Source organism: Bradyrhizobium vignae, assembly GCF_900324035.1.
Lineage (GTDB): Bacteria > Pseudomonadota > Alphaproteobacteria > Rhizobiales > Xanthobacteraceae > Bradyrhizobium > Bradyrhizobium vignae.
This window is the reverse complement of sequence record NZ_LS398110.1, coordinates 7,125,031-7,182,701: the sequence shown is the minus strand read 5'-3', so window position 1 is coordinate 7,182,701 and position 57,671 is coordinate 7,125,031. Positions and strand designations below refer to the sequence as shown.

Sequence of the window (57,671 nt, the reverse complement as noted above, 5' to 3'; positions counted from 1 at the left end):
TGTGTCGGTGCGCCGGCAAACAGAAAGTGATGCCAGTAGGCCTTGCGATCGCGGTCATCACGACAGGGGGCTATGCGGGTATACTCGTCGGACCCGCCGGCGTTGGGCTCGTCGCCTACATCTTTGGCTTACCTTTGGCGTTCGGGATGTTAGGCGCGCTCATGTGCATCGTTACGCTGTCGGCGAGAATAATAATGACAGACCATCGTTAACTCGTTGGTCGGAAGGAAAATTCCGGCTAACGACATTCCACGGCCGGCGTTTAGGGGCTTAGAGTCGATGAGCTCTCAAGTTGGTGGCGGCAGGTTTCGACCATGGTCACTCTCCTTTTCCTGGAAGTGGTTGGTCGCCTCGTATCTAGGATACGGCGAGTGACTCGGGGGTCTTGTCGGACTGAGCCCGGTTGTTGACAATGAACGCTTATCAATTGCGAAGCAAAGTAGGTCGTACGTGAGCGGCAAGTTCACTAGGCTAGACATTCACTGCCGATTGGTAGCTTGGATTGGCTCGTTATGGGGGAACCGATCACTCTGGTGCCACTGCATCGCTGTCGGCGCGATACGCCCGGTATGCCAGCCGAATGCCGTCCTCAAGTGAGGTCGTGGCGCGCCAGCCGAGCCCGGACAGCCGCTGTACGTCGAGCAGCTTGCGCGGTGTGCCGTCAGGGCGGGACGTGTCGAAGCTGATCTCGCCGCCAAAACCGATCGCAGCCGCGACCATGAGTGCTAACTCGGCGATGGTGATGTCCTCGCCGGTGCCGATATTGATCAGTTCCGCTCCGGAATAGGTCTTCATCAGGTGCACGCAGGCGTCGGCCATGTCGTCGACATAGAGGAACTCGCGGCGCGGCGTGCCGGTGCCCCAGACCACCACGCTCTTCGAGCCCGCGAGCTTCGCCTCGTGGAAGCGGCGGATCAGGGCGGCGACCACGTGACTATACTCCGGGTGATAATTGTCGCCGGGACCGTAGAGATTGGTCGGCATCACGCTGATGAAGTCGCTGCCATACTGGCTGCGATAGGCCTCTGCCATCTTGATGCCGGCGATCTTGGCGATCGCATAGGGCTCGTTGGTCGGCTCCAGCGGGCCTGTCAGCACCGAGTCCTCGCGCAGGGGCTGCGGCGCGAGCTTCGGATAGATGCAGGAGGAGCCGAGTAACATCAGCTTCTCGGCGCCGCTTTGCTGCGCGGCCTGGATTACGTTCGCCGCGATCGTGATGTTGTCGTAGATGAACTCGGCGCGCAGCGTGTCGTTGGCGACGATGCCGCCGACCTTCGCGGCGGCGAGGAATACGACCTGCGGCCGCACCCGCGCGAACCACTCGAACACGGCGGCCTGGTTGCAGAGGTCGACCTCACGCCGGTCCACCGTGATGATCTTGACGTTCTCGCGCGCCAGCCGGCGCACCAGCGCGCTGCCGACCATGCCCCGATGGCCCGCGATGTAGACGCTCTTGCCAGTCAGCTCAAACGCTGCGCTTGCCATGGACCGCGTCCCGTTTCGCCTCGGCGAGATCGCTCGCCATCATCTCCTCGACAAGCTGGGCAAAGGTCCGCTTCGGCTTCCAGCCGAGCTTCTCGCGCGCCTTGCTGGCGTCGCCGACCAGGAGATCGACCTCGGTCGGCCGGAAATAGGTCGGATCGATCTTCACCACGGTCTTGCCGCTCTTGGCATCGATACCGATCTCATCGACGCCCTTGCCGCGCCATTCGATGCGGCGGCCGACCTGCGCGAAGGCAAGCTCGACCATCTCGCGCACCGATCGCGTCTCGCCGGTGGCGAGCACGAAATCGTCCGGCTTGTCGGCCTGGAGGATCATATGCATGCCCTCTACATAGTCTTTCGCGTGACCCCAGTCGCGCTTGGCCTCGAGATTGCCGAGATAGAGCGTCTGTTCGAGACCGACCTCGATGCGCGCGACGCCACGGGTGATCTTGCGGGTCACGAAGGTCTCGCCGCGAATCGGACTCTCGTGATTGAACAGGATGCCGTTGGACGCGAACATGCCATAGGCTTCGCGGTAGTTCACGGTGATCCAATAGCCGTAGAGCTTGGCGACGCCATAGGGCGAACGCGGATAAAACGGCGTCGTCTCCTTCTGCGGGATCTCCTGCACGAGGCCGTAGAGCTCGGAGGTCGAGGCCTGGTAGAACCGCGTCTCCTTCTCCATGCCGAGGATGCGGATCGCTTCCAGGAGCCGCAGCACGCCGATCGCATCCGCATTGGCGGTGTATTCGGGGCTCTCGAAGCTGACGGCGACGTGGCTTTGAGCTGCGAGATTGTAGATCTCGGTCGGCCGGATCTGCTGCACCAGGCGGATCAAATTGGTCGAATCCGTCATGTCGCCATAGTGCATCAGGAATGGAACCTCACCGACATGCGGGTCCTGGTAGAGATGGTCAACACGCGCGGTGTTGAATGAGGACGAGCGCCGTTTGATGCCGTGCACGACGTAGCCGAGCGACAGCAGATGTTCGGCGAGATAGGCGCCGTCCTGGCCGGTGACGCCTGTCATCAGCGCAACGCGCCCCTTTGACTCCTGAGCCGCCATGGTCTCCCTTAGTTGCGCCGCAAAGAGCCTCGCTCTGAAACACCATTGCGAAGCCGTTTCTCGAAAAATCTAGATGCGCACGCGCGCTCCCGCCCGCCATTAAAGGAAAGCGATCGTTAGCTCCAGTCATACATATCATGCAGGAATGCACACTATATACATTGATTTATATTTGGACTGGAGGAGCCTTGGGCTTCAAAGATGAATCTCACTAACCCCAGCGACGCGATACTTAGCAGGCGAGATGGATGGCAAAACGCCATTACGCCCTGGGCGCGCTTGCCCTCGGGCAATCTTTCCAATGAGATCAAAGTGAGGTCCGTGCTCCTTATCTATCCGCGGGCGCATGTGCGCATTCGCGTGGTCTCGTCATGGCGGGAGAGAGCGCGACGTGCTGAGGCCGCATTCGTCAATGCATTTGTTGGAATGACGGCATGCGAGCCAGCACACAGACAAGCCTGCCCATAGAGCCGCAGTCTACAAAGCGCTGTTAACTGCCGAACAGAATACGAAGTCTGCAGGTCCACTCACAAAGCGCCGTTGCCAATAACCAACTCGCGGCAGGCAGTGGACGGTCGACGCGAGACAAGTGAGAAGGAGTAGCAAACGTTGGTATAGATCGTCGAACGTTTTGATGCCGAGAGCTTACCTTCGTACAATGGAGCTTCGACGCCAATCCTTTAACCTTGACCGAGCGTAAGTTGCCTCGGTTCGAGTATGATAAGTCTCTTAAATCCGCGCCGGAAAAATGTCTCCACTAAGACAGGACAATTCAAGTTAGAGCTGCTGCGCGGTTTGAACTCGATCGGCGGCCAAAAGCGGGATGTAGCCGGGCGAAGCGATAGGGCTGAAAGAGATCTAACTCACGCTTGTGAATGCGGCGGCGATACAGGCGGCCTCGAAAGATCCCGAACTTGACACCGTTAGCATGGGACAAGCGAATTTCATGACCGAGTTCCTGTAGAGGACGTCGGAATCCTTAACTTGGGCTGCATTGATCGATATGTGTGGAATTGTTGGCATTCTGGGGCGCGGACCGGTCGTTGGGCAGTTGGTCGCGTCGCTCAAGCGATTGGAATATCGCGGGTACGACTCCGCAGGCCTCGCAACTCTCGAAGGTCTCCGTATCGAGCGCCGCCGCGCTGAAGGTAAGCTGAGAAACCTTGAGGAGCAGCTGCGCTATTGTCCTCCGTCGGGTCATACCGGCATCGGTCATACCCGCTGGGCGACACATGGAAGGCCGACTGAGAGCAATGCTCACCCGCATGCGACGGAGAACGTCGCGGTCGTTCATAATGGGATCATTGAGAATTTCCGCGAGCTGCGAGCCGAACTGGAGCGGAATGGGGCCCATTTTAACTCAGAGACAGACACGGAGGTGGTGGCGCATCTCGTCGAATCTTATCTCCAGAAGGGCTACTCGCCGCAGGATGCGGTACAAGCATCGCTGCCGCGGCTGCGCGGTGCCTTCGCACTGGCATTCCTTTTCAAGGCCCACGATGACCTTTTGATCGGTGCGCGTAAGGGGTCGCCCCTTGCGATTGGACATGGTAACGGCGAAGTGTATCTAGGATCGGACGCGATTGCGCTCGCGCCTTTGACCGACACCATCACCTATCTTGAGGACGGCGACTGGGCAGTGCTTACGCGCACGATGTGCGTGATTTATAGCTCAGACGGATCTGTCGTCCAGCGGGAAACATCAAAGTCTGGCGTATCGTCGCTGCTTGTAGACAAATCGAATTATCGCCACTTCATGGCGAAGGAAATCCACGAGCAGTCGACGGTGGCCGGCAAGACATTGGCGCATTATCTCGACATCGCGGCCAAGCGCGTCGCCCTGCCGCTTACATTGCCGTTCGATTTTAAATCCATACAGCGCATCTCAATTACCGCGTGCGGCACTGCAAGCTATGCCGGACACATCGCCAAATACTGGTTTGAGCGGCTGGCGCGCTTACCTGTTGAGATCGATGTGGCGTCCGAGTTCCGCTACAGGGAGGCGCCTTTGCGCCGGGGCGATCTCGCGATCGTCATCTCGCAGTCGGGCGAAACCGCTGACACGCTAGCTGCCCTGCGATACGCCAAGGAGCAGGGCGTGCACACGATATCTGTGGTCAACGTCCCCACGTCGACGATTGCGCGGGAGAGCGAATCCGTTCTGCCGACGCTCGCGGGGCCGGAAATCGGCGTCGCCTCGACCAAGGCGTTCGTCTGCCAGCTAATGGTATTGGCCGCGCTTGCCGTGGCAGCGGGAAGAGAGCGCGGTAAGCTGTCTGAGATCGACGAATCGAACCTTGTGCGTGAGCTGATCGAAGTGCCGCGGTTGATTGCTGCGGCGCTGTTGATCGAGCCGCAGATCGAGAAGCTCGCGCGTTATATCGCCGATACAAGAGACGTGCTCTATCTCGGTCGTGGCACATCGGCCCCCTTAGCGTTGGAGGGCGCACTCAAGCTGAAGGAAGTTGCCTATATCCACTCAGAAGGCTATGCCGCCGGCGAGCTCAAGCACGGACCGATCGCACTGATAGATGAGGCAATGCCTGTGGTGGTGATCGCGCCCTATGACGAGGTCTTCGAGAAGACCGTCTCGAATATGCAAGAAGTGGCGGCTCGGGGCGGCAAGATCATCCTGATCACCGATTCGAGGGGTGCTTTGGAAGCGGCAGTGGACACACTCATGACCATTGTTCTGCCGGAGATGGTCGCAAGCTTTACGCCGATGGTCTATGCCATTCCGGTTCAGCTCTTGGCTTACCATACCGCCCTCGTAAGGGGCGCGGACGTGGATCAGCCGCGTAATCTAGCAAAATCGGTGACTGTGGAATAAGGCGGCAGTGTTATGTCTGCACTAATGCCTTGGGCGAGCTCAAGGAGAACAATCCCAGCTAAGACAGGTCAATCATAGACCGCGATCCAGCTCGATGAGCAGAGTTAGTCCTGCTCGCGTCACCACCGGCAACCAACTAACGTCAATAGGAGGGAGCCTTACCTTCCTGTCGCTCGAGCGGAGCAGTCGAGAACAAGTGGGAATTGCGGACAATTGGGAGATCCAGGTCGGCTTTCGGTTACCCAGCCTGCTATCTGCTTTGCAGGGCCAATTAGCCTGAAGCTCGGTGCAAAACAGATACTCTTTAACTCATCCTCCCGCCTTGCTGAAGCCGACGAGCAAGTCAGTGCACACATAGACTTCGGGCCGCTTATTCGCTGGCAGCGCACACGCGCGACAACTTACCTTTCCCGATTGCCAGCATCCGCCCCATGGCGGGCAAGTTGAGCATGCACTTCGATCCCCGGGGACGATGGCTTAGGATTAGCAGTTCAGTTTGTTTAGATCGCGCGTAGCAGCGGCTTACGCAATCCGGTTGGACCATACGCGCCACCGCGGCCTTCCCAGCTGCTGTGTGTCATCAAATGGATTCTCTACGTTGGTAAAAGGATGGCAATATCCGTCGACGGACATGCTCTGCGCTTGGCCATAAGCGGCAGCTATCCCTGGAGAGACGAGGTGGAAATTACCGTCGAATCTGTGCCGCCAATCGCCCACACGCGCGCCCTGCGCCTGCCGGAGTGGTGCAGCGCGCCGGAGACGAGCAGCCTGAACGGCGAGCTTGTGAATTGCGAGCCGCGCAAGGGCTATTTACACATTCGCCGAACGTGGCGGCAGGGAGATCGCGTCAAACTATGGCTGCCAATGCAAGTGCGTCGCGCATACGGCCATCCACAAACTCGCAATTTGGCCGGCAAGGTGGCCATCCAACGTGGCTCCTTAATTTATTGTTTGGAGGAAGCCGACAACGGGACCGAGTTACACAACGTGTGGCTTCATGCAGAGAGTCGGTTTTCCGTTATCGAAGGAACTGGTCTCTTTAGGGGCAACCCATCTCTTGCCTCGCCGAGCGCTCTCGCGCCAGCTCCACTCTCCAATGGAGTATGTAGCTTCGATCCAGAGGAGTTAAGAAGTGCTCAGGGCGGTCGATTGCCTTTGGAGAGCATTACGTTTGAAGTCGACCTACAGAATGAGCCGAGCTAGCGTGCCTTGCGGCCCTCGCCCGAGTTTTAGAGCAAGTGGCGTGTTTGACTGCGAAGAGGTTGATCGGTGGCGAGATCGACGCGCGGAGCGTTTAGATCGGACATCAATTCAAGCCACAGCTTGATTGCGTCAGATGCCGCTTCGGCCGTCATACGCGTTCAGTGCGGTGTCGAGGCACTCGATTAATGCTTGTCCGGCAAAGGGTTTGGCGAGGAAGCCAATCGCTCCGGCGCCCAGCGCTGACGCGCGCACGCGGTCGTTGGGAAAAGCGGTAATGAAAATGAATGGTGCGTCGTAACCACGTGTCCGCATCTCTGCCAACAGCTCCAGGCCGCTCATAGCCGACATCTGCATATCGGTAATGACACAGGATGTCTCGTCCAATTGCGGGGACCTCAGGAGTTCCTCGGCGGACGCAAATATTTGGGCGATGTAGCCACGCGATTTCAAAAGATTCTCTGTCGCCGCACGGACTGAGGCGTCGTCGTCAACGACGGAAATCAAAGACGTGGACAAGACGAGTCCTCCTCAAGCGGGAATAGCGGCTGCAAGCATTAGCCACCTTGCGCGAAAAGTGGGCTCGACTGATGAAATTGTAAAATCATACTTGGGTTTGCTCAGGACGATTAGTGCGAATTCCCAGCGTCTCAGTCATTCTGATCAGGTCGGCCAGCGAGCGTGCACGCATCTTTTTCATTACGTGTCCCCGGTAGATCTTGACCGTAATCTCGGCGAGCCCAAGCTCGGCGGCGACCTGCTTGTTCATCAGGCCGGCAGCGACCAGTTTCATCACCGCCTGCTCGCGCGGGCTTAAGGTCTCAAATAAAGACTGCAGATTCGCGACCGTCTGCTGAGCCTCCCGTCTTTTGCGATCGCGTTCGGTCGCCGCAACCACGGCATCAAGCAGTTCCTGATCGCGAAACGGTTTGCTGAGAAAATCGACCGCTCCCTCCTTCATGGCCCTGACAGTCATTGGAATGTCGCCATGACCGGTGATGAAAATGATCGGAATATGTATGTTCAACCTCGCTAGCTCAGTCTGGAAGTCAAGACCGCTCAAGCCTGGCAGCCGGACATCAAGAACTAGACAGCTAATAACATCCGGAATTGTGCTCTGCAGCATTTCGCGAGCCGATCCGAATGCAATGACGTCTAACCCTACCGATTGAAAAAGGTTCGTAAGCGAGCGACGCATTGAGATGTCATCCTCGACGACGAAGACGGTCGCCTTCGTCGAGGCCTCGGCATTGCTGCCTTCAAGCGCGTCAAATCGTGCTGTCACGAGACGGCCTCCTTATGCTGCGGTAAGGCAAACTGGAAGGTCGCGCCCGGTCCACTTTTGTGGACCATTGACAGTCGTCCTCCATGAGCTTCCACGATCGACCGGCAGATCGAAAGACCCATTCCAAGGCCAGTCGATTTGGTGGTGAAGAAGGGATCCAAGACGCGGTCCGCGTCGTTCTCGGCGATGCCGACGCCGCAATCGGTCACGGCAAGGTGGACGTGCCCCGCATCGTCCTTCGATGATTGAATCAGCAGTTCGCGCGCCCTGTCTGTAACTGCGTCCATGGCTTCGATTCCGTTCATCACCAGATTGATGATGACCTGTTGTAGCTGAATCCGATCGCCGACGATCCTAGGCAGCCCTGCCGTCAACTCGGTTCGTAACGTCACTCGGTGGCTCACCAGCTCTCGTGTTACCAGCGCAATGACGTCCTTAACGACCTCATTGATATCGAGCGGCACCATCTCAATCTCGCCCTTCTTCGCGAGCGCGCGAATACGACGGATCACCTCGCTTGCCCGGATTGCGTCTTCGATGATCCACTCCACCGAAGAGCGTGCTGCGGAAAGATTAGGCGCTTCCCGCCCCATCCAACCGAGGCACGCATCGGCGTTGCTGATAATAGCGGCGAGTGGCTGGTTTATTTCGTGGGCGATGGAGGTTGTCAGCTCTCCTAAAGTCGTTACGCGCGTCACATGCGCGAGCTCCGACTGTGCCTTTCGTAGTTCTTGTTCGGCTTGATCGGCGCGAATGGTAGCGGTGATGTCAGTGCTGACGCCACGGTAGCCGAGAAAATTGCCCTTTCCGTCGAAAAAAGGCTTGCCACTCGTGCGGACGTAGATCGGAGAACCTGTCCGATTCACGGTGCGGTAGACGAGATCCCGAAACGGAAGATGGGCCTCCAACGTCGCCCGATGCTGCCGCCACTTCTCGGGTTCCTCTTCGACGTCGCACGCAATGTCCCAGCGAAGCAGGCCCATCAATCCTGTCGCCAAAATTCCCGCAGCGCTGGTGTGCTCGGATAAGCGAGTGACCTGATGATCCGGCCCGGTCTCCCAGAGCCAATCGGAAGCTGTTTCGGCGTAGTCGCGAAAGCGCTGTTCGCTTTCGCGCAGCGCGGCAAGTGTGTTTTCCAGGCGTTCCCTAGCTGCGTGTTGCTCGGTCACATCCATATGTGTTCCGATCAGCTCGCTGACGTTGCCATCGCTGCCAACCACCACGTGCGCAACGGAGTGTATGCGTCTTATCCCGCCATCTGGTAGAAGGATACGAAAATCATATTCGAACCGCCGCTCCTTGTGTTCAATCGCCTGGCGCTGCACCTCCTGTAGCCGCGGCAAGTCCTCCGGATGGATGCGCGATCGAATGGTCTCGATCGATACCGGCTCTTGTGGGCTAAAGCCAAACAGACGATCGACCTCCGCGGACCGATATATGAAATCTAGACCGTAGACGTCCCAGGACCAACTGCCCGTGTGGCTGAGATGCTGGGCCTCGGCCAGATAGGCCTCGCTGCGGCGCAGCTGCTGTTCTGCTCGCCTCGCGGCCGTAATATCCGTAGCTGCCCCAACAAACTCGATGTCACCAGAGGCTGTTCTCGTCGCTCGTGCCTGCGCATGGATGTGCTTTACCGAGCCGTCCGGTAGCAGAAGCCGGTATTCGTGCTCGAAATCACTCAGCTCTCGCATCGCGCGATCGATAATTTCCTTAACCGAAGCCCTATCATCTGGATGAGTGCGCTCAACGACGAGCTGCGGCCCTGGCGGCACTGTCTCAGGATCTAATTGAAAAATCCGAAATGTTTCCTTTGACCAGAAGGCCTCGCCCGTAGTGGGGTTCCAGCTGAAGCTGCCTGTGTGACTCAACTCCTGCGCCTGGGCCAAATGTGCTTCGCTCCGCTGCAGGGCAAGTTCGGTCCGCCTTCGCTCCGTGATATCTTCGCAAGCGATAAGGACAATGGGCTGCTCATCGCCCCAGAGCATGGCTTTGGCTTTTTCACGTACCCACAACACCGAGCCGCCCTTCCTGACTTTCTGGACGTCCCACGTTCGCGTTTGTCCGACATCCTCAAGGCACGTCCGAACGCATTCGCGAACGAACGCGCGATCCTCCTCGAGAAATACGTCCAGCACGGATCGACCGATCAGTTCAGCACGAGCATAGCCGAGTTGTGTCGCGCCGAGCGTATTGACGTTGAGGACAGTGCCGGCTTCATCGACCATGAAGTACATGGCCGGATTGTGCTCGAAGATGGCGCGCCACCGTTTTTCGCGATCCTCCAAATCGGCCGCACTCCGCTGAAGCTTGGCCGCAACCACACGCGCAGCCTCTCTTTCCTGGCGGAGCTTTTCGATCAGGTGCGCTCCCACAATCGAGGCAATAAAGAATGCAACAACCACCGGCAGATCTTGGGGGTCATCGATTCGCAGGCTGAACGCCGGCGGCGCAAAGCAGTAAGCGAGAGCAGCGATGGCTACGATGCAAAGCGCAGACGACGCGATGAAGCTGCCCATCAACGAAAACAGCAATACCACTAACAAATAGGCGAACGCCGTCGCGGCGAAATGCGCGTGAAGGTACAAGTAGGCCAATGTTACCACGGCAAGCGTTATGCTGCCGAAGGTAAACTGAAGGGCTGAACGTTCTAAACTGCTGATTTGGCTACGCATTCTGATACCGTCCGGCCTGTTCTCCGGCGGGAGAGCTATAACGTTTTAGGCAAAAATAGGGCAATACTCGGCACCAGCACTCGCTGGCGAGCGCTTCCGAGATCGATTGCTTCGTGCTAAGCAGAGCACGCGCGGAGAAAAAATGCATCACAGACCTACGTATAGTTGTCCTAAACCTTTCAATATGGCGAGCTGACACGGCTGCAATCGAAACTCTGATGTCTGCCCCCGCTGCCTATTACTCCGGGCAGGCGCTCGAGGCTGCTGCCGAGGACAATTCCCTTACGCCAGCCGCACGAGGACAGCGGCTGCAGTTCAGTCAAGACTTTGAGCCGGAATAATCAGGCGCGCCTAGTCGAACCGGAAAGAACAGAGACAAGCTGCCGGACCACTCATCGCGCCGGTACGATCGGTCATGCGGAAGAAAGCGCAATGGCACTGTGCCGAGATACGAAGGCGAAGCTACGCGACTGCTTTGTATCTCCTAAGGCCGTCACGCCTGGGTGCGGAGGACTTGTCTGGTTGGCCCGAAACGAGCTCGCGCAGCGACGCCGAGCCCCACACTAGCCGTGTAGGACGCCACGGCTCCGCCGAGGTGCCATCTAATCAGTGCTGATCACAGCATCGATCTAATGCGGCAGCGCGGACCGTGACAAGGGATGACGAGTTGGGGCAGCAAGATCTCAACCAAGTCGTCGGTCGGACGACGCAAGCGCAGAGCGCGCACATGGGCAATTGTAGGCGCAGCAGCACCTACGTCCGTCAGGCTGGACACGTTCTGTCGCAGTCCTGTTATGTTGCACGGCAGGCGTTCAGATGTCCGGGGGCTTGAAGGCGCAAGACGTGAAGGCGCAAGACGCGATTGAAAATGACGCTTGAAAGCTCCTACTGTTTTGCTCGGCTGGCATCTTTTCAGGGCGGCTGCGGGGGGCAGACGCGGGGCAAGGGCTGCGCACCGAAGATCGCGCGTGAAAGTTTGGGCTCGTCTCAAGTCGGCTGTGTCGATTCGAACAACGAGAAATGTGGCTGCGCTTGTATTCGGTGCGTCTTCGAACGGCGGTTGTTAAGTTACGGGGCCTATCTCATCGTGTGTCGATAGTGGTGGAAGCAGTGGGCTCGTTGAGCCGCGCCTGCAGCGTCGCGTGCTCGAGCTCGTCTTCCCACCAGGATACGAACACGGCGGCGATGCCATTGCCGGTGATGTTTGTAAGGGCGCGCACCTCGCTCATGAACTTGTCGATCGAAAATACGATTGCCATGCCCGGCACCAGCGCTGGGTTGACCACCGACAACGTCGCAGCAAGCGTGATGAAGCCCGCGCCGGTGACGCCGCTTGCTCCCTTCGACGTTAGCATCGCCACGAGCAGGATCGTGAGCTGCTGGCTAAAGGTGAGGTCCACCCCGAGTGCCTGGGCAATGAACAATGTCGCAAGTGTCATGTATATATTGGTGCCGTCCAGGTTGAAAGAGTAGCCAGTTGGCACCACCAGGCCGACCACGGGCTTCGAGCAGCCCAGCCGTTCGAGCTTCTCCATTAATTGCGGCAGCGCGCTTTCAGAGGACGATGTGCCGAGCACGATCAGAATCTCGTCCTTGATATAGGCAATGAACTTGAAGATTGAAAAGCCAACGAGGCGCGCGATCAAACCGAGCACCACCATGACAAATAACGCCGCCGTCGCGTAAAACAGCGCGATCAGGCCGATCAAATTGCCGAGTGCTGCCGGCCCGAATTTGCCGATAGTGAAGGCCATGGCGCCGAAAGCGCCGATCGGGGCCGCTTTCATGATGATAGCGATCACGCCGAACACCGCGTGCGCGACGTCGTCAATCATTCCTCGCAGCCGCTCCCCACGGCTTCCTAACGCCATCAGCGAAAAGCCGAATAGGATCGCGAACAGGAGAACCTGCAGAACATCGCCACGAGCGAAGGCGCCGACCACGCTATCGGGAATGATGTTGAGAAAGAAATCGACGGTCTTCGAGGCTTCCGCCTGCTTGACGTAATTGGCGACCGCCGCAGCATCCGGCTTCACCGCAAGGCCATGACCGATTTGGACCAGATTGCCCATAAGAAGGCCCAACACCAAGGCGAAGCTGGAGACGATCTCGAAATAGACCAGCGCCTTGACGCCGACGCGCCCGACTTTCTTTGCATCCTGAATATGCGCAATACCAGATGTGACGGTGCAGAAAATGATCGGCGCGATCACCATCTTAATAAGCTTGATAAACCCGTCACCGAGCGCCTTGACCCAGTCGTTGGTCGCGACAGACGGCCATAGGCAACCGACCATAGCGCCAATTAAGATCGCGATCAGCACCTGCACGTAGAGAATCTTATACCAAGCTTGCGACGCGCGTGCGGGCGCCGCAGTTGCAATGGTGGTCATGACGCTTCCTTCCCGAATATACTCGAATGTGAGCCGCCGCGTCATTGAGAGACGACAGCGTCATACGAGACTCATCGTTTTTAGCCGTGTCCGATTGAAGACGGTTCCGAGAGCCGGTGCGTCGTTCCAAAGGCAGGCGTTTAGTTGCGTTATCCTTTCTCGTTAAGCAAGATATGCACCAGTTGCCCAAAGTGCGCCCGATTAAGAGTCTCGGACAAACCGTCTGTCTCTGGGCTGCATCGGTTTGAGTGCTCGGCCCGCGTTCGCAAGGTCGAACAAAAAGTTGCAGTGAGACGCGTAACTTGATCGGCTGAGCGCATTAGCGGAGTCCCGTCTCGTGATGGAAGCCCGAGCGTTATCGATATGCGCCAACTGCTGAGATGGATGCAACAGTAGATGACATTGGTAAAATTGATAGTTTGGATTGTACTCATCCACGCGATGGAAGCCTGGTTTAGGAGCTCGATTGCGCGGCAATAATCTTGAATCGATGCACTGCCTTGTCACTAGCGGCAAAGCTCGTTCGTGCACGAGGCATTTGTCTCCAGGTCTGCGCTAACGATACGCATTAGGCAGGTTGGTCGAGAGACGGCCTTCGCTGTTGGCCCCTCAGCGCCTTTTGCCGCGTCGCAGAAGCACCGTCACGATGATTACTCAGCTAGATCGTTCGCGTTGCTGCCAAAGGGCAGGATTCCTGCGATCCGTTCTATTACCGGCAGCGAGTGCGGCGTTTGAGCCACCGACAAACCAAATAGGCATCTCTGGCGGCGTCAAATTCTGCCGTTCCGTTGCGCGACCGTCGCTGTCTGCTCGGCGACAGAGATGCCAGAAATCTGACATGGCGTTAGGTCCACGCCACAGCGACGTCGAACGTCTATGCGAATTTCCTCCATGTTGCGCATAGCGCGTCCCATAGTTCGCACGCGGCACAGGAATTGCTGATTTCAACGAGGAGGTGCCGCCGTCAGATGGATGGAAGCGGCCCTGTCACAGGAGTTGCCGATGAGACTTGCGACGCTACTCTTGCTCGTAGAAACGACGCGCGTGAATGTGACGGCCGCCATGAAGTGCGGCGCGACTAAAAGGCGATCCGCGCCACATACCTGGGCGAGCCGGACATGCAGGCGATCACTGGGCCCGTAAGCCGACCTACTTTCATTTTTGGGCTGACGCATATGGATGTCTTTTCGGCAGAGATTGCGCAATCCGTTGCGCTCACGATTGAGCTCGCCAGCGTAACAACCGTGATCCTCCTCGTGATTGGTGTGCCCCTCGCTTGGTGGCTAGCGCGCTCAAAGACTCTTTTGAGCGAGGCGGTGACGACGATGATCGCGCTGCCGCTAGTGCTACCGCCGACGGCTCTCGGCTTTTGCTTACTCGTGTTGCTCGGCCCAAACGGACCGGGTGGCGTTCTCGCCTCTTTGTGGGGCGAGCGCACGCTCGCTTTTACCTTCGCGGGAATCGTGATCGGATCGGTCCTCTCGGCGCTGCCGTTGGTGGTGCAGCCGATCCGTAACGCCTTTGTTGCGATAGGAGATCACCAGATGGAAACTACGGGGCGCGTTTCGTCATTGTATGCCCTCATTACCATCAGGGGGCCGCTGGCGCGATTGGAATTCGTTAAAGCCGCCGTGGTTGGCTTTTCTCATACGATTGGCACATTTGGCGTCGTGATGATGATCGGCGGCAACATTCCTGGGCGCACCAAGGTTTTGTCAGCCTACGTGGTAGACTACGTCCAAGCATCGCGCTGGCGCGAGGCAAGTGTGCTTGCCGGCGGTATGGTGATGTTCGCCTTTGCGGCAATCTTCACCTTATCCCTCATCGACAGACACTGTGCCAGGAGAGGCACCGAGCCGTCTTAGGTTAGCCGGCCGGACATATCCGATCACGACCGAGCAGCAGTAATGCAAGCCGGATCCATCAATCCTTGCGAGGCTACAATGAACAAGCTTGTTATGGCCGTAGCGGCTGCTGGAATCGGCTTCAATTCAGTGCACTCCGCGCCTCTGCCCGAAGCGACGGCCCATGACGTCGGCGTTTCTCAGCAGCGCCTCGCCAAGCTCGACGAGTTCTTCGCTCGCGAAATCGCTAGTAAACGCGTGCCGGGTGCGGTGGTTGCAATCGCCAGGGACGGCAAGCTGATTCACTACAAGGCGTACGGGCAACTCGATCCTGCAAAAGGAAAGTCGATGCGGCTCGACGCGATGTTCGCACTTGCGTCTATGACCAAGCCGATGGTGGCCGTTGCGGGACTTATCCTCATGGAGCAAGGCCGCCTGCCTCTACGGGCCAGGCTTGCGGATTATTACCCGGAATTCGCAAACATGAAGGTGGGAGTGCCACAGCATGACGGCTCATTGGAGTTTCAAACGCAGAGTTCTCCGATCTACATCCACGATCTCTATCGCCACACATCCGGGCTCACCTATGGCGTGCCCCCCGACAGCTCAGACCAAGTGGCGCGTCTCTATCCCGATTTCGCCGCTCCGCCACTAAGGGGCGATAAGCAGGCGTTCATCGAAGCAATTACTAAGCTGCCGCTAGCGCACCAACCGGGGACGGAATTCGAATACGGCTTCTCGACCGATGTGCTGGGAGCTGTCGTGGAACAGGTCAGCGAACAGCGATTGGGCGACTATCTGGCCAGAAATCTGTGGACGCCCATCGAAATGCAGGATGCCACTTTCCATTTGTCTGAATCGCAACGCGAACGCCTCGCTCATCCATTTCCAGCCGACCCGCTTACGGGAAAGCCACAGGACATCGAGCTCCTCGAAAGTTCGACGAAGTTTGACTGCGGGGGAGCCTGCGCATTTGCGACAGTCGGTGACTACGTGCGCTTTGGACAAATGCTGCTCAACGGCGGGGAGCTCGATGGGCAGCGCATTCTCGGTCCGAAGACGGTGCGCCACATGATTTCCGACCATCTCGGGGCAGAGATCAAAAATAAGGTGGCCAATGTGGAGGCGCACCGTGCCGGCTTCGGCTTCGGGCTCGGAGTAGCTGTACGCATAAACGAGGGTCTCTCGGCGGTTCCGGGCAATCCAGGTGAGTTCACTTGGACTGGCGCCTACGGGACACAATTTTTCTGCGACCCAAAGGAGCGTCTCGTCGTGGTGGTCGGAACGGCAGCGCCCGGAGAAATCCGGAAGTATTACCGCGAACAAGTCCAATATATCGTCTATGCTGCAATAATCCGATAATCCGCTTTCGGCCGAAAGGCTCGGCCAACAATTTTTTGGGGTGGTCGGCAGACAGTGCTGCTACTGCGCATCAATTCGATTGAAAGTCGGCGCCGTTACCTGCTATCCGCGTTGGCGCGGATGGCGCCAGTGCTTCAACAACGAGATCGGCTTCGCTATCCCGAAGAAACTCTTGCAAGCGGGTTTGCCGTCGCGATGCGCCAAGACGATCGCGCATTGCTGTCGATCGGCTCGCGCGATGAACGCTCCTGTGATAGCTCCGAACGTCCAGGCTCTCGCTTACGATCCTGCAGCGATGCCGTGCGGCAAGGCGCTTTGAATTAAAGGCAGACTGGATCGATCAGACCAAAAAAGCGAGGGCGGTGTCCGACTCACATTGCTGCTTCTCTTCGTCTATCGACAGACGCTTTGGTACGGGCTGCTTGCGCAGTTGCGACTATGAGCGGATTAACGCCCCTTTGGTCAACAATCGGCAAGTCTGATTAACACTGGGGGGGCAGTTCGGTGCCCGTCAACTGCACCAATTCCATTGAACAACCGGCATAACACGTGAGTGTCGCGGTCATGCAAACGGGAGCAAGACGTAGTCGCCGTGCAGTGGTGAAACATCGTGCTGCTCTGTTGAAGTGCTCACATGGACGTCCAAAACCGGACACCATTGGCATGACAGATCAATCGCGCAGCTTGTGGCTCGCTGGCTGCTTTCGACAGTCCGCAAATCCCGAAGCGGTGACATGGTATCTGTCAAGTGTTTCGCTTCGGTGGCTTGTTTCTTGCTGAACGTCAGTAATTCGTTACGGCCGAAGACAACTCACATGGAACGCTTCATGAGTGGTGCAACGGAAACGTTCTACAGCGTGATCAGACGTCAGGGTATGACGCGTCGTAGTTTCCACAAATTCTGCAGTTTGACTGCCACGAGCTTGGGGCTTGGTCCGCTCGCCGCAAGCAGTATTGCCAATGCCCTGGAGACCAAACCGCGTTTGCCCGTCATTTGGCTGCACGGGCTCGAGTGTACCTGCTGCTCGGAAAGTTTTATCCGCTCGGCCCATCCCTTGATCAAGGACGCGCTGCTGTCGATGATTTCGCTCGACTATGACGATACGATCATGGCGGCGGCGGGACACCAGGCCGAAGCCATCTTGGAGGAAACTCGTGCCAAGTACAAAGGCAGGTATGTGCTCGCCGTCGAAGGCAATCCACCGCTGAACGAGGGTGGCATGTTCTGCATTGACGGCGGCAAGCCGTTCGTTGAAAAGCTCAGGTCCATGGCGGAAGAGTCCATGGCCATCATCGCTTGGGGTACGTGTGCGTCTTGGGGATGCGTGCAAGCGGCCAAGCCCAATCCGACTGGCGCGGCGCCGATCGATAAGGTGATCACGAACAAGCCGATCATCAAGGTGCCTGGGTGCCCGCCTATCGCGGAGGTCATGAGTGGCCTCGTGACTTTCATCACCACGTTCGGAAAGCTTCCGGAGCTCGATCGCCAAGGGCGTCCAAGTATGTTCTATTCCGAGCGCATTCACGACAAGTGCTATCGGCGTTCCCATTTCGACGCTGGCCAATTCGTCGAAGAGTGGGACGATGAGTACGCACGCAAGGGCTATTGCCTGTACAAGATGGGCTGCAAGGGGCCAACCACCTACAATGCCTGTTCGGCCCTTCGGTGGAACGGCGGCGTTTCATTTCCGATTCAATCCGGCCATGGCTGCTTTGGCTGCTCCGAAGACGGCTTCTGGGATAAGGGGTCATTTTACGACCGACTCACAACCATCAAGCAGTTCGGGATCGAGGAGAACGCCGACCAGATCGGCATGGCCGCTGCCGGCGTAGTTGGGCTAACCGTCGCTGCACATGCGGCGATCACGGCCGTGAAGCGGATGACCCACAAGCCGGATCGCGCACCCCACAAAAGCAAACCGAGTTGAGGAGGGGGCGACGGTGGCCGTCCAGACACCGAATGGGTTCAATCTTGATCGTTCAGGCAGGCGAATCGTCATCGATCCGTTGACGCGGATCGAAGGCCACCTGCGTGTCGAAGCCAATCTCGATTCCGACAATGTGATCCGCAATGCGGTCTCGAGCGGGACGATGTGGCGTGGTATCGAAGTCATCCTGCGCGGGCGCGATCCTAGAGACGCCTGGGCGTTCACCGAGCGGATTTGCGGGGTCTGCACCGGCACCCATGCGCTCACCTCCGTGCGCGCGGTTGAAAATGCACTAGGAATTGCGATTCCGGAGAATGCCAATTCGATCCGCAACATCATGCAGCTGTGCCTGCTCGTGCATGATCACCTCGTACATTTCTATCACCTGCACGCACTGGATTGGGTCGACGTGGTCTCCGCGCTCAAGGCCGATCCGAAGTCGACCTCCGCGCTCGCGCAGTCTATCTCGCCCTGGCCGCTGTCGTCCCCTGGCTATTTTAAGGATTTGCAGATCCGGCTCACCAAATTCTTCGGATCAGGGCAACATGGTCCGTTCAAGAATGGCTATTGGGGGCATCCGGCCTACAAGCTGCCACCGGAAGCCAACCTCATGGCTGTAGCGCATTATCTGGAAGCGCTGGACTTCCAGAAGGAGATCGTCAAGATCCAAGCTATCTATGGTGGTAAGAACCCGCATCCGAACTGGCTGGTCGGCGGCGTGCCCTGTGCGATCAATACCGACGGAACTGGTGCGGTGGGTGCGATCAATATGGAGCGACTGAACATCGTCTCCTCGATCATCGACCGTTCGATCGAGTTTGTCGAACACGTCTATCTGCCCGACATTGTCGCGATCTGCTCGTTCTATAAGGACTGGCTCCATGGCGGCGGACTTTCGAGCAAGAACGTGATGTCGTATGGCGACATCCCCGAAAACGCAAATGACTGTTCCGCCAAAAGCTTTAAGCTGCCGCGCGGGGTCATTCTTGGGGGCAATCTGAACGAGATACTGCCGATCGACCATGGTGATCCCGAGCAGATCCAGGAATTCGTCGCGCATTCATGGTATAAATATCCAAGTGATTGCTGTGGATTGCATCCCTGGGACGGTATCACCGAGCCGCGTTTTGAACTTGGGCCAAAACTCAAAGGCAGCAAGACAGATATTAAGGAGCTCGACGAAGGCGGCAAGTATTCCTGGATCAAAGCGCCGCGCTGGCGCGGCCACGCGGTGGAAGTCGGGCCGTTGGCGCGATACATCATCGGTTATGCGCAAGGCAAAGCTGGGTTCAAGGAGCCGGCCGAGAGACTGCTCAAGGGGCTCAATCTTCCCCTGACTGCGCTGTTCTCGACGCTTGGCCGCACTGCGGCGCGGGCGCTCGAATGCCAGTGGGCGGCGCATCAGATGCGTTATTTCCAGGATAAGCTGGTAATGCACATCAAGGCAGGCAATACGGCAACTGCCGATGTCAGCAGGTGGAAGCCGGAAAGCTGGCACAAGGAGGCCAAGGGCTACGGGTTCAGTGAAGCCCCGCGCGGTGCGCTTGGGCACTGGATCAAGATCAAGGGCGCCAAGATCGACAATTATCAATGTGTCGTGCCAACGACGTGGAACGGATCTCCTCGCGATGCCAAGGGCAATATTGGCGCTTTTGAAGCCTCCTTGATCGGTACCCCGATGGTCGATCCACACCGGCCCCTGGAGATCTTGCGCACGATCCATTCCTTTGATCCGTGCTTGGCTTGCTCGACCCACGTGATGAGTCCCGACGGCCAAGAAATGGCTTCGGTCAATGTTCGTTAGCGACATGCTGGATAGAGCCCGAAAGCTCCTTGCCGCCGCCGATGCGGAACCCATTGACCGGAGCATCGGCGCTGGCACCGCCTACGCGCCGGTGCGACTGTGGCATTGGGTTAATGCGGCGGCAATTCTGATGCTGAGTTTAACCGGCTATCTCATTGGAACCGGTACACCCGCGATGTCGGGAGAGGCAAGCGGCAATTTCCTGTTCGGCTATATCCGCTTTGCTCATTTCTCGGCGGGATATGTGCTCAGTATCGGCTTTCTTCTGCGGATCTACTGGGCGTTGATCGGAAACGCGCATGCCATGCAGATATTTTGGTTGCCGCTCTGGCGCAGGTGCTTTTGGCGCGAAGTGTACCACGAGATTCGCTGGTACGGGTTCCTTACAGTTGAGCCCGAGAGGCGGCTCGGGCACAACCGTCTTGCTCAGTTAGCAATGTTCTTCATGTTTACGCAGACGATGACGTTCATGGTCGTCACCGGCTTTGCACTTTATGGGCAAGGTGCCGGTACTGACAGCTGGCAGTACAAGCTGTTTGGTTGGGTATTTTCAATTTGGCCGAACAGTCAGGATGTCCACACCGGGCATCATCTCGGCTTGTGGATGATCGTGACTTTTGCGCTGGTCCACATCTACGCGGCGGTTCGGGAAGACTCATGTCGCGCCGGAGCATCTCTTCAATGATATCGGGTGAGCGCGGGTTTCGCGATTGACTGGGCCGCGGATGAATCCGGAAAACAAGAAAAGGATTCTGGTGCTCGGCATCGGCAATATACTGTGGGCGGATGAGGGATTCGGCGTAAGGGTGGTCGAGGAGTTTCACCGCCGCTACGCGATCGATGACAACGTAACCGTCCTCGATGGCGGTACACAGGGACTCTATCTCGTCAGTTTTCTGGAGCAGGCCGATTGCCTGATCGTCTTCGATGCCGTCGACTATGGAATGCTGCCCGGGCAGTTGAAGCTGGTGCGAGATGACGAAGTGCCAAAATTTACCGCCGCCAAGAAGGTGAGCCTGCATCAGACCGGCTTCCAGGAGGTCTTGAGTGCGGCCGACCTGCTTGGTCGGTGCCCGCGGGAGCTCGCTCTCATCGGCTGTCAGCCGCTGGACCTAGAGCATTGGGGCGGTCCGCTGACAGTCCCGGTACGCCTTCAGATTGCGCCTGCGATTGAACTGGCTTGCAAACTCCTGGCGCAGTGGGACTCGCCGGCAAAGCCGCGGACCTCGCCGCTGCCTGCATCAGAACGGCTGTTAGCGAACAATATCGACGATGCAAACTATGAGATGGGGGCTTAGCTGGCGCCGACTGATCATGTGCCTTGGATTGCCAATGACGATTATCGAGACCGACGGCATCACAGCGCTGTGCGAGTATGGCGATGAACAGCGGCGCGTCTCGGTCGTGCTGCTCTCCGACGCCTCGGCCGGCGCCAAGGTGCTCGTTCATATCGACAGCGCGGTGCGGCTTTTGGACGAAAATGAAGCAAGGCTGATCTCGGAGGCACTTGAGGGGCTTGAGGCCAGCCTCAACGGCCAGGACTGCGATTGCTTCTTTGCGGACTTGATCGCTCATGAGCCGCAATTGCCGGAGCACCTGCGCTAGCAGTTCCGCTCGCCAGTTGCGCCGACCAGGCTTCTCACAAATCGTATCCCAGTCGCACGTACCTTTGCATCGAAAATGTCAGGCGCCTCGACCCGCTGGTTCGAGCGCGAGACGCGGACAGAAAGTGATTGGCATACCCCTTGCTATTACCCTGCTAGCGGAACCGAACATTGTCAGGGAAGGCGTGTGATGAAGTTGCAGCCGACGCAGCATGGTCTGGCGCGACCCGCTCCATTCGACGTGGAGGGCGTCAGCGTCCATGCGCGCCTGGTCGCGAACGCTCCCGTGAGGGCGGCCGTGATGCCGCTGCCGGTGGCCGATCCCCTATATTTGCTCCGGATCATCCACGTCGCATTCTTACTTCCTGAGATGGCCAATACGTTTCGGCGGCGCAGGCAAGGTGCAGTGCCTGCGCGCGGCGTAGGTGGCGAACTGGTTGAGTGGCTCGGCCTACGAGCCCCGTCGACGCTGATCCTCGGCCAACGGCACGATACACTCCGCCTGATCGGCAGGAGGCCGGTCCCTTTCATCGCGATCGATCGCATTTCGGTACCGATGGTTCGGCCACACGCCGGCAGCGCTTGTGTCGGCAAGTGCATTGCCTCTCGATCCAGCCAACGGATCATCGCATTATGAAAACAGCGATCCGCGTTATATCCGATGGCGCCGACGGGGCGGCGAATGACCTTGCCACGGGCACTAGAAGTCTCGATGTATTCTACAGCGGGTTGACGAGTGCGCGTGCGCTCGCCCAGCGAGCCTGGCGCGACGGCAACGAGCTTGCAAGGACCTATCCGAATGCCACCGCGGTACTATCGAACGCCGCTGCTGCCGTCGCCAGGCAGAGAAGCGGCGCTCGGACGCAACTGTACGGCCTCGCTAATCTCAGCGATCCCGAGCGCAAGCTGATAGCCGAAGTGCTCGGCGCAGGTGAGGTCGCCGGCGTGGTTGCGCTGCCAGATGGCTCTTTGGCGCAAATCCGTGAGTCCGTGCTTGCAGGAATTTGGCGCGTGCGCATCGGAAGCGGGCCAGCGCGCGAATATCTTGAGGTCGGAGCGATCCCGCAGATTGTCCGGCGCGCTGCAAATGACCTGACGTCCGTCGATCTTGCGATCGGCCCGGCGCCGGTGGGCGCAATGAACGTGCAACCGGTGCTCGCCGAAATACGCGAGCGGGCCCGCGGCTGGCGCTTTGGCATGCGCGCGCATGTCATCAATCTCACCTTGCTGCCGATGAGCGTTATCGACCTAGCATTCCTGCAGCAAAGCCTGGGCAATGGTCCGGTCCAACTCATCTTTCGCGGCTACAGCACGTGCCGTGTGCAGGCGACCGGGATCAGGAACGTCTGGTCGGTGCAGTTCTTCAATTCTACGGACAATATCATCCTTGATACGTTGGAGATCGGCGACGTTCCAATTGTTGCGTTGGCTGCCGACGAGGATTTCCAGGACTCTGCCGAGCGCATGCAGGAAATTATTGAGGCGTACTTCACATGAAGAGCTTGGAGAGCGCTCGCCGTCCGGTGAGATTCCGTAGATGGCGCGGGCGCAGCGACCGCCGGCTTACGTGGCGCAGGATGTTGGTGGAGCGGTGCGCATGAGCCTCGCTGCCGGCAACAAGATCGATGTCACCGTATCGCTAGCTTCCGACGTAGTCGCCGCGATCGAGATCCTGCCGCGAGTCCGGCCTCCGCTGGCACGGCTGTTCGCTGGCAAACAAGCCTCGTCGCTGCTCAACGTGCTGCCGCGGCTCTTCGCATTGTGTGCCGCTGCACAGCAAATTGCACTACTGTCCGCGGTCGAGACGGCGCGCGACGAAGCGATCACTCGCGCAACAAAACAGCGTCGTATTGCGCTTATCGTTATTGAGCGCATTGCGGATTTGCTACGCAGTCTGTTTGTCGGACATCTTGCGCAAGACGTCGCGGGTGCGGCGGCAATCCGCTCCTTGATGCGGGGAATGTCAGCGCTTCTTGGCAGCGCACACTCACCCTGGGGCTCTGCCCAATGCGAAGCAACAGCGCGGATCGTAGGTGCGCTGAACGCGCTCGGCATGTCGGATGAGGGGCGCGCGGTGAGGTCCGGTAGCCCATTGGCGCTTCGCATTGCAGCGCTTGATGAGATCGGCCTGAAGCCAATTCCAGCGGACCACTCGTTCCTGTCCGTTGCTGACGACCTCAATATCGTTAAACGGCTGCTCGTGGATGGCCCGACATTTTGCTATCGTCCGGATCTTGACGGACATGTGCCCGAGACGGGTCCATGGGCGCGCCAAATGACGCGTGATCGGCTCCCGCCGAGCCCCTCCGGTGCGGCCGAGCGGCTGGTTGCCAGAATTGCTGAAACGCTCCGATTATGTGCCTGGCTCAAGGCCGGTGCTCAGATTGACTCGGCGGAGCATGGGATTGTCGAAAGATATAAGTTAGGATTCGGCCGTGCGGCGGCCGCGGTCGAGTGCGCCAGGGGGCGTCTCTACCACGCGGTTGAGCTTGATCCTCAGGGCCGGATATCCCGCTTCGAATTCCTTGCGCCGACGGAGTGGAATTTCCACCCGTGCGGACCGCTTGTCCGCAGCCTGCAGGGCGCGGTGCTGACGGGTAGACCACGTCGGGATGCAGTCGATGCGGTGATTGCATCGCTCGATCCGTGCGTCGGGTTCACTCTCAGTTTTCGCGAAGTTGGCCATGCATGAAATGGCGATTTGTCTTGGCGTCATTCAAATTGTCGAGGAGGAAGTACGTCACGGATCGTTTTCGCGGGTGCGGAGCGTCTGCCTAGAGATGGGTGCGCTGAGTCATGCCGCGCCTGAAGCGATCAGGTTCTGCTTTTCTGCGGTTGCAGCGCGGACCGTTGCCGAAGGTGCAGTCCTTAACATCGTCGAACTGCCAGGCGTTGCCTGGTGCATGAGCTGTTCGAAGAACGTCGAGATTGCGCAACGCGGTGAGTGCTGTCCTTGCTGCGGCAGCTATCAGTTGCAGGTAACCGCGGGCGAACAGATGCGCGTGAAAGAACTGGAGATCGATTGATGTGTACCGTTTGCGGCTGCAACGAAGGGTCGCCGTCGACCAAACGCGCCAAGGCGCATGATGTGGAGAGACATGAGCGATACGATGCCCATGTGCAGGTCGATTGCGATCACCATTATGCCCGTCCGCATGGCGAGCAAGGCCTTCAGCGTTTAAACCATGCTGGCGATAGTCATAGTCGTCACCGCTGCTCTGCCCATCACCAGGCTCATGGCGGGCAGGCGCTTCTGAGCGGCGCCGAGCCGGCTGGCTTGAAGGTCGCCGGCGTGAGCAGGGAACGGGTCATTCAGATCGAGCGCGATATTCTTGCCAAGAATAATGGGATTGCGGCGGACAACCGCGCGTTCTTCGTCGCTGATGACCTGTTTGTATTTAATCTTTTGTCCAGTCCTGGTGCAGGTAAAACGACGCTGCTCGTCCGCGCCGTGTCTGAGCTCAAGCGCAGCCGGCCAGTCGGGGTCATCGAGGGCGACCAGCAGACCTCGAACGATGCCGAACGCATTCGGGCCGCCGGCGTGCCAGCCATCCAAGTTAACACCGGCAAGGGTTGCCATCTCGACGCGGCGATGATTGGCGAGGCCTATCGCCGTTTGCCGCAGCTCACGGGTGGTATTCTCTTCATCGAAAACGTCGGCAATCTGATCTGTCCCGCCGCCTTTGATCTTGGCGAGGCCTGCAAGATCGTAATGCTGTCGATTACCGAAGGTGAAGACAAGCCGCTCAAATATCCTGATACGTTTGCCGCGTCTTCGCTCATGGTGATCAACAAGATCGATCTGGCTCCGCTGCTTGATTTCGATTTCGGCAAGACGATCGAATACGCCAGACGAGTCAATCCAAAGATCGAGGTGCTTGTCGTTTCGGCTCGCACAGGCGAGGGGTTTGGCGCGCTCTACGCCTGGATCGATAGGCAGGCGGGGCATCAGAGGCGCTCCATAGAGGACACAAGGCGATGAGCGCCGCAACCACCTGCGGAACGCGGCTGCGCGTGCGCGTGAGTGGGACAGTGCAAGGGGTCGGGTTTCGTCCGTACGTCTATGGACTCGCCAAGCGCCACGGATTGGCGGGCTTTGTCATCAATGGCCCGGAGGGCGTTACGATCGAGGTCGAGGGCCGCCGCGCGTCGGAGTTTGTGGCAACGTTGCCGCTCGAGGCGCCTCCATTGGCACGCATCGACCACATCTGCGTTCGGGAGACTGCAGCGCTGGGGGCGAAAGACTTTTCGATCGGCACGAGCGAAGGCGGCAAGTTGTCAACGCAGATTGCCCGTGATGCCGCCGTCTGCCAGCAATGCCTCAATGAGCTGTTCGATCCAGAAAATCGCCATTACCTTTACCCCTTCATCAGTTGCTGCCATTGCGGCCCACGCTACACCATCTCCGAACGGATTCCGTACGACCGCCGCAACACTGTGATGAGGGCTTTTAGGCTGTGCGCCGCTTGCGCGGCCGAATATGCCGATCCGGCGAGCCGCAGGTTTCATGCGGAGGCGATCGCGTGTCCGACATGTGGGCCTCGGCTCAGCCATGCGATCAGCGCCATTGTCGCTGCAATCGCGGGAGGACAAATCGTGGCGATAAAGGGGCTGGGCGGATACCAGCTTCTTTGCGATGCGCGTAACCAGGATGCCGTGCAGCGTTTGCGCAGGAGAAAGCAGCGCCTTCAGAAGCCGTTCGCCGTCATGGTCGATACCGTGGCCCGCGTCAGCGACATCGCGGAGGCGAACGCACCCGAGCTTGCGCTGCTCCAATCCGTAGCACGTCCCATCGTCCTTCTGCCTTCGCGCAACAATCTGGCGCCCGCCATAGCTCCTGGCTTATCGCGTGTGGGTGTTATGCTGCCTGTGGCGCCGCTGCATCACCTCATCCTTCATGCGCTTCGCTCGGCAGGAGCATGTGCGGGGACCGGCCCGGTCATCGTCGCCACCAGTGCCAATCTTTGCGGCGAACCGCTCCTGATCGACAACGCGCAGGCGCTGCGTCGGCTCAACGGGATCTCCGACCTTGTCGTGACCCATGATCGCGATATACTGACGCGTGCTGATGACTCCGTTGTGTCGGTGGTGGCTGGCCAGCCGCAATTCATTCGTCGCGCCCGTGGCTATGTTCCCGAACCGATCAGGCTTGCGAAGTCTGTGCCGCCCGTGCTCGCCGTCGGCGGCGCGCTGAAATCGACCATCACCATCACGCGGGACAACCAGGCGTTTGTCTCTCAGCATATTGGTGATCTGGATACGGCCGAAGGCATCTGTGCGTTCGAGGAGACGATCCGACACCTCACATCGACCCTTGATGTGGAGCCTGTCGCGATCGCCCATGATCTGCATCCCGATATGGCTTCTACCCGGTTTGCGGAAGCAAATGGCCGCGAGCTGGTCGCGGTCCAGCATCACCACGCCCACGCTGCCGCAGTGATCGCCGAGCATGGCCATGCAGGACCTGCGCTTGCTCTCGTGCTCGATGGTCATGGCCTTGGCTCAGAGGGCGGTAACTGGGGTGGCGAGCTATTGTTGTGCGAAGGAACGAGGTGCCGACGCATCGGGCACTTGGCGCCCCTGCAAATGCCTGGTGGAGATCGTGCAGCCCGCGAGCCGTGGCGCATGGCCAGCGCAGTATTGCACTTGGTCGGCCGGGGTAACGAAATCGGGCTGCGCTTTGCGGCGCAACGACAGGCCGGATCTGTGTCGGCCTTGCTCGATCAGCCGGGCGGGGCCACCACGACCAGTGCGGGCCGGTTGTTCGACGCGGTGGCGGCGCTGCTGGGGATTGCGTGTTTGCAGAGCTATGAGGGCGAAGCGGCGATGAAGCTCGAGGCGCTGGTGCGGCGGACTGAGATTCTCGAAGGCGGCTGGACGATCGAGGACAGCGTGCTGTCACTTCGTCCGCTGTTTGCACGGTTCATTGAAGATGACATTGACGCGGTGGGCGGCGCCGGGCTGTTTCATGGCACCTTCGCCGCTGCCTGCGTTGACTGGGTCACGCGGTCTGCCCGGACAACGGGCGTTAATACCGTCGTTCTGAGCGGCGGCTGCTTCCTGAACGCGGCGCTGGCGGATGAAATCCCGCGCGGTTGCATCGCGTCTGGCCTTACGCCGCTCGTGCCTCGGCGGGTGCCGCCCAATGATGGCGGTTTGAGCCTTGGCCAGGCCTGGATTGCCGCTCTGCAGATAGCTCAACAGTCCGCCAGGGGAGGAACAGCCTGATATGTGCCTTTCGGTTCCGGCAAAGATTGCGAAGATTCTTCCCAACGACATGGCCATGGTGTCCATCGATGGCATCAGCCTGGAGATATCGATTGCTCTCCTCGACGGGCTCAAGGTCGGCGATTGCGTCCTTGTCCATGTCGGCTATGCGCTTGCCAAGATTGATCCGGCGGAAGCCAAGCGCACGCTGGAGCTGCTCCAGGAGCTAGGCAGCGCAGGGGAACGCCGATCATGAAATATGCCGACGAATTTCGCGACAAGGCCATCGCGCAGGGAATTGCGCGTGCGATTGGCGTCGAGGTCAATTCGCAAAGAGAGTATCGTTTCATGGAATTCTGCGGCGGGCACACTCATGCGATTTCCCGTTATGGCCTCGAGGATCTGCTGCCCGCGAACGTCCGCATGATCCACGGGCCCGGTTGTCCCGTTTGCGTTCTGCCCGCCAGTCGAATCGATATGGCGATCCGGCTTGTCGACCGACCAGAGGTCACGCTGTGCGTCTACGGCGACCTGCTGCGCGCGCCTGGGTCGCACGGACAGTCCCTGTTGCGAGCTAAAGCGCTCGGCGGCGACATTCGGGTGGTCTACTCGACGCTCGACGCTATCCGGCTCGCCCAACAGGCGCCGAGCCGCGAGGTGGTCTTCTTTGCCATCGGATTTGAGACCACGACGCCCGCAACGGCGGTGATGATCCGAATTGCCGAGAAGAAGCGCCTGAAGAACCTCAGCGTGTTCTGCAACCACGTGCTTACACCCTCTGCGATGCACAGCATTCTCGAGAACCCCAAAATCCGCGACATCGGCGGGGTTCCAATTGACGGCTTCATCGGGCCTGCACATGTCAGCACCATTATCGGTACGCAGCCTTACGAGCCCCTGGCAGAACAGTTTGGCAAGCCGATCGTGGTCGCGGGATTTGAACCGCTCGATGTGATGCAGGCGATCCTGATGCTGGTGCGGCAGGTGAACGAAGATCGCTACGAGGTGGAGAACCAATATAGTCGAGCCGTCACGCGTGAAGGCAATCGGCGCGCCAAGGAGGAGGTATCGCAGATATTCGAGCTGCGCGAGCAGTTTGAATGGCGGGGGCTCGGAGCCGTGCCCAACAGCGGACTGGAGCTGAAACGGGCATACGCGCAATTCGACGCTGAGACGCGTTTTGCGATCCACGATCTGCGTGTCGCAGACAATCCGGCGTGCGAGTGCTGCGCAATCCTGCGTGGCGCCAAGCGGCCGGTCGACTGTAAGCTGTTTGGAACGGTCTGCACGCCGGAAACTCCCATAGGGTCCTGCATGGTATCATCGGAAGGCGCCTGTGCGGCGTATTGGACCTATGGTCGAGTTCGCGATGAACCGTTGAGGCGGCCGTCATGAGCGCAAAGGGCTATCAACGCAAGCTCGACATCGAGAACGGACGCGTTGATCTTTCCCACGGATCGGGGGGCCGTGCCATGGCGCAGCTGATCTCCGGCCTTTTTCACCAAGCCTTTGGTAATGAATGGCTCGCCCGCTGCAACGATCAGTCCGCGTTTGACGTTGCCGCAGGCAGGATGGTGATGACGACCGACGGCTATGTGGTCTCGCCGCTGTTCTTTCCAGGCGGCAATATCGGGTCATTGGCTGTGCACGGCACGATCAATGACGTCGCGATGTCCGGCGCGCGTCCCCTCTATCTGTCAGCCAGTTTTATCATCGAGGAGGGCTTCGCCTTTTCTGATCTGAAGGCGATCGCGGATTCCATGGGTGCGGCAGTACGCAGAGCCGGCGTTCACATCATTGCCGGAGACACCAAGGTCGTCGAGCGCGGCAAGGCGGATGGCCTGTTCATCTCTACGACCGGGATCGGGATTGTGGCCGATGGGCTCGATCTCTCCGCCGACAAGGCAAGGGTCGGGGATCGTGTGCTTGTGTCCGGTAGCCTCGGCGATCATGGGGTGGCGATCATGTCAAAGCGTCAGAACCTCGCTTTTCAAACCGAGGTCGTCTCGGATTCCGCCGCGTTGCATAACCTCGTAGCGGTCATGGTTGCCGCTGGCGGCAGCCGCATCCGGGTGATGCGCGACCCCACGCGGGGTGGGCTTGCCGCAACCCTCAACGAGATTGCGCATCAATCGGGGCTCGGGTTCCGTCTGCAGGAAGCATCCATTCCGGTGAAGCCGGCGGTCGCGGCTATCTGCGAACTCCTTGGACTCGATCCGATCCATGTCGCCAACGAAGGCAAGCTCGTTGCGATCGTCGCGCCTGATTTGGCCGATGCGGTGCTTGCAGCCATGAAGGCGCACCCGCTCGGGGCCGAGGCAGCTGATATCGGCGAAGCGGTGGCTGACGAACGGAAGTTTGTGCAGATGGCGACCGGTTTCGGCGGTCGACGAATCGTCGATTGGTTGTGGGGCGAACAATTGCCTCGCATCTGTTGAACGCGCTGCGCATCGTCCAGCTTTCGGAAACCAAGTTTATGATCAATGGTCATGAGCCATTACCCATCACCCAGTAGCTGACGGAAACTATCCCTTCTATCGGCAATCTGCCCAACCGGCAGACTGCGACTTCGCTCTTTAGGCGTGCTGAGTTTCGCTTGTTAGCTTTTCCACGAGCCGAGAACGAAGTTCGAGACGATTCAGCGCCATCGCGCAGTTTCGACGGTAAAGCTCAGGGAGGATGGTGACACGACCCGCTCGGTACCCATGGGTTTGAAATCCTGCGAAGCTTGTCAAATATCGTTGAATTTCTGCGCCATTTTGATGGCTGGGTCGCAATATCGCTGCTCGCTTCCGATTAGAAAGGCGCTCCAGGCAGGGAGTTTTTAAATGAAGGTCGGAGTCCCCAAGGAAATCAAGGTGCACGAATATCGCGTGGGCCTTACCCCGGGAGCTGTCCGCGAATACGTGGCGGCAGGCCACAGCGTGATGATCGAGACCAATGCCGGCGCTGGCATTGGTGCAACCGACGACGATTATCGCAATGCTGGTGGAACGATTCTAACTTCCGCAGCTGAGGTATTCGCCTCGAGCGAGATGATCGTAAAGGTTAAGGAACCTCAGCCGTCCGAGTGGTGTCAGCTGCGGGAAAACCAAATCCTGTTCACTTATCTGCATCTTGCCCCCGACCTGGATCAGGCCAAGGGCCTCCTGAAATCTGGATGCACTGCGATCGCCTATGAGACCGTAACAGATGCGCATGGTGGTCTTCCGCTGCTCGCGCCGATGAGCGAGGTCGCGGGTAGGCTTGCGATCGAAGCGGCTGGTAGCGCCCTGAAGCGGAGTGCAGGCGGACGAGGGCTGTTGATCGGTGGGGTGCCCGGTGTTCAGCCTGCCCGGATCGTGGTGATCGGAGGTGGCGTCGTTGGTACGCACGCGGCACGCATGGCGGTTGGTCTGGGCGCAGAGGTGACCATCATCGACCGTTCGATACTCCGGCTCCGCGAGTTGGACGAGCTATTCGAAGGACGCGTTCGCACCAGGTTTTCGACTCTCGACTCCGTGGAGGAAGAGGTATTTGCGGCGGATGTGGTGATTGGTGCGGTGCTCGTTCCGGGTGCGAGCGCGCCGAAGTTGGTCCGCCGGAGCATCCTTAGCTCGATGCGCAAGAGGGCGGTGCTTGTGGACGTCGCTATCGATCAGGGTGGCTGCTTTGAGACGTCGCACCCAACCACTCACGCTGAACCTACTTACGAAGTGGATGGCATCATTCATTATTGCGTGGCCAATATGCCCGGGGCCGTGCCGCTAACCTCGAGCCAGGCACTGAATAACGCGACCCTCCCGTTTGGCTTGGCTCTGGCCAACAAGGGCTTTTCCGCCGTGCTCGAGAATCCGCATTTGCGCGCAGGCCTCAACGTCCATCGGGGCCGGCTAACTTACAAAGCGGTCGCCGAAAGCCTCGGACTGCCCTTCTCACCGATCGAACAGGCTGCGGCCTGATCCCAGAGGCCCTTATGGGCATTTTCCTCCCTGACTTAAGCCACCCTTCGGGGTGGCTTTTTTTTGCTCCATCGATCTGCCGACCGGCGGCGGCATTTACTTCCAACGCGAAGCGAAGCGGAGGATCACCAGACGAGCGCGCCTGGCTTTAGTCCCCGCACGACGCGAGACAATTCCATACAGCGCATATGAATGCCGGTTTTTGCCAGGTAATCCAAGGCAATTGAGAATGCGTCCCGCGGTTGGAGACGCCGACCGGCAGGCGATGAATGCGCGGATTGTTGTCGTGGTGTTGTCGATGAAGCCGCCGCCGCCCCGGTGAGTGGAACCATTAAGATGCGGCGGCGGATCGACCTGACACACCGGCGGAGAACTTTTGGAAGTCGCGCGGCGCATCCATCATTGCCGCGGCATGGCGGCCTTAGGAAGGATCGCAGATCGTTCCCTGATGCTGGCGAACGCAGTTCACCTAATCGCTGACTGCCATGAGATGCGCAACCCCACAAGCGACTGTCATGCGCGTTGTAGGATTTGCGACACGCAGTCGAGGCGGCGACTTGCGTCAGTAGAAAATAGCTCAAACAAAATCAAGTTTAACCCTGGCACAAGTCTTGAAGGCCAACAAACTGTCCCGCAACTTTCGCTCATGGAATCGCAGTGATGGCCTACAAGATAATCGCATCCCAGTGCACGGTCTGCGGTGCATGTGAGTTCGAATGTCCCAATGCCGCGATCAGCCTGAAGAACGACATATATGTGATCAATCCGACCCAGTGTACCCAATGTGAGGGGCACTTTGACGTGCCGCAATGCGCCGTCGTTTGCCCGGTGCCCGACACCTGCGTGCCGGCATAGGTGGAGTTGCCGATGAGAGGAGCTCCTGCGCAAAACGTTATGAAGACGGTATCGACAGCCGTCGCCTATTGGACTCGTCTTCTGTTTCTCTCACTCGCTGGCCCCGCGTCGGCGGCGCCTTGCGCGATCCACTCAGATAGATCGCGGCGGAACCCTCACCGGCGGGAGTTGTCGTTGCGCCGACGGAGCGGGCAATGGTAGCTGTACAAGAGACGATCGAGCGCGTCCGGCGCATCGACGTCGATCAGTATCGATATGGCTTTGAGACACTGATCGAGTCCGACAAGGCTCCGAAGGGGCTGTCGGAAGACACCGTCCGCTTTATCTCCGCAAAGAAGAGTGAACCAGCCTGGATGCTGCAGTGGCGGCTGGAGGCCTATCGGCGCTGGCTGACCATGACGGAGCCGACCTGGGCGCGCGTCGACTATCCCAAGATCGACTTCCAGGACCTCTATTACTACGCGGCACCGAAGCCGAAGAAGACCGTCACCTCGCTCGACGAGATCGACCCGGAGATCCTCAAGACCTACGAGAAGCTCGGCATCCCCTTGCGGGAAGTGGCCATGCTCGAAGGCGTGGAACCCAAGGTCGGCGAGGAAGACCCGGCCCGCCGCAAGATCGCGGTCGATGCGGTGTTCGACTCGGTTTCGGTCGCGACCACCTTCAAGTCCGAGCTGAAGAAGGCCGGCGTGATCTTCATGCCGATCTCGGAGGCGATCCGCGAGCACCCTGAACTGGTGCAGAAATATCTCGGCTCGGTTGTCCCGACCTCCGATAATTTCTACGCGACCTTGAACTCGGCGGTGTTCTCCGACGGCTCGTTCGTCTACGTGCCGCCGGGCGTGCGCTGCCCGATGGAGCTGTCGACCTATTTCCGCATCAACGAGCGCAATACCGGCCAGTTCGAGCGCACGCTGATCATCGCCGACAAGGGCTCCTACGTCTCCTATCTCGAAGGCTGCACCGCGCCGCAGCGCGACGAGAACCAGCTGCACGCCGCCGTGGTCGAGCTCGTCGCGCTCGACGATGCCGAGATCAAATATTCGACGGTGCAGAACTGGTACCCCGGCAATTCGGAAGGCAAGGGCGGCATCTACAATTTCGTCACCAAGCGTGGCGACTGCCGCGGCGCCCATTCGAAGATCTCGTGGACCCAGGTCGAAACGGGATCTGCGATCACCTGGAAATATCCGAGCTGCATCCTGCGCGGCGACAACTCCCGCGGCGAGTTCTACTCGATCGCGATCTCGAACGGATTCCAGCAGGTCGATTCCGGCACCAAGATGATCCATCTCGGCAAGAACACGTCGAGCCGCATCATCTCCAAGGGCATCGCCGCCGGCAAGTCGCAGAACACCTATCGCGGTCTCGTCACCGCGCATCGCAAGGCGACCGGCGCGCGCAATTTCACCGCCTGTGACTCGCTGCTGATCGGCGACAAATGCGGCGCGCACACCGTGCCCTACATCGAGGCCAAGAACTCCTCGGCAACGTTCGAGCACGAGGCGACGACCTCGAAGATCTCCGCGGACGTGCTGTTCTACTGCATCCAGCGCGGCCTCAGCCAGGAAGAGGCGGTCGGCCTCGTCGTCAACGGCTTCGTCAAGCAAGTTCTGCAAAAACTGCCGATGGAGTTCGCAGTGGAGGCGCAGAAGCTAATCTCGATCTCGCTCGACGGATCTGTCGGATAAACACCCCGCGAGCCGCCTCGAATGCGGCTCGCCAGATGACGCGTTTCAGGGATCAGATCAGAATGGCGCTACTCGAAATCCGAGATTTGCATGTTGGTGTCGAAAACCGCGAAATCATTCGCGGCCTGCATCTTAACGTCAATGCGGATGAGGTGCACGCGATCATGGGGCCGAATGGCTCCGGCAAATCGACACTCTCGCACGTCATCGCCGGCAAGCCGGGCTATGAGATCACTGGCGGGCAAGTTTTGTTCAGGGGCGAGAACCTCTTGCGGATGGAGCCAAATGAACGCGCTGCCAAGGGCGTGTTCCTGGCCTTTCAGTATCCGGTCGACATCCCCGGTGTGACCACCACGAACTTCCTGCGGGCGGCACTTAACGCCCAGCGCAAGGCGCGCGGCCAACAGGAATTCTCCACCCCCGAGTTTCTGAAAAGAGTCCGCGAGGTCGCCGGGTCGCTGAATATCCCGCAGGACATGCTCAAGCGCGGCGTCAATGTCGGCTTCTCCGGCGGCGAGAAGAAGCGCAATGAAATCTTGCAAATGGCATTGTTCGAGCCGAGTCTGTGTATCCTTGACGAGATCGATTCCGGCCTCGACATCGACGCGCTGCGTACCGTCGCCAGCGGCATCAACGCCTTGCGTTCGCCGGAGCGAGCAATGATCGTGATCACGCACTATCGGCGGCTTCTCGACCATATCGTGCCAGACATTGTGCACGTGATGTCGAGAGGTCGGATCAGGAAGAGCGGTGGCAAGGAACTCGCGCTGGAGCTCGAGGCTTGCGGCTATGCCCAATTTGAAGACGCGGCCTGACGGCCTTAGGGATTCCCCGATGAAGCAGGTTTTGGCCAAAGCCGACGCCGAACGCGCAACGGGCGATGTTTTCGCTGCGGCGCGTGGACGGCTGCCTGGTGTAGGCCTTGTCGCCCAAATCCGGGCGAGGGCATTCGACGTCTACAAGCGTGCCGGCCTCCCGCATCGGCGCATGGAGGATTGGAAATACACTGATCTGCGCGCCCTGATCGGCGAGGTGCTGCCACTCGCTCCGCGACCAGACGCGGAGGCGCTGGTGCGCGCAAAGGTGTCGGCCAAGCAAGTGGCTGCCGATCAGGCGGTCAAACTCGTTTTGGTAAATGGCATATTCGCGCCGGAGCTATCCGATGTCGGCAGGGTAGAAAATGGAGTCGTTGTTCGGTCGCTGCGAGAGGTTCTGGAGGATTCGGCCACTGGGGCTATGGCCGGTCTGGTGCTGTCCACGACGAGCGATTCGGCGATCTCGCTCAATGCCGCAATGGCGACGGATGGTCTGGTGATTACGGTCAACGACGGCAATGCGGTGAAGCGTCCAATTCAAATCGTTCATGTCGCAACCGGCTCGTCGGTGTCCACCTATACACGCTCCTATCTGCAGCTCGGAAAAGAAGCGCATGCGGCCATCGTGGAAAGTTTCGTCCCGGCTGAAGGCGCGAGCGGCTATCAAGCCAACGATGCGATGATCGCCCTGGTTGGTGAGGAGGCAAGCCTTTCGTATATCCGGGTGGCAGCCGCTGCCTCAGACGCCGTGAACATCTCGTCGGCAATCATCGCCGTCGGCGCAAGGGCTAAGCTCGACCTCTTCAGCATGACCTGTAGCGGCTCCATCAGCCGCTATCAGGGATTCATAACGCTGACCGGCGAAGGAACCAAGCTCTCGGCGAATGGCGTTAATCTCGTCAGGGACAAGCTCCACGCGGACACAACGATCGTGGTCGACCACGCTGTGCCACATTGCACCAGTCGGGAGAAGTTCCGCGCGGTTATCGACGATTGCGGCCGTTCGGTGTTTCAGGGCCGAATCGTCGTTCGTCCCGCCGCCCGGAAGACGGATGCCACCCTGACCAGCCGAGCATTGCTCCTCTCCGACCAGGCCGAGGCCGACAACAAGCCGGAACTTGAAATCTTAGCTGACGACGTGGTCTGCAGCCACGGAGCGACATCGGGTGCGCTGGATGACACTCTCTTGTTCTATCTGCGCGCTCGGGGGCTATCCGAGAAAGATGCGCAGATGTTGCTGATTAAAGCGTTCATTGGTGAGGCGATTGAGGGGATCACGTCCGAGAATCTGCGCGATTTTGTGACAGTAGAAACTGAACGCTGGCTGCAGGCGCGGCGATGAGCGCACATCCGGCCGTGAGCGATGGCAGTTACGAGGTGAACCGTGTGCGTACGGACTTTCCTGCGCTCGCCATGACGGTGTACGGCAAGCCACTTGTTTACCTCGATAACGCTGCATCCGCGCAAAAGCCCAACGAGGTTCTTGACCGTATGATGCAGGTGTACTCCAGCGAATACGCCAACGTTCATCGCGGCTTGCACTACCTCGCTAACGCGGCGACCGAGGCGTATGAAGGCGCCCGTACCAAGGTGGCGCGGTTTGTGAACGCGCGTCTAAATGAAGAGATCATCTTCACCCGGAGCGCCACGGAGGCAATCAATCTAGTCGCGCAGACTTTTGGCCGCGAACGCATTACTCCAGGTGATGAGATCGTTCTCTCGATCATGGAACACCACTCGAACATTGTGCCATGGCACCTTCTCAGGGAACGACTCGGTGCAGTGATCAAATGGGCGCCAGTGGATGATGACGGAAACCTCTTGCTCGATGATTTTGAGCGACTGCTGACCCCGCGCACCAAGATGGTTGCAATCACACAAATGTCGAACGTGCTCGGCACGGTATTGCCCGTAAAAGACGTGGTGAGCATCGCGCACGCTCGTGGTATCCCAGTGCTGGTCGACGGCTCGCAAGGATGCGTCCATCTGAGCGCCGATGTCTGCGATATAGATTGCGATTTCTACGTCATGACGGGCCACAAACTCTATGGTCCGACTGGGATCGGTGTGCTTTACGGCAAGTCTGAACATCTGGCATCGATGCCGCCCTTCAATGGGGGCGGGGAGATGATCCGCGAGGTCTCGCGTTCTGGCGTCATTTATGGCGATCCGCCTCATCGCTTTGAAGCGGGTACGCCGCCGATCGTCGAAGCCATCGGGCTAGGCGCGGCTATCGATTACATCAATTCAATAGGCAAGGTGCAGATCCGCAGGCACGAGAGCGTACTGCTCGCTTACGCGCAGGAGAGATTGGCGGAGATCAATTTCGTGCGCATGATCGGGACCCCGGTCGACAAAGGACCGATCATTTCATTTGATATGAAGGGTGCGCATGCGCACGATATTGCAACCGTCATCGACCGCGCCGGTGTAGCGGTGCGGGCGGGGACCCATTGTGCGATGCCGCTGCTCAAGCGCTTCGGCGTGCTGGCGACGTGCCGTGCGTCATTCGGACTTTACAATACACGTGATGAGATTGATGTGCTCGTGCGTGCGCTTATCAAGGCGCGGCAGCTGTTCTCCTGACGGCGAGCCTACGATGTCCAGGTGGCAAGGCAGCTCGCATTGAGGTCTGGAGGATGAGGTCACGCACCTCATCGCATCGCAGCAGGTAAGCACCTGTAGCGCGCCCGCAAGAATAGATAACATTGGCAGGCCTGTGTCGGCCAGCCGCCCCTGCGGCCGGTCTTGCGGTGCGGCGCCTTCGGCGAGCGCGATCGGAGAGTACTGCGACCCGCGGACACGCGCGAGAATTGGCGGGCAATTTTATAGCTAACCAGCCCTGTTTCATTTCGAACTGGGCCAAACCAAGAGTTTTCTGCCCAAAGCGTGATGTCGGGTTCGCAACAAATCCCCCCGTCACCGCACGAGGCGCGTTAAGCGATTTTGATTGCTCTGTTTTTTGCGCCCAAGAGACCCTGGCATGCTGGTTGCAAAAGTCTTGGTCAAGAAGTCGCCGTCGCAACAGCTAACCTTTGAAGGACATCAGATGAGTCTCGCCTCGACCCAGAGCATCGTAGAAATCAGGGCTCGCAACAAAGAGCTGATCCAGGAGGTGCTGAAGGTCTATCCGGAGAAAACCGCGAAACGGCGTGCCAAGCACCTCAACGTTCACCAAGCCGGCAAGTCAGATTGCGGGGTGAAGTCCAACATCAAATCTATACCTGGCGTGATGACGATCAGAGGCTGCGCCTATGCAGGGTCAAAGGGGGTGGTCTGGGGACCGATCAAGGACATGGTCCATATCAGCCATGGCCCGGTCGGCTGCGGTCAGTATTCGTGGGGCTCGCGACGCAATTATTACGTTGGCACGACGGGCATCGATAGCTTCGTGACCCTTCAGTTCACCTCCGACTTCCAGGAAAAGGATATCGTATTCGGCGGCGACAAGAAGCTAGTCAAAATTCTTGACGAAATCCAGGAGCTGTTTCCGCTCAACAACGGCATCACGATCCAATCGGAATGCCCGATCGGATTGATCGGTGACGACATTGAGGCCGTGTCGAGAGCGAAATCCAAGGAATATGGCGGCAAGACCATCGTGCCGGTCCGCTGTGAGGGCTTTCGGGGCGTGTCGCAGTCACTAGGCCATCACATTGCCAATGACGCGGTGCGCGATTGGATTTTCGACCAGGTCGAGTCCGATGGCAAACCAAAATTTGAGCCGACGCCGTACGATGTTGCGATCATCGGAGACTACAATATCGGCGGCGACGCCTGGTCATCGCGAATTCTGCTGGAGGAGATGGGCCTGCGGGTGATCGCGCAGTGGTCTGGCGACGGTTCACTGGCTGAGCTCGAGGCAACGCCGAAGGCAAAGCTCAACATTCTGCATTGCTATCGTTCCATGAACTACATCTCGCGCCACATGGAAGAGAAGTTCGGTATCCCCTGGTGCGAGTACAACTTCTTCGGACCTTCAAAGATCGCAGAGTCTCTGCGCAGGATTGCGGGCTATTTCGACGACAAGATCAAGGAAGGCGCCGAGCGGGTGATTGAAAAGTACCAACCGCTGGTGAACGCTGTGATCGCAAAATATCGCCCGCGCTTGGAGGGCAAGACGGTGATGCTGTACGTCGGCGGGCTCCGTCCGCGTCATGTGATTGGCGCATACGAGGACCTCGGGATGGAAGTCATTGGCACCGGATACGAGTTCGGTCACAACGACGACTATCAGCGCACAGCTCAGCACTACGTAAAGGACGGCACGCTCATCTACGATGACGTCAATGGCTATGAGTTCGAGCGCTTCGTCGAAAAGCTCCAGCCTGACCTCGTCGGCTCGGGCATTAAGGAAAAATACGTTTTTCAAAAAATGGGTGTGCCGTTCCGGCAGATGCACTCGTGGGACTATTCGGGCCCATATCACGGCTATGACGGTTTTGCGATCTTCGCGCGTGACATGGACATGGCGATCAACTCGCCGGTCTGGAAGAAAACGAAGGCCCCTTGGAAGGAAGCTTCGAGGGCCAAACTCCTGGCTGCAGAATAAACCAACTCATCTCGCTCTGTGGCAAAGCCGGGGCGACACCAATCTCGATAGTGAAGGATTTCAACAATGGCGCAGAGTGCCGAACACGTGCTCGATCACCTCGAGCTGTTCCGCGGTCCAGAATACCAGCAGATGCTGGCCAAGAAGAAGATGTTCGAGAATCCTCGCGATCCCGCCGAGGTCGAACGCATTAAGGAATGGACGAAAACGGCCGAATATCGCGAAAAGAACTTTGCGCGAGAGGCACTCGCGGTCAATCCGGCCAAGGCATGCCAGCCGCTTGGCGCCGTATTCGCCTCTGTTGGCTTTGAGGGCACGCTGCCCTTCGTCCACGGCTCGCAAGGCTGCGTGGCTTATTACCGCAGCCATCTGTCGCGGCACTTCAAGGAGCCGGCTTCCTGCGTCTCTTCGTCGATGACGGAAGACGCTGCTGTATTCGGCGGCCTGAACAACATGATCGACGGGCTCGCGAACAGCTACAACATGTACAAACCCAAAATGATTGCGGTCTCGACGACCTGCATGGCCGAGGTGATTGGCGATGACCTCAACGCCTTCATCAAGACGTCGAAAGAAAAAGGCTCAGTTCCGGCCGACTTCGACGTGCCATTCGCCCATACGCCGGCGTTCGTCGGCAGCCACGTCACCGGTTATGACAATGCGCTCAAGGGCATTCTTGAGCATTTTTGGGACGGTAAGGCCGGAACTGCGCCGAAGCTGGAGCGCAAGCAGAACGGGGCGATCAACATCATTGGTGGGTTCGATGGCTATACCGTCGGAAACCTTCGCGAGATCAAGCGCATCTTGGCGTTGATGGGCATCCAGCACACGATTCTGGCGGATAATTCTGAAGTCTTCGATACTCCGACCGACGGCGAATTTCGGATGTATGACGGTGGTACGACGCTGGAAGATGCGGCCAACGCGATACACGCCAAGGCGACAATCTCCATGCAGCAGTGGTGCACCGAAAAAACGCTGCCATTTGTGGCTGAGCACGGCCAGGATGTCGCATCGTTCAACTACCCGGTGGGCCTATCCGCGACGGATGACCTTATCGTGGCGCTGTCACGCATCAGCGGCAAGGAGATTCCCGAGCAACTCGCGCGAGAACGTGGCCGTCTGGTCGACGCCATCGCTGATTCTAGCGCGCATATCCATGGCAAGAAGTTCGCGATCTATGGCGATCCCGATCTTTGCTACGGGTTGGCTGCGTTTCTGCTCGAACTTGGCGCCGAACCCACACATGTGCTGTCCACCAATGGCAACAAGGCCTGGCACGAGAAAATGCAGGTGCTGCTTGCAAGCTCGCCATTTGGGCAGGACTGCCAAGCCTATCCGGGCCGAGACCTCTGGCACATGCGCTCACTCCTGTTCACCGAGCCGGTCGATTTTCTAATTGGCAACACCTATGGCAAGTATCTGGAGCGCGATACTGGAACGCCACTGATCCGCATCGGCTTTCCGATTTTTGATCGGCATCACCATCACCGCTCCCCCTTATGGGGGTACCAGGGCGGCCTGAATGTTTTGGTGAAGATCTTGGACAAGATCTTCGATGAGATCGACAAGAAGACGAACGTTCTTGGCAAAACTGACTACAGCTTCGACATCATTCGCTAATGAGCGACCGTGCGGTGCCATCGCCCAAGCACTCGACGATGGCACAAGCACATGACGGTCGACCATGCAATTAGTCCGCGCTGGGAGGAAAAAGGGATGAGTTCACTAGCGGCCACGGTCCGGAATATGTTCGACGAGCCTGGCTGCGCCAAGAACGGCAGTAAGTCGGAGGCTGAACGCAAGAACGGATGCACCAAGCAACTGCAGCCAGGTAGCGCTGCCGGCGGCTGTGCTTTCGATGGCGCGAAGGTTGCGCTGCAGCCGTTCACCGATGTCGCTCACTTGGTGCATGGTCCGATCGCGTGCGAAGGTAATTCCTGGGACAATCGCGGCGCGGCGTCGTCCGGCTCGAATCTGTGGCGCACCTCATTCACAACCGATTTGAGCGAAACCGATATTGTATTCGGAGGCGAGAAGCGGCTCTGCAAAGCGATCAAGGAGATCATCGACAAGTGCGACCCGCCCGCCATCTTCGTTTATCAAACCTGCATCCCGGCGATGATCGGCGACGACATCAACGCAGTCTGCAAGGCAGCATCTCAAAGGTTCACAAAGCCGGTGATCCCGATCAATTCCCCAGGCTTTGTCGGCTCGAAGAACCTCGGTAACAAACTCGCCGGCGAGGCGTTGCTCGACTACGTGATTGGGACGCAAGAGCCGGATTACACTACGCCGTACGATATCAACCTGATCGGGGAATACAATCTTTCGGGAGAGCTCTGGCAAGTAAAGCCATTGCTAGACGAGCTTGGAGTTCGGATTCTCTCCTGCGTCTCCGGCGATGGCAAATATCGGGAAGTCGCTTCATCTCATCGCGCGCGGGCGGCGATGTTGGTCTGCTCGAAGTCCATGATCAACCTCGCACGCAAGATGGAGCAACGCTACGGGATCCCGTTCTTCGAGGGGTCGTTCTACGGTATTCAAGATTCGAGCAAATCGTTGCGTCAGCTTGCCCGCTTATTGGTTGAACGCGGCGCGCCGACAGATCTGCTCGGACGCACTGAAGCGGTGATCGCGCGCGAGGAAGCGCGAGCCTGGGCTGCGATAGAGCCGTACAAGCCTCGATTTGAAGGCAAGAAGGCCTTGTTGATTACCGGCGGCGTCAAGTCATGGTCGGTCGTTGCGGCACTCCAGGAAGCCGGGCTCGAGTTAGTCGGAACCAGCGTCAAGAAATCGACCACGAAAGACAAGGAGCGCATCAAGGAGCTCATGGGGCGGGACGCCCACATGATCGAGGATATGACGCCGCGCGAAATGTACAAGATGTTGAAGGACGCAGAAGCGGACATCATGCTATCGGGCGGCAAGTCGCAGTTCGTCGCGCTGAAAGCGGCGATGCCCTGGCTCGATATCAATCAGGAGCGTTGCCACGCCTATATGGGCTATGTCGGAATGGTCAAGCTGGTGGAGGAGATCGACAAATCGCTCTCCAATCCCATGTGGGAGCAGCTACGTCGACCCGCACCATGGGAGCCATTGGCAAAGGCAGTGGAGCAGATGCAATCGCCGATCGCCGCGATCGCCTGCGATCCGGCGTTCGCCGAAACCACGCGCCACGCGAGGAAAAACTGCGTGTGTAACACGGTCGATCTGGGCGCGTTTGAGGATGCAATCTACGCGCACGGCCTGAGGAGCGTCGCAGCGGTCAGAGAGCATACCAATGCGGTCGGTGACTGCTGCCAAAGACGCACCGAAGGGATCTTGGTGTCCGAGCCATCTGCCATGCGACAGGCCGCAGAATAAGGAGGCGTCATGGCCATTGTCACGGCGCCGACGAAAGCCTGCGCTGTCAACCCGCTGAAGATGAGTCAGCCGATCGGCGGCGCATTCGCCTTCATGGGCCTGCGTGGGGCGATGCCGCTTCTGCACGGCTCCCAGGGATGCACATCCTTCGGGCTCACGCTCTTTGTACGGCATTTCAAAGAGGCAGTACCGCTGCAGACCACCGCGATGAGCGAGGTCGCGACCGTGCTCGGCGGTTATGAGAATCTTGAGCAGGCGATACTGAACATCTACAGCCGTGCCAAGCCAAAGATCATCGGAATCTGCTCGACCGGTGTCACTGAGACCAACGGCGACGATGTGGATGCCTACCTCAAGCTAATCCGGGGCAAGCATCCGCAACTCGCAAACTTGCCACTGGTCTATGTCTCGACGCCTGATTTCAAGGGCGCGTTCCAGGACGGCTGGGAGAAGGCTGTGGAGCGCATTGTGGACGTGCTGGTGGAAGGGCCCAGTGCCAATGGGCTGCGGGATCCATCGAAAGTGAATGTTCTGCCGGGATGTCACCTCACGCCCGGCGATCTTGATGAACTCCGCGTCATAGTGGAGGATTTTGGCTTGTGCCCGTCCTTCCTGCCTGACCTGGCGGGATCGCTCGATGGGCATATCCCCGATGAGTTTACGCCAACGACCATCGGCGGCATCGGCGTCGACGAAATTGCGAGCATGGGCCGCGCCGGATGGACGATTGCAATCGGGGCGCAGATGCAGCGTGCGGCAGAGGTCATGCAGGTCAAGACCGGCGTGCCTTTTCGTGTGTTCGAGCGGCTGTGTGGTCTCGGTCCGAACGACGAATTCATGATGTTCTTGAGCGAGATCAGCGGCCGCCCCATACCCTTAAAATATCGGCGTCAGCGCAGTCAACTCGCCGATGCAATGCTGGATGCGCACTTCCATATTGGCGGTCGCAAAATTGCTATCGGCGCTGAGCCAGATCTTCTGTTCGATCTGTCCGGCATGCTGCATGACATGGGCGCGCAGGTGACCGCGGCCGTGACGACCACTCAGTCGGAGGTGATCGAGCGGATCAAGACCAAGGAGGTCCTCATTGGCGATCTCGAGGATCTGGAAGCGCTTGCCAAGACAAACCATTGCGATCTGCTGATCACCCATTCGCATGGCAGGCAAGCGGCGGCTCGGCTGAAATTGCCCTTCTATCGTACGGGTTTTCCGATGTTCGATCGACTTGGTGCGGGACACCAACTGTCCGTGGGCTATCGTGGTACCCGCAATCTGATCTTCGAGATCGCCAACCTCGTGATCGCGCACCGCGAGGAGAACGATCAGCCTTCGCCCGATACATGGCGGACTGCGGCCGGACTGCCGCGATGCTCAGGCAATCGCAGCTCCAACGGCGCGGCCGGGAGGTCAATTGCATGAAGGTCGCGTTTGCCACTCAAGATCTGAGACGAGTCGATGCCCATTTTGGTTGGGCAAAGAATATCGCGATTTACGATGTCGCCCCTGGCGGGCACGTGTTTCTCAAAGCGATTGAGTTTGAGGGCGACCTTAAGGAAGACGGCAACGACGATAAGTTGGCGCCGAAAATCGAGGCGATCAAGGATTGCGCGATTCTTTACGTCGCTGCCATTGGCGGTGCCGGGGCTGCGCGAGTGGTGGCCAACAAGATCCATCCTATCAAGGTGAATAAGCCCGAAAGCATTCTGGTGTTGCTCGAAAAACTCGAGCGCGTCCTGAAGGGCACGCCACCTCCCTGGCTACGCAAGGCTATGGCAAAGGACCGACGGCGTACGTTCGACTTCGACGAATGAGGTGATATGACCACAAAACGAGAGCAGAAAGGCAGCGCCGTCGACGCGCCGTTCCTAAAGGAGTTAATTAAGATTTGGCGCGTTCACGGTATCAATGGAGCCTTGAAGGCAAAGAGCGATCTAGATCTGCTCGAACCCTATATTCTGGACGGAGAGAAGGGGCGCGCATTGCCGATTATCGGTGATCCTGATCCCGATACGCTGCGGCGCCTTGAGCTGTTCTTCCATGCGGTCGCCCTCTCGATCGAGAGGGCGACCGGCGTGTTGATCCAGCCGATTCTGAACCTGCAATATGAAGGCGTGGGCCGCGTGGTGCTGATCTCCGGGCGGCTGATCGTCGTAAACAAGCAGCTTCGGGATGGACATCGCTTCGGCTTCGATAACTTGGCAAAGCTCGCGGAGGCGGGCGACAAATATGTCAGCGACGGAATCGCCCTGATTCGGAAATTTCCAGACGTGGTGAACCATTGGGGATACTCATGAAAGATCGTGAAACACTGAAGGCCGAACTAAGGAAGGTGTCCGCCAAGGCGACGCAGGCCAAGATGGATCTGCACGATCTTTCGGAAGAATTGCCCATTAACTGGACCTCGATCATGGTGGTGGCGCAGAAGGCGTACGATGCTTATGCCGAACTTGAGCGCAAGAGCCTCGACTTGAAGGCGCTGGAAAATACATAAAGGGGCAATGCATGTCGTTTCAAACACGAGACGGACGCGACTGGACGCCACAATACCTGACCTCGATCGATGCCAAGAAGTGCATCGGCTGTGGCCGCTGTTTCAAAGTGTGCGGCCGAGATGTCATGACTTTGAAAGGAATCAGCGAGGATGGTGAATTTGTCAACCTCGATGACGACGACGATGAGATCGAAAAGAAGACTATGGTTCTGAATGATCAAGGTGCTTGCATTGGGTGCGGTGCATGCGCCAGGGTTTGCCCGGCCAACTGCCAGACTCACGCTTCAGCCGTACCGGAAGCAGCGTGAGCGAACGCACTCGTCCTGTCGCGGCAGGCGAGATAAGATATAGGTGAGGAAAGATGCCATTTTGATCAGGTGAACTCAACGTGAGGACGGCGCGTTCAGAGCGGTCTCGATTAGACATCGAATAACTAAAGCGCAAGCATTGCCCGGTGATGGTTGGGCGCCGGCTATGCTATGCCGATACAATAGGCGTTGCTCACAAACCACTCGTCTCCAAGATGCGCCTATTCGTAGAAGGCGAGCTCTCTAGCGCAGGACCAAGTGGATCGAAGTGCCCGTCACGATGGAATCTGAAGAGCATAGTTCAAAGGCAGGTAGCCACTACAAGGCGTCGATATTGCGCAGGCGCTGCCGGTTGCGAAGCTCGATCTGCCGTGCGCCGGAAAAGCCGAGAATGCCCTGTGAGTGAAGCTGCGAGAGCGCGCGCGAGACGGTTTCGAGCGTGAGGCCCAGATAGTCTCCGATGTCGCGGCGGCACATCGGCAGTGCCATCATGCCGGCTACTGCAAGGCGACGATCCATTTCGAGCAGGAAGGTTGCGACACGCTCCATCGCGGTCTTGCGTCCCAGCAGCAGCATGTGGTCTTCAGCGTGGCGCAGCTGGCCGGAGGTCATGGCCCAGAGCTTGCGGGCAACGTGCACGTCGATGCCGGCGACCTTCTCCAGGCTCGCGCGATTTACCACGCGCACATTGGTCTCGATGATGGCTTCAGCGGTAAGGCGGTGGCTGGCGCCGGATTCGAGGCCGAACACGTCGCCGGGGAGGTGGAAGGCGCCGATCTGGCGGCGGCCGTCTGAGAGGAGCTTGTAAGTGCGGACCGCACCTGACACGACCTGGTAGACGTATTCGGCCGGCTCGTCCTCGCCATAGATCTCCTCCTCCTTGCGGTACGACAATTCGGTGGCGATCAGTCCGACATGGTCGGCGATGGCGACAAACTGGTCAGATGCGGGAAGTGCCGAGCCAATCTTGCCACGAACTTGCGTGTTGATTGCCTGGGTATTGATCGTTTGGGTCAGCATCCGCGCCATCTCCGTTGTGATGACGGAGTTCCTACGCCGTGCCGGGTCGGTTGAAAAGTTCGCGTGATATCTTAAGGGCGTACCCTTACGTAGAACTCCGTAGGTCACTTGCAGGGTCAGATACCGCTCGAGGGCGACCAGATTGCAGCCCAAACTTGAATGTTGCCTGTATGACCCAATCTTGGCCCAAGAGCGTGCTGCGAACCGATCTGGATTTTTGCGATCCCCCAGCTAGGTTCGCCGCACAGGGAGCGCGGTCTAGCGCCGCACCGAGTTTCCACGTCTGCTCTGGATCGCGTGGCGGATGCGCTTGACCAGGTGTTCCGCCAGAAGGGGCTTCAAGATCACGTCCGTGACGCCGGCGGCAGCGGCTCGAGGCGAGATATTTTCGTCCGGATAGCCCGTGATCAGGATCACGGGGGTTTCGCCGTACGACTGGCGCAGCCGGTCGGCGAGCTCAATGCCGCTGATATCCGGCATCTTGTAGTCGATCACGTAGCAGTCAGCGCCAGGCTTGTTCATAGCACTTAGCAGCGCCGTGGCGTTCCGGAAAGTTCGCACCGCGAATCCGTCGGTCTCCAATAGGAAGCGCAGCGATCGGAGCACGGCATCATCGTCGTCGACGACGTAGACAACCGGCTGTCCGGGTGCCTCCATTATCAGCCGATTACGATGGGAACCGATCTCGCTCATTGTGCTTGGTTTAGCACACGAGAAATGGGCCGTGTTGACCTACCTCAAGACGGTTTGCCTTAATCCTTCACGATCCCGGCGCGCATGGCGAGTCGCACCAGTTCCGACAAGCTGCCCGCCTGCATCTTAGTCATCACATTGGCCCGGTAGACCTCGATGGTGCGCGGGCTGATGTCATAGTCGCGGGCGATCAGCTTGTTCGAGAGGCCCGCGACCAAGCCTTCCATCACTTGGCGCTCCCGCGGGCTCAAGGAGGCGACACGGGCGGCGATGTCCTGCGCGATGGCGTCGTTCTTGGCGGCCGGCTCCGCCTGGCGGATGGCTGTCTCGATCATCGCGGTGAGTCGGTCGTCCTCGAACGGTTTTTCCAAGAAGTCGACAGCCCCTAGCTTCATCGCCTCGACCGCGAGCGGCACGTCGCCATGACCGGTCATGATCAGGATCGGGAACGGGCTTTGCTGCGCCTTCATCCGCTTCAACAGCTCGATCCCGTCGAGACCCGGCATGCGCACGTCGGACATGACGCAGCCGAAGCCGAGGCCGGGCAGGGCATCGATGAAGCTCTGCGCATTGTCGAACAGCGTGACGCCGAAGCCGGCGGCATCCAGCAGGAAATTCAGCGAATCCCGGATCGCCGCGTCGTCGTCGATGACGTAAACATGTCCCTTGGTCGTCATGGCTCAGGTCTCGTCGGCTGTCGGCAAGGTGAAGCGGAATGTTGCGCCGCCCGACGCGTTGCTTTCGGCGACCATGCGGCCGCTGTGAGCCTCGATGATCGAGCGGCTGATCGACAATCCCACACCCATGCCGGTCTCTTTGGTGGTGAAGAAGGTCTGAAACAGGTTTGGAATGACATCGTCCCTGAAGCCGGAGCCGGTATCCGACACTTCCACCTCGATCATCTCGTTACCAACGCGCCGATTGGTGACGACGAGCTCTCGGCGCTGAGACTGCCCCATCGCTTCCAGCGCGTTGCGGAATAGATTGACAAGCACCTGCTGGATCTGCACGCGGTCGGCGAGGACGAGATCAGAGTTCGGATCGATGATGAAGCGGAGCTGCACGTTCTGTTCGCGCGCGCCAGCAAGTCCGAGCGCGCCGGCTTCCTCGATCAGCTTGGAGAGGCTTTCGACCCGCTTCTCGGATTCGCGGCGAGAGACGAACTCGCGCAGGCGTCGGATGATCTGGCCGGCGCGCAAGGCCTGTTCGGCGGCGCGGTCCAATGCACTCTCGATCTTCGGCGTGTTCGGGTCCTGGCTTCCGGCCAGGAGGCGTCGCGATCCCTTCATGTAATTGCTGATCGCCGCCAGCGGCTGGTTCAGCTCATGCGCCAGGGCCGAGGCCATCTCGCCCATCGCGGTCAGCCGCGAGACATGGACGAGCTCGGACTGCAATTCCTGGAGCCGGGCCTGGGTCTGCTGATGCTCGGTGAGGTCGCGGACGAAGCCGGTGAAATAAAGCTCACCGCCGCGCTGCGTTTGCCCGACCGAAAGGTGCATCGGAAAGGTCGTGCCGTCGCGGCGCTTGCCGGTCACGATGCGGCCAATGCCGATGATGTGCGGGTCATTGGTCTTGAGATAGCGCTCCAGATAGCCGTCGTGACGTGACTTGTCCGGCTCCGGCATCAGGATGCTGACGTTCTGGCCGATGGCTTCCTGCTTGCTGTAGCCGAACAATCGCTCGGCTGCGCTGCTGAACAGCTCCATGATGCCGCGCGAATCGATGACGATCATGGCGTCCGGCACCGTTTCGAGAATCGAGCGCAGATGATTCTCCTGGGCGCGCAGGGCTGCCTCGAGATGCTTCTCCTCGTTGACGTCAAGGAATATCCCGCTCAGATGGCGGGCGGTACCGGTCTCGTCCCGGATCACGGCGGCCCGGGCGCGGATCCACTGTCCCGCGCGGGAGGCGCCAGCCACCTTGAACGACACGTCGAGGCCGCCGCCGCGTTCGGAGACGCGCCTGATCGCGCTCTCGACGCGTGCGCGGTCTTCGGGTTCGATGCGTGACAGGAACGACTCATAGCTCGGCTGTTCGCCTTCCGCGACACCGAGCAGGGTCCGCGCAGTATCAGACCATTCCAAATCCCGCGTGGCCAGGTCGAAATCCCAGGTGCCGACGCCGAACCCTTCGATCCGGACCCGGAAATGCTCACCGCGGCTATCGTCCGGCGGATGCGTGACTCGGATCGACGGCAACCGGGGCTCCCATTTCCGTGCGGCGGGCATGGCGCCGCAACCCTGGCGGCAATTTCGCCCAAGGCCGGGCCGGAGGCAAGTTCCGATGTCTGTTTCCATTGGCGATGCCCGCGACACGCCGCCCGGCGATTTGATCTATCTCATCCCGCCGGGCGCCAACGCGGCTAGATTTCGCCGCGGTCATTGCCTTTTCGGAGCATCCCGATGACATACGCGACCGTGATGGTCAGCCTGGCGCTCGATCAGCCCAACGAGCCGCGTCTAGAGGTCGCGGGCGAGCTCGCTGAACGATTCGAAGCCGCCATTGTCGGCGTTGCAGCCGCGCAGTTCGCCCCGCCGCTCTATTTCACCGACAGCGCCGAGGCGCAGGGGCTGATTGATGAAGGCGAAGCGTCCATCAAGTGGCGTCTGGCCGGGCTGGAAGCGGAGTTCCGCGCCGCCACGAAGAATCGCGGCGGACATGCGCAGTGGCGCTGCGCACTGGATTTTCCGGCGCGGTTCGTCCTGGCGCAGGCGCGCTGTGCCGACATCGTCGTCAGCGGCGCACGCAGCCCGGCCTTCTCCGACGCCTTCGCGCGCGCAAGTCCAAAGGACCTCGTCATGCAGGTCGGTCGTCCGCTTCTCGTTGTTCCCGACACCGTCAACTGGCTCGACCTGCGCAACGTGCTGGTGGCGTGGAAAGATACGCCAGAGGCGCGGCGCGCGGTGGCCGACGCGCTGCCGCTGTTGCGCAAAGCGAGAGACGTCACCATTGCCATGATTCTGGAGCAGGGCGACGAACGGTCGGTCGCGACGGCCGGCGTCACCGACGTTGCCGACTGGCTCGCCCGTCACGGCATCACCGCGACGGCGCGCATCTGCGAGGGCGCGCCGAACGAATCCGCCGCCGCGCAGTTGGAGAGAGCCGCCGGTGACCTCGGTGCCGGTCTGACCGTCGCGGGCGCCTATGGTCATTCGAGATTTCGCGAACTGATCCTTGGCGGCGTCACCCAGCATCTGGTCACGCAATCCGCGCGGAGCGTGCTGCTGTCGCACTGACGGCCGGCCGCAAAGGTCATCGAGGAGGACGCGCCGTGTACAAATTTCTGGAAAAGACCGTCGACGGCTACATGACGCGCGACGTCGCGACGGTGAAGCGCGACCTCGACATGCTCGCGCTCAGCGAGATGTTCGAACGCGACGATTTCAACTCCTACCCGGTCGAGGACGACGGGCAGGTCGTCGGCATCGTCACCAAGTTCGACATCCTCAAGTGCTTCGCCTTCACGCCGGCCCAGATGCTGCCACGCTATCACGAGCTGATGGGCCGCAAGGTCGGCGACGTCATGACGCCCGAGTTCATCTATGTCAGCCGCGACACGCGTCTGACTCGCGTGCTCCAGATCATGGTCGAGCACCGCATCCGGAGCATCATCGTGCTGAATGCCGCGCAGAAGCTGGTCGGCATCATCGCCCGCGAGGACGTCATCGCAGCGCTCAAGGCGACGGCGAGCGACTGATAGGGACGCAGATCGGGCTATTCCCTTTGTTGCCGACTCCAACGCATCCTTCGAGACGCCCGCCTTGGCGGCCCTCAGGATGACGGTGGAGTACGCGTCGGAACTTTCAAGAGCGCGCAAGACGGCGCTGAGCCTCATCCTGAGGAGACGCGCGGCGATCGTCTCGAAGGACGAGGCGCGCGTTCAGGCCGCATACGGACCATATGCGATCGCCCTGCGCACAAAGGAACGAGGGCATTTCAAGTCGTGACGCATCGGCCTCACATTAACAGAAATCCATCCATCTTGATTTCAATCAATTCCCCGCGAAGGCGAACGTGGTTTCTGGTGCTGTGTTCTTTCAGAGAGAATCCGCATGAGCCAGCCCTCCATCTCCAAATCCATGACCATCGGTGAAAGCGGATTGGCTGTGGTGTTCGCAGTCACTGCCTTCCTTTGCGTGGTCGCCTCGGCCAAGGCCCTCGATGCGCCCTTCGCCTTCCACGCCGCGCTTGGTGCGGCGGCGAGCGCGGCTGCGGTGTTCTGCATCATCAACCGTTACCAAGATCGCCCGGCGGCGCTGCCGCCGGCGGAGATCAATGGTCCGCCCAACTATAATATGGGCCCGATCAAGTTCTCGTCTTTCATGGCGATGTTCTGGGGCATTGCCGGCTTCCTGGTCGGTCTCATCATCGCCTCGGAGCTGGCCTGGCCAGCGCTCAACTTCGACCTGCCCTGGATCCAGTTCGGCCGGCTGCGGCCGCTGCACACCTCGGCGGTGATCTTCGCCTTCGGCGGCAACGTGCTGATCGCGACCTCGTTCTATGTGGTGCAGAAGTCGTGCCGCGTGCGCCTCGCCGGCGAGCTAGCCCCCTGGTTCGTCGTGCTCGGCTACAACTTTTTCATCCTAATCGCCGGTACCGGCTATCTGCTCGGCGTCACGCAAGGCAAGGAATACGCCGAGCCCGAATGGTACTCGGACTTGTGGCTGACCATCGTCTGGATTGTCTATCTGCTCGTCTTCCTCGTCACCGTCATCAAGCGCCAGGAACCGCACATCTTCGTCGCGAACTGGTTCTTCCTCGCCTTCATCGTGACGATCGCGGTCCTGCATCTCGGCAACAATCCCCCGCTGCCCGTCTCGGTGTTCGGCTCGAAGTCCTACGTCGCCTGGGGCGGCATCCAGGACGCCATGTTCCAGTGGTGGTACGGCCACAACGCGGTGGGATTCTTCCTGACCGCCGGCTTCCTCGCGATCATGTACTATTTCATCCCCAAGCGCGCCGAGCGGCCGATCTATTCCTACCGCCTCTCGATCATCCACTTCTGGGCGCTGATCTTCCTCTACATCTGGGCCGGTCCGCACCATCTGCACTACACGGCGCTGCCGGACTGGACGCAGACGCTGGGCATGACCTTCTCGATCATGCTGTGGATGCCCTCCTGGGGCGGCATGATCAACGGCCTGATGACGCTGTCGGGCGCCTGGGACAAGCTGCGCACCGACCCCGTGCTGCGCATGCTGGTCGTCTCCGTCGCCTTCTACGGCATGTCGACCTTCGAGGGACCGATGATGTCGATCAAGGTGGTGAACTCGCTCAGCCACTACACCGACTGGACCATCGGTCACGTGCATTCCGGCGCACTCGGCTGGGTCGGCTTCGTCTCCTTCGGCGCGCTGTACTGCCTGGTGCCGTGGGCCTGGAATCGCAAGGGGCTCTACAGCCTGAAGCTCGTCAATTGGCACTTCTGGATCGCGACCCTCGGCATCGTGCTCTACATCTCGGCGATGTGGGTGTCCGGCATCCTCCAGGGCCTGATGTGGCGCGCTTACACCTCGCTCGGCTTCCTCGAATATTCCTTCATCGAGACCGTCGAGGCGATGCATCCCTTCTACATCATCCGTGCCGCCGGCGGCGCGCTGTTCCTGATCGGCTCGCTGATTATGGCCTACAATCTCTGGATGACGGTTCGCGCCGGCGAGCAGGAAGTCCAGATGCCCGTCGCTCTTCAGCCGGCGGAGTGAGGAGCAAGACAATGTCGTTCTGGACGCGCCACCAAGTCTTTGAGAAGAACTCGATCATCCTGGTCGTCGGCATCCTGCTGGTGATCGCGATCGGCGGTCTCGTCGAGATCACCCCGTTGTTCTACCTCAAGAGCACGATCGAGAAGGTCGACGGGGTGAGGCCCTACACGCCGCTGGAGCTCGCCGGGCGCAACGTCTACGTCCGCGAAGGCTGCTATCTCTGCCATTCGCAGATGATCCGGCCGCTGCGCGACGAGGTCGAGCGTTACGGCCATTTCTCGATCGCGGCCGAGAGCATGTACGACCACCCGTTCCAGTGGGGCTCAAAGCGCACGGGGCCGGACCTTGCCCGCGTCGGCGCCAAATATTCCGACGACTGGCATGTCACCCATCTGACCAATCCGCGCGCGATCGTGCCGCAGTCGGTGATGCCCGGCTATCCGTTCCTCAGCGCGAGTGAGCTCGACCCTGACGCCATCGCCGACCACATGCGTACGCTGCGCACGGTGGGCGTGCCGTATACCGACGACCAGATCGCCAACGCTGGCGCCGATCTGAAGGCCCAGGCCGATCCCGACAATTCCGGCGCGGATGCCTTCAGCAAGCGCTACCTCAAGGCTGTCGTGCGCAATTTCGACGGCAAGCCTGGCACACCGACCGAGATGGACGCGCTAATCGCGTACCTGCAGATGCTTGGCACGCTGGTCGATTTCAAGATCTACAACGAGAAAGTCAATCTTCGCTGAGAAGGCATCAACGATGAAAGCCATCCTGACACTCGACAATCTCGCGTCCGGTCTGGTGACCACGATCTGGACGCCGGTGTTCGTCGTGATCTTTCTCGCGATCATCGCCTACGCATTCTGGCCCCGTAACAAGGCTACGTTCGAGGAGGCGGCACGCCTGCCGTTGCGGGAGGAGTAGAGACCATGACCGATCATCATAGCGACATCGATTCCCTCTCCGGCAAGTCCACGACCGGACACGAATGGGACGGCATCAAGGAGCTCAACACGCCGCTGCCGCGCTGGTGGGTGATCACCTTCTATCTCACCATCTTCTGGGCGATCGGTTACTGGATCGTCTATCCGGCCTGGCCGCTGATCTCCAGCAACACGACCGGCGTGTTCGGCTACTCCTCGCGCGCCGACGTCGCCGTCGAGCTCGCCAATCTCGAGAAGATCCGCGGCGACAAGATGGTGGCGCTGGGCGCGGCCTCGCTCGCCGACATCGAGAAGGATCCGGCCCTGCTGGCGCTCGCCCGCGCCAAGGGTAAGACCGTATTCGGCGATAATTGTGCGCCCTGTCACGGCTCCGGCGCGGCCGGCGCCAAGGGGTACCCGAACCTGAACGACGACGACTGGCTGTGGGGCGGCACGCTCGACCAGATCATGCAGACCATCCAGTTCGGCGCGCGTTCCGGTCACGCCAAGACCCATGAAGGCCAGATGCTCGCCTTCGGCAAGGACGGCGTGCTCAAGCCGGACGAGATCGTCACGGTCGCTAATTACGTCCGGGCGCTGTCGGGACTATCGACGCGCACGGGATATGACCCCGCCAGGGGCCAGAAGATCTTCGCCGAGAATTGCGTCGCCTGCCATGGCGATGGCGGCAAGGGCAACCAGGAGCTGGGCGCACCTGATCTGACTGACAAGATCTGGCTCTACGGCTCGGACGAGGCGACCTTGATCGAGACCATCAGCCAGGGCCGCGCCGGTGTCATGCCGGCCTGGGAAGGGCGGCTCGATCTCGCCACCATCAAGGCGATGGCCGTGTACGTCCACTCGCTCGGTGGCGGAAAATAGCAGACCGGCCGCAAACGGAGGCGAACAAAAGTGCCTCCGTTTGCGCTGGATCAACTGGCGCGACGATGTCCGGTCTAGGTTCAATCGCACCTCTCGAAAGCCGTTGGCGATGAACAAGACCGTGAACCCCAAAGACGTCATATCGGGTAACGACAACGGGCCACTCTACGCAGCCCGCAAAAAGGTCTATCCCCAGAGCGTCTCCGGCACCTTCCGCCGGATCAGATGGGGCCTGATGGCGTTCTGCCTCAGCGTCTACTATTTCCTGCCCTTCGTGCGCTGGAATCGCGGCCTCGGCGCGCCCAGCCAGGCGGTGCTGATCGACCTTCCCAACAGCCGCTTCTACTTTTTCTTCATCGAGCTGTGGCCGCAGGAGGTCTACTACTTCACCGGCCTGTTGATTGTTGCCGCGGTGGCACTGTTCCTGATGAACTCCATCGGCGGCCGGATCTGGTGCGGCTATCTGTGCCCGCAGACGGTGTGGACCGATTTGTTCTATGCAGTCGAGCGTCTGATCGAAGGCGACCGGCGCGAGCGCATGAAGAAGGATGCCTCGACTGATCCGATGAAGCTCGAGCGCATCTCCGAGATCGTGCTCAAGCATTCAATCTGGCTGCTGATCGCCTGGTGGACCGGCGGCGCCTGGGTGCTTTACTTCAACGATGCGCCGACGCTGGTGAAGGAGCTCGTCACCTTTCAGGGGCCGATGATCGCCTATATCTGGATCGGCATCCTCACAGCAACGACCTATCTGCTCGCCGGCTACATGCGCGAGCAGGTCTGCACCTATATGTGCCCGTGGCCGCGGATTCAGGCTGCGCTCACCGACGAATGGGCGCTCAACGTCACCTATCGCTACGATCGCGGCGAGAAGCGCACCTCGGTCAAGAAGGCCGCCGAACTTCGCGCGCTCGGCCAGCAGGTCGGCGATTGCGTCGATTGCTATCAGTGCGTCGCGGTTTGCCCGACCGGCATCGACATCCGCAACGGACCGCAGATGGAATGCATCCAGTGCGGCCTCTGCATCGACGCCTGCGACAACGTGATGAGCAAGATCGGCCGGCCGAAGCGGCTGATCGGCTACGATACCGACATCAACATCCATCGCCGCCAGGAAGGCAAGACGCCGATCTACCGCATCGTCCGGGCCCGCACCATCGTCTACGGCGCGATCATCGCGGTCGTCGGCGGCTTCATGATCTACACGCTGGCGACCCGCGGGCTGCTCGACATCAACGTGCTGCACGATCGCAATCCGGTCGCGGTCAAGCTCAGCGACGGCTCGATCCGCAACGCCTACACCGTGCGGCTGCTCAACAAGAGCGGCTATGACCGCGTCATCGCGATCGACGCGAACGGGCCTGTCAACGCGACCGTCCACGTCGTCGGTGTCGATTCCGTGACCCCCGACAGGCCGATGATCGTGATCCCGCGCGACACGACCAGCGAGCTGCGGCTGCTCGTCACTGCACCAGCGGAGAACAATCCGGAGAAGTCGATTCCCGTCCATTTCCACGTCATGGATATCGGGCTTGGCGTGGCGGCGAGCACGACCGACAACTTCGTCTCGCCTTGAGGCTCAGGAGATCTACCATGGCATCCAAACCGCTGACCGGAACCAAGGTCTTCCTGATGCTCGTCGCCTTCTTCGGCGTCGTGATCGGCGTGAATGTCACCATGATGAAGCTCGCGATCGCAACGCTGCCCGGCACCGATGTCGACAGCCCCTATGCCGCAGGACTGACCTATGACCGCGAGATTTCGGCGGCGCACGACCAGGCCGCACGAAACTGGCAGGTCAACGCCCATATTGAGCGGCGCGCCGACGGCGGCGCCATGATCCAGCTCGAGCCGCGCGATGCCGCGGGACAGCCGATGACCGGATTGAAATTCGCCGGACGCCTGGAGCGGCCGACCGACAAGCGGGCTGATCTGTCGGTCGAGCTCAGCGAAGCAGGCATCGGGCTCTATCGCGGCAATGCTGCGGCGGTCGCGCCGGGGCAGTGGGACCTCGTGATCGAGGCTGAGGCGCGGGGACAGCGCGTCTTCCTGTCGCGCAACCGCGTGATCCTGAACTGAGGGACTTTGTCATGCACGTCACGCGGGATTTCTCGCACTATGTCCGCAGCGCCGGCGAGGGCGTCCAGCACATCGACCTCGTGGTCGAAGGCGTTCACTGCGCCGGCTGCATGGCCAAGATCGAGCGCGGATTGTCGGCTATCCCCGACGTCACGCTGGCGCGGGTCAACCTCACCGACCGCCGCGTTGCGCTGGAATGGAAGGCCGGCACGCTCGATCCCGCGCGCTTCATCGATCGCCTCGAGGAGCTCGGCTACAAGGCCTATCCCTACGAGACCGAGAGCGCGGAAGCGAGCGAGTTCGCCGAATCCCGCTTCCTGCTGCGCTGCCTCGGCGTCGCGGCGTTCGCCACAATGAACGTGATGATGCTCTCGATCCCAGTGTGGTCGGGCAATCGCTCGGACATGCTGCCCGAGCAGCGCGACTTCTTCCATTGGCTATCGGCGCTGATCGCGCTGCCGGCCGCGGCCTATGCCGGCCAGCCGTTCTTCCGTTCGGCCTGGCGCGCGCTGTCGGCCAGGACCACCAACATGGACGTGCCGATCTCGATCGGAGTGATCCTTGCGCTCGGCATGTCCCTGGTCGAGACCGTCCATCATGCCGAGCACGCCTATTTCGATGCGGCGATCATGCTGCTCACCTTCCTCCTGGTCGGCCGTTTCCTCGACCAGAA

Annotated in this window: 51 protein-coding genes and 1 pseudogene (2 of these 52 only partly in view); 42 read left to right on the top strand and 10 right to left on the bottom strand. The window is 59.4% G+C overall.

What is annotated here, in order from left to right; all coding sequences use genetic code 11:
- A protein-coding gene (locus BRAD3257_RS34545) for an MFS transporter (protein ID WP_122406918.1) crosses the window boundary here: on the top strand, window positions 1–212 show its 3' portion. 931 nt of this gene lie to the left of the window's left edge; only the last 212 of its 1,143 coding nucleotides appear in the window; its start codon lies beyond the left edge, outside the window; the stop codon is at window positions 210–212.
- Window positions 213–525: 313 nt separating this feature from the next.
- Here BRAD3257_RS34545 and BRAD3257_RS34540 read toward each other — a convergent pair whose 3' ends face one another.
- Window positions 526–1,485: a GDP-L-fucose synthase family protein gene (locus BRAD3257_RS34540; RefSeq protein ID WP_122405534.1), complete on the bottom strand. Its 960-nt coding sequence runs from the start codon at window positions 1,483–1,485 to the stop codon at window positions 526–528.
- The gene (gene gmd, locus BRAD3257_RS34535) at window positions 1,466–2,551 is read right to left on the bottom strand and encodes a GDP-mannose 4,6-dehydratase (RefSeq protein ID WP_122405533.1); all 1,086 of its coding nucleotides are present in this window, start codon (window positions 2,549–2,551) and stop codon (window positions 1,466–1,468) included. Before gmd ends, BRAD3257_RS34540 begins: the two co-directional genes overlap by 20 nt.
- Before the next feature lie 1,003 nt (window positions 2,552–3,554).
- On the opposite strand from gmd, the gene glmS reads away from it, so the two are divergent.
- Both glmS and BRAD3257_RS34525 read left to right on the top strand, forming a co-directional pair.
- Entirely contained in the window at window positions 3,555–5,381 is a 1,827-nt protein-coding gene (gene glmS, locus BRAD3257_RS34530; protein ID WP_122406917.1) for a glutamine--fructose-6-phosphate transaminase (isomerizing), read from the top strand.
- A gap of 504 nt (window positions 5,382–5,885) precedes the next feature.
- Window positions 5,886–6,584, top strand: coding sequence for a glycoside hydrolase family 127 protein (locus BRAD3257_RS34525; RefSeq protein ID WP_347338439.1), 699 nt, complete (start codon window positions 5,886–5,888; stop codon window positions 6,582–6,584).
- A gap of 129 nt (window positions 6,585–6,713) precedes the next feature.
- Here the strand turns inward: BRAD3257_RS34525 and BRAD3257_RS34520 are convergent, their stop codons facing one another.
- The 4 genes from BRAD3257_RS34520 to dctA form a co-directional block, all read right to left on the bottom strand.
- The gene (locus BRAD3257_RS34520; RefSeq protein WP_122405531.1) at window positions 6,714–7,100 is read right to left on the bottom strand and encodes a response regulator transcription factor; all 387 of its coding nucleotides are present in this window, start codon (window positions 7,098–7,100) and stop codon (window positions 6,714–6,716) included.
- Window positions 7,101–7,185: 85 nt separating this feature from the next.
- The gene (locus BRAD3257_RS34515; RefSeq protein ID WP_122405530.1) at window positions 7,186–7,866 is read right to left on the bottom strand and encodes a response regulator transcription factor; all 681 of its coding nucleotides are present in this window, start codon (window positions 7,864–7,866) and stop codon (window positions 7,186–7,188) included.
- Window positions 7,863–10,538 (bottom strand): PAS domain S-box protein, encoded by a 2,676-nt coding sequence (locus BRAD3257_RS34510; protein WP_122405529.1) that lies wholly within the window; start codon window positions 10,536–10,538, stop codon window positions 7,863–7,865. Before BRAD3257_RS34510 ends, BRAD3257_RS34515 begins: the two co-directional genes overlap by 4 nt.
- A 1,082-nt stretch (window positions 10,539–11,620) precedes the next feature.
- Window positions 11,621–12,931 carry a C4-dicarboxylate transporter DctA gene (gene dctA, locus BRAD3257_RS34505; protein ID WP_122405528.1) on the bottom strand — a complete coding sequence of 437 codons (1,311 nt, stop codon included), beginning with the start codon at window positions 12,929–12,931 and terminating at the stop codon, window positions 11,621–11,623.
- A 1,175-nt stretch (window positions 12,932–14,106) separates the two neighbouring features.
- Between dctA and BRAD3257_RS34500 the strand changes: the two genes are divergently transcribed.
- The 30 genes and pseudogenes from BRAD3257_RS34500 (at window position 14,107) to fdxB (ending at window position 45,699) form a co-directional block, all read left to right on the top strand.
- The gene (locus tag BRAD3257_RS34500; protein WP_162500643.1) at window positions 14,107–14,796 is read left to right on the top strand and encodes a molybdate ABC transporter permease subunit; all 690 of its coding nucleotides are present in this window, start codon (window positions 14,107–14,109) and stop codon (window positions 14,794–14,796) included.
- A gap of 78 nt (window positions 14,797–14,874) precedes the next feature.
- On the top strand, window positions 14,875–16,137 hold the full coding sequence (locus BRAD3257_RS34495; RefSeq protein WP_122405527.1) for a serine hydrolase domain-containing protein: 1,263 nt from the start codon (window positions 14,875–14,877) through the stop codon (window positions 16,135–16,137).
- Window positions 16,138–16,964: 827 nt separating this feature from the next.
- Entirely contained in the window at window positions 16,965–18,065 is a 1,101-nt protein-coding gene (locus BRAD3257_RS34490; RefSeq protein ID WP_122406916.1) for a hydrogenase small subunit, read from the top strand.
- Window positions 18,066–18,078: 13 nt separating this feature from the next.
- Window positions 18,079–19,869, top strand: a complete 1,791-nt coding sequence (locus BRAD3257_RS34485) for a nickel-dependent hydrogenase large subunit (RefSeq protein WP_122405526.1) — start codon at window positions 18,079–18,081, stop codon at window positions 19,867–19,869.
- A 4-nt stretch (window positions 19,870–19,873) separates the two neighbouring features.
- A pseudogene (gene cybH / locus BRAD3257_RS34480) lies at window positions 19,874–20,583 on the top strand (Ni/Fe-hydrogenase, b-type cytochrome subunit).
- An 11-nt stretch (window positions 20,584–20,594) separates the two neighbouring features.
- A complete protein-coding gene (locus BRAD3257_RS34475; RefSeq protein ID WP_122405524.1) occupies window positions 20,595–21,167 on the top strand; it encodes a HyaD/HybD family hydrogenase maturation endopeptidase in 573 nt (190 codons plus the stop codon).
- 16 nt (window positions 21,168–21,183) lie between these two features.
- Window positions 21,184–21,474, top strand: coding sequence for a HypC/HybG/HupF family hydrogenase formation chaperone (locus BRAD3257_RS34470; RefSeq protein WP_122405523.1), 291 nt, complete (start codon window positions 21,184–21,186; stop codon window positions 21,472–21,474).
- Between the two features lie 189 nt (window positions 21,475–21,663).
- Window positions 21,664–22,110: a hypothetical protein gene (locus BRAD3257_RS34465; protein WP_122405522.1), complete on the top strand. Its 447-nt coding sequence runs from the start codon at window positions 21,664–21,666 to the stop codon at window positions 22,108–22,110.
- Entirely contained in the window at window positions 22,107–22,970 is an 864-nt protein-coding gene (locus BRAD3257_RS34460) for a hydrogenase expression/formation protein (protein WP_122405521.1), read from the top strand. The genes BRAD3257_RS34465 and BRAD3257_RS34460 overlap by 4 nt, the downstream gene beginning before the upstream one ends.
- Before the next feature lie 100 nt (window positions 22,971–23,070).
- The gene (locus BRAD3257_RS34455) at window positions 23,071–24,165 is read left to right on the top strand and encodes a hypothetical protein (protein ID WP_122406915.1); all 1,095 of its coding nucleotides are present in this window, start codon (window positions 23,071–23,073) and stop codon (window positions 24,163–24,165) included.
- Window positions 24,158–24,499 carry a hydrogenase maturation nickel metallochaperone HypA gene (gene hypA / locus BRAD3257_RS34450; RefSeq protein WP_122405520.1) on the top strand — a complete coding sequence of 114 codons (342 nt, stop codon included), beginning with the start codon at window positions 24,158–24,160 and terminating at the stop codon, window positions 24,497–24,499. Before BRAD3257_RS34455 ends, hypA begins: the two co-directional genes overlap by 8 nt.
- Complete coding sequence (hypB, locus tag BRAD3257_RS34445) at window positions 24,499–25,455, top strand: hydrogenase nickel incorporation protein HypB (RefSeq protein WP_162500641.1); 957 nt, start codon at window positions 24,499–24,501, stop codon at window positions 25,453–25,455. Before hypA ends, hypB begins: the two co-directional genes overlap by 1 nt.
- Window positions 25,452–27,701 carry a carbamoyltransferase HypF gene (hypF, locus tag BRAD3257_RS34440; protein WP_122405519.1) on the top strand — a complete coding sequence of 750 codons (2,250 nt, stop codon included), beginning with the start codon at window positions 25,452–25,454 and terminating at the stop codon, window positions 27,699–27,701. The genes hypB and hypF overlap by 4 nt, the downstream gene beginning before the upstream one ends.
- 55 nt (window positions 27,702–27,756) lie before the next feature.
- Complete coding sequence (locus tag BRAD3257_RS34435; RefSeq protein WP_312016232.1) at window positions 27,757–27,936, top strand: HypC/HybG/HupF family hydrogenase formation chaperone; 180 nt, start codon at window positions 27,757–27,759, stop codon at window positions 27,934–27,936.
- The gene (gene hypD, locus BRAD3257_RS34430) at window positions 27,933–29,075 is read left to right on the top strand and encodes a hydrogenase formation protein HypD (protein ID WP_122405517.1); all 1,143 of its coding nucleotides are present in this window, start codon (window positions 27,933–27,935) and stop codon (window positions 29,073–29,075) included. The genes BRAD3257_RS34435 and hypD overlap by 4 nt, the downstream gene beginning before the upstream one ends.
- Window positions 29,072–30,118, top strand: coding sequence for a hydrogenase expression/formation protein HypE (gene hypE, locus BRAD3257_RS34425; protein ID WP_122405516.1), 1,047 nt, complete (start codon window positions 29,072–29,074; stop codon window positions 30,116–30,118). Before hypD ends, hypE begins: the two co-directional genes overlap by 4 nt.
- 390 nt (window positions 30,119–30,508) lie before the next feature.
- On the top strand, window positions 30,509–31,621 hold the full coding sequence (ald, locus tag BRAD3257_RS34420; protein ID WP_122405515.1) for an alanine dehydrogenase: 1,113 nt from the start codon (window positions 30,509–30,511) through the stop codon (window positions 31,619–31,621).
- Between the two features lie 660 nt (window positions 31,622–32,281).
- A complete protein-coding gene (locus tag BRAD3257_RS34415; RefSeq protein ID WP_122405514.1) occupies window positions 32,282–32,476 on the top strand; it encodes a 4Fe-4S binding protein in 195 nt (64 codons plus the stop codon).
- A gap of 194 nt (window positions 32,477–32,670) precedes the next feature.
- Window positions 32,671–34,167, top strand: coding sequence for a Fe-S cluster assembly protein SufB (gene sufB, locus BRAD3257_RS34410; protein ID WP_122405513.1), 1,497 nt, complete (start codon window positions 32,671–32,673; stop codon window positions 34,165–34,167).
- A gap of 62 nt (window positions 34,168–34,229) precedes the next feature.
- Window positions 34,230–34,982: a Fe-S cluster assembly ATPase SufC gene (gene sufC, locus BRAD3257_RS34405; RefSeq protein ID WP_122405512.1), complete on the top strand. Its 753-nt coding sequence runs from the start codon at window positions 34,230–34,232 to the stop codon at window positions 34,980–34,982.
- 19 nt (window positions 34,983–35,001) lie between these two features.
- Window positions 35,002–36,324: a Fe-S cluster assembly protein SufD gene (sufD, locus tag BRAD3257_RS34400; RefSeq protein ID WP_122405511.1), complete on the top strand. Its 1,323-nt coding sequence runs from the start codon at window positions 35,002–35,004 to the stop codon at window positions 36,322–36,324.
- Window positions 36,321–37,568, top strand: a complete 1,248-nt coding sequence (locus tag BRAD3257_RS34395; protein ID WP_122405510.1) for a cysteine desulfurase — start codon at window positions 36,321–36,323, stop codon at window positions 37,566–37,568. Before sufD ends, BRAD3257_RS34395 begins: the two co-directional genes overlap by 4 nt.
- A gap of 463 nt (window positions 37,569–38,031) precedes the next feature.
- Window positions 38,032–39,534, top strand: coding sequence for a nitrogenase molybdenum-iron protein alpha chain (gene nifD, locus BRAD3257_RS34390; protein ID WP_122405509.1), 1,503 nt, complete (start codon window positions 38,032–38,034; stop codon window positions 39,532–39,534).
- Window positions 39,535–39,600: 66 nt separating this feature from the next.
- Window positions 39,601–41,157 (top strand): nitrogenase molybdenum-iron protein subunit beta, encoded by a 1,557-nt coding sequence (gene nifK, locus BRAD3257_RS34385; RefSeq protein ID WP_122405508.1) that lies wholly within the window; start codon window positions 39,601–39,603, stop codon window positions 41,155–41,157.
- Window positions 41,158–41,253: 96 nt separating this feature from the next.
- Window positions 41,254–42,900, top strand: coding sequence for a nitrogenase iron-molybdenum cofactor biosynthesis protein NifE (gene nifE / locus BRAD3257_RS34380; RefSeq protein WP_122405507.1), 1,647 nt, complete (start codon window positions 41,254–41,256; stop codon window positions 42,898–42,900).
- A 9-nt stretch (window positions 42,901–42,909) separates the two neighbouring features.
- Entirely contained in the window at window positions 42,910–44,319 is a 1,410-nt protein-coding gene (gene nifN, locus BRAD3257_RS34375; RefSeq protein WP_122405506.1) for a nitrogenase iron-molybdenum cofactor biosynthesis protein NifN, read from the top strand.
- Complete coding sequence (gene nifX, locus BRAD3257_RS34370) at window positions 44,316–44,711, top strand: nitrogen fixation protein NifX (protein WP_122405505.1); 396 nt, start codon at window positions 44,316–44,318, stop codon at window positions 44,709–44,711. The genes nifN and nifX overlap by 4 nt, the downstream gene beginning before the upstream one ends.
- Window positions 44,712–44,717: 6 nt before the next feature.
- Window positions 44,718–45,194 carry a NifX-associated nitrogen fixation protein gene (locus BRAD3257_RS34365; protein ID WP_122405504.1) on the top strand — a complete coding sequence of 159 codons (477 nt, stop codon included), beginning with the start codon at window positions 44,718–44,720 and terminating at the stop codon, window positions 45,192–45,194.
- Window positions 45,191–45,391 (top strand): CCE_0567 family metalloprotein, encoded by a 201-nt coding sequence (locus BRAD3257_RS34360; protein WP_122405503.1) that lies wholly within the window; start codon window positions 45,191–45,193, stop codon window positions 45,389–45,391. The genes BRAD3257_RS34365 and BRAD3257_RS34360 overlap by 4 nt, the downstream gene beginning before the upstream one ends.
- Window positions 45,392–45,402: 11 nt before the next feature.
- Window positions 45,403–45,699 (top strand): ferredoxin III, nif-specific, encoded by a 297-nt coding sequence (gene fdxB / locus BRAD3257_RS34355; protein ID WP_122405502.1) that lies wholly within the window; start codon window positions 45,403–45,405, stop codon window positions 45,697–45,699.
- Window positions 45,700–46,017: 318 nt separating this feature from the next.
- On the opposite strand, the gene BRAD3257_RS34350 is transcribed toward fdxB, so the two are convergent.
- The 4 genes from BRAD3257_RS34350 to fixL form a co-directional block, all read right to left on the bottom strand.
- Entirely contained in the window at window positions 46,018–46,719 is a 702-nt protein-coding gene (locus BRAD3257_RS34350) for a helix-turn-helix domain-containing protein (RefSeq protein WP_162500434.1), read from the bottom strand.
- 258 nt (window positions 46,720–46,977) lie between these two features.
- Window positions 46,978–47,412: a response regulator gene (locus tag BRAD3257_RS34345; RefSeq protein ID WP_122405500.1), complete on the bottom strand. Its 435-nt coding sequence runs from the start codon at window positions 47,410–47,412 to the stop codon at window positions 46,978–46,980.
- Between the two features lie 59 nt (window positions 47,413–47,471).
- On the bottom strand, window positions 47,472–48,089 hold the full coding sequence (fixJ, locus tag BRAD3257_RS34340) for a response regulator FixJ (RefSeq protein ID WP_122405499.1): 618 nt from the start codon (window positions 48,087–48,089) through the stop codon (window positions 47,472–47,474).
- Between the two features lie 3 nt (window positions 48,090–48,092).
- Window positions 48,093–49,610 (bottom strand): sensor protein FixL, encoded by a 1,518-nt coding sequence (fixL, locus tag BRAD3257_RS34335; protein ID WP_122406913.1) that lies wholly within the window; start codon window positions 49,608–49,610, stop codon window positions 48,093–48,095.
- A gap of 204 nt (window positions 49,611–49,814) precedes the next feature.
- Here fixL and BRAD3257_RS34330 point away from each other — a divergent pair, with 204 nt between their 5' ends.
- The 9 genes from BRAD3257_RS34330 to BRAD3257_RS34285 form a co-directional block, all read left to right on the top strand.
- Window positions 49,815–50,648, top strand: coding sequence for a universal stress protein (locus BRAD3257_RS34330; protein WP_122405498.1), 834 nt, complete (start codon window positions 49,815–49,817; stop codon window positions 50,646–50,648).
- Window positions 50,649–50,683: 35 nt separating this feature from the next.
- Window positions 50,684–51,109 carry a CBS domain-containing protein gene (locus tag BRAD3257_RS34325; protein ID WP_122405497.1) on the top strand — a complete coding sequence of 142 codons (426 nt, stop codon included), beginning with the start codon at window positions 50,684–50,686 and terminating at the stop codon, window positions 51,107–51,109.
- Between the two features lie 355 nt (window positions 51,110–51,464).
- The gene (gene ccoN, locus BRAD3257_RS34315; protein ID WP_122405495.1) at window positions 51,465–53,114 is read left to right on the top strand and encodes a cytochrome-c oxidase, cbb3-type subunit I; all 1,650 of its coding nucleotides are present in this window, start codon (window positions 51,465–51,467) and stop codon (window positions 53,112–53,114) included.
- Between the two features lie 11 nt (window positions 53,115–53,125).
- The gene (ccoO, locus tag BRAD3257_RS34310; RefSeq protein ID WP_122405494.1) at window positions 53,126–53,860 is read left to right on the top strand and encodes a cytochrome-c oxidase, cbb3-type subunit II; all 735 of its coding nucleotides are present in this window, start codon (window positions 53,126–53,128) and stop codon (window positions 53,858–53,860) included.
- A 13-nt stretch (window positions 53,861–53,873) separates the two neighbouring features.
- Window positions 53,874–54,038 carry a cbb3-type cytochrome oxidase subunit 3 gene (locus tag BRAD3257_RS34305; RefSeq protein WP_122405493.1) on the top strand — a complete coding sequence of 55 codons (165 nt, stop codon included), beginning with the start codon at window positions 53,874–53,876 and terminating at the stop codon, window positions 54,036–54,038.
- A 5-nt stretch (window positions 54,039–54,043) separates the two neighbouring features.
- On the top strand, window positions 54,044–54,919 hold the full coding sequence (gene ccoP / locus BRAD3257_RS34300) for a cytochrome-c oxidase, cbb3-type subunit III (RefSeq protein ID WP_122405492.1): 876 nt from the start codon (window positions 54,044–54,046) through the stop codon (window positions 54,917–54,919).
- 109 nt (window positions 54,920–55,028) lie between these two features.
- Window positions 55,029–56,495, top strand: a complete 1,467-nt coding sequence (ccoG, locus tag BRAD3257_RS34295; RefSeq protein WP_122405491.1) for a cytochrome c oxidase accessory protein CcoG — start codon at window positions 55,029–55,031, stop codon at window positions 56,493–56,495.
- A 17-nt stretch (window positions 56,496–56,512) separates the two neighbouring features.
- The gene (locus BRAD3257_RS34290) at window positions 56,513–56,998 is read left to right on the top strand and encodes a FixH family protein (protein WP_122405490.1); all 486 of its coding nucleotides are present in this window, start codon (window positions 56,513–56,515) and stop codon (window positions 56,996–56,998) included.
- 11 nt (window positions 56,999–57,009) lie between these two features.
- Window positions 57,010–57,671: the beginning of a cation-translocating P-type ATPase gene (locus tag BRAD3257_RS34285; RefSeq protein WP_122405489.1), read on the top strand. The gene runs 1,537 nt beyond the window's last position; the window shows 662 of its 2,199 coding nt (coding positions 1–662); the start codon lies at window positions 57,010–57,012; the stop codon falls past the right edge of the window.

What these genes read in the sequence shown, in the direction of transcription:
- BRAD3257_RS34540 (WP_122405534.1), bottom strand. Translation starts at nt 1,485, where the DNA reads ATGGCAAGCGCAGCGTTTGAGCTGACTGGCAAGAGCGTCTACATCGCG.
- gmd (WP_122405533.1), bottom strand. Translation starts at nt 2,551, where the DNA reads ATGGCGGCTCAGGAGTCAAAGGGGCGCGTTGCGCTGATGACAGGCGTC.
- glmS (WP_122406917.1), top strand. Translation starts at nt 3,555, where the DNA reads ATGTGTGGAATTGTTGGCATTCTGGGGCGCGGACCGGTCGTTGGGCAG.
- BRAD3257_RS34510 (WP_122405529.1), bottom strand. Translation starts at nt 10,538, where the DNA reads ATGCGTAGCCAAATCAGCAGTTTAGAACGTTCAGCCCTTCAGTTTACC.
- dctA (WP_122405528.1), bottom strand. Translation starts at nt 12,931, where the DNA reads ATGACCACCATTGCAACTGCGGCGCCCGCACGCGCGTCGCAAGCTTGG.
- BRAD3257_RS34500 (WP_162500643.1), top strand. Translation starts at nt 14,107, where the DNA reads ATGGATGTCTTTTCGGCAGAGATTGCGCAATCCGTTGCGCTCACGATT.
- BRAD3257_RS34495 (WP_122405527.1), top strand. Translation starts at nt 14,875, where the DNA reads ATGAACAAGCTTGTTATGGCCGTAGCGGCTGCTGGAATCGGCTTCAAT.
- BRAD3257_RS34490 (WP_122406916.1), top strand. Translation starts at nt 16,965, where the DNA reads ATGAGTGGTGCAACGGAAACGTTCTACAGCGTGATCAGACGTCAGGGT.
- BRAD3257_RS34475 (WP_122405524.1), top strand. Translation starts at nt 20,595, where the DNA reads ATGAATCCGGAAAACAAGAAAAGGATTCTGGTGCTCGGCATCGGCAAT.
- BRAD3257_RS34470 (WP_122405523.1), top strand. Translation starts at nt 21,184, where the DNA reads ATGTGCCTTGGATTGCCAATGACGATTATCGAGACCGACGGCATCACA.
- BRAD3257_RS34465 (WP_122405522.1), top strand. Translation starts at nt 21,664, where the DNA reads ATGAAGTTGCAGCCGACGCAGCATGGTCTGGCGCGACCCGCTCCATTC.
- BRAD3257_RS34460 (WP_122405521.1), top strand. Translation starts at nt 22,107, where the DNA reads ATGAAAACAGCGATCCGCGTTATATCCGATGGCGCCGACGGGGCGGCG.
- BRAD3257_RS34455 (WP_122406915.1), top strand. Translation starts at nt 23,071, where the DNA reads ATGAGCCTCGCTGCCGGCAACAAGATCGATGTCACCGTATCGCTAGCT.
- hypA (WP_122405520.1), top strand. Translation starts at nt 24,158, where the DNA reads ATGCATGAAATGGCGATTTGTCTTGGCGTCATTCAAATTGTCGAGGAG.
- hypB (WP_162500641.1), top strand. Translation starts at nt 24,499, where the DNA reads ATGTGTACCGTTTGCGGCTGCAACGAAGGGTCGCCGTCGACCAAACGC.
- hypF (WP_122405519.1), top strand. Translation starts at nt 25,452, where the DNA reads ATGAGCGCCGCAACCACCTGCGGAACGCGGCTGCGCGTGCGCGTGAGT.
- BRAD3257_RS34435 (WP_312016232.1), top strand. Translation starts at nt 27,757, where the DNA reads ATGGTGTCCATCGATGGCATCAGCCTGGAGATATCGATTGCTCTCCTC.
- hypD (WP_122405517.1), top strand. Translation starts at nt 27,933, where the DNA reads ATGAAATATGCCGACGAATTTCGCGACAAGGCCATCGCGCAGGGAATT.
- hypE (WP_122405516.1), top strand. Translation starts at nt 29,072, where the DNA reads ATGAGCGCAAAGGGCTATCAACGCAAGCTCGACATCGAGAACGGACGC.
- ald (WP_122405515.1), top strand. Translation starts at nt 30,509, where the DNA reads ATGAAGGTCGGAGTCCCCAAGGAAATCAAGGTGCACGAATATCGCGTG.
- BRAD3257_RS34415 (WP_122405514.1), top strand. Translation starts at nt 32,282, where the DNA reads ATGGCCTACAAGATAATCGCATCCCAGTGCACGGTCTGCGGTGCATGT.
- sufB (WP_122405513.1), top strand. Translation starts at nt 32,671, where the DNA reads ATGGTAGCTGTACAAGAGACGATCGAGCGCGTCCGGCGCATCGACGTC.
- sufC (WP_122405512.1), top strand. Translation starts at nt 34,230, where the DNA reads ATGGCGCTACTCGAAATCCGAGATTTGCATGTTGGTGTCGAAAACCGC.
- sufD (WP_122405511.1), top strand. Translation starts at nt 35,002, where the DNA reads ATGAAGCAGGTTTTGGCCAAAGCCGACGCCGAACGCGCAACGGGCGAT.
- BRAD3257_RS34395 (WP_122405510.1), top strand. Translation starts at nt 36,321, where the DNA reads ATGAGCGCACATCCGGCCGTGAGCGATGGCAGTTACGAGGTGAACCGT.
- nifD (WP_122405509.1), top strand. Translation starts at nt 38,032, where the DNA reads ATGAGTCTCGCCTCGACCCAGAGCATCGTAGAAATCAGGGCTCGCAAC.
- nifK (WP_122405508.1), top strand. Translation starts at nt 39,601, where the DNA reads ATGGCGCAGAGTGCCGAACACGTGCTCGATCACCTCGAGCTGTTCCGC.
- nifE (WP_122405507.1), top strand. Translation starts at nt 41,254, where the DNA reads ATGAGTTCACTAGCGGCCACGGTCCGGAATATGTTCGACGAGCCTGGC.
- nifN (WP_122405506.1), top strand. Translation starts at nt 42,910, where the DNA reads ATGGCCATTGTCACGGCGCCGACGAAAGCCTGCGCTGTCAACCCGCTG.
- nifX (WP_122405505.1), top strand. Translation starts at nt 44,316, where the DNA reads ATGAAGGTCGCGTTTGCCACTCAAGATCTGAGACGAGTCGATGCCCAT.
- BRAD3257_RS34365 (WP_122405504.1), top strand. Translation starts at nt 44,718, where the DNA reads ATGACCACAAAACGAGAGCAGAAAGGCAGCGCCGTCGACGCGCCGTTC.
- BRAD3257_RS34360 (WP_122405503.1), top strand. Translation starts at nt 45,191, where the DNA reads ATGAAAGATCGTGAAACACTGAAGGCCGAACTAAGGAAGGTGTCCGCC.
- fdxB (WP_122405502.1), top strand. Translation starts at nt 45,403, where the DNA reads ATGTCGTTTCAAACACGAGACGGACGCGACTGGACGCCACAATACCTG.
- BRAD3257_RS34350 (WP_162500434.1), bottom strand. Translation starts at nt 46,719, where the DNA reads ATGCTGACCCAAACGATCAATACCCAGGCAATCAACACGCAAGTTCGT.
- BRAD3257_RS34345 (WP_122405500.1), bottom strand. Translation starts at nt 47,412, where the DNA reads ATGAGCGAGATCGGTTCCCATCGTAATCGGCTGATAATGGAGGCACCC.
- fixJ (WP_122405499.1), bottom strand. Translation starts at nt 48,089, where the DNA reads ATGACGACCAAGGGACATGTTTACGTCATCGACGACGACGCGGCGATC.
- BRAD3257_RS34330 (WP_122405498.1), top strand. Translation starts at nt 49,815, where the DNA reads ATGACATACGCGACCGTGATGGTCAGCCTGGCGCTCGATCAGCCCAAC.
- ccoN (WP_122405495.1), top strand. Translation starts at nt 51,465, where the DNA reads ATGAGCCAGCCCTCCATCTCCAAATCCATGACCATCGGTGAAAGCGGA.
- ccoO (WP_122405494.1), top strand. Translation starts at nt 53,126, where the DNA reads ATGTCGTTCTGGACGCGCCACCAAGTCTTTGAGAAGAACTCGATCATC.
- BRAD3257_RS34305 (WP_122405493.1), top strand. Translation starts at nt 53,874, where the DNA reads ATGAAAGCCATCCTGACACTCGACAATCTCGCGTCCGGTCTGGTGACC.
- ccoP (WP_122405492.1), top strand. Translation starts at nt 54,044, where the DNA reads ATGACCGATCATCATAGCGACATCGATTCCCTCTCCGGCAAGTCCACG.
- ccoG (WP_122405491.1), top strand. Translation starts at nt 55,029, where the DNA reads ATGAACAAGACCGTGAACCCCAAAGACGTCATATCGGGTAACGACAAC.
- BRAD3257_RS34290 (WP_122405490.1), top strand. Translation starts at nt 56,513, where the DNA reads ATGGCATCCAAACCGCTGACCGGAACCAAGGTCTTCCTGATGCTCGTC.